This window comes from Pseudomonas sp. GW822-FHT02G04, assembly GCF_058802085.1.
In genome coordinates this window covers 110,795-162,060 of record NZ_JBXANU010000013.1, presented here as the reverse complement: position 1 = coordinate 162,060, position 51,266 = coordinate 110,795, and the positions used below count along the sequence as shown (strand labels likewise).

Sequence of the window (51,266 nt, the reverse complement as noted above, 5' to 3'; positions counted from 1 at the left end):
GCAGGCACAGCAAGGGGGAGCAAGCTCCCCCTTTAGTTTTTACCGGACACTAGTGACGCGGAGCGTGGGAACGATCGGTACGCTAATCACTTGCCTTGGAATTCGGCCTCACGCTTGGCAATAAACGCCGCCATCCCTTCTTTCTGATCCTGCGTGGCAAACGCCGCATGGAATACCCGGCGTTCAAAACGCACGCCTTCCGACAGGCTGACTTCAAAGGCGCGGTTGACGCTTTCCTTGATCATCATCGCAATCGGCAGCGACTTCTTCGCAATCAATGCCGCGACTTTAAGCGCTTCGTCCACCAGCTCATCTGCCGGTACGATGCGCGCCACGATCCCGCAACGCTCGGCTTCCACCGCATCGATCAAGCGCCCGCTCAGGCACATTTCCATGGCCTTGGCCTTGCCCACGGCGCGGGTCAGGCGCTGGGTGCCGCCCATGCCCGGCAACACGCCGAGGTTGATTTCCGGTTGGCCGAATCTGGCATTGTCGCCGGCCAGAATGAAGTCGCACATCAGCGCCAGTTCGCAGCCACCGCCCAAGGCGAAACCGTTGACCGCAGCAATGATCGGCTTGCGGCGATTGGCCACGCGATCACTGTCACTGAACAGGTCGTCGAGGTAGATCTGCGGGTAGGTCAGCTCGGCCATTTCCTTGATGTCGGCACCAGCGGCGAAGGCTTTTTTCGAGCCGGTCAGCACGATGCAACCGATGTTCGAATCGGCTTCCAGGCCATCGAGGGCGTGGTTCAGTTCACTGACGATTTGGGCATTCAACGCGTTCAAGGCTTGCGGACGGTTGAGGGTGATCAGGCCCACGCGGTCCTTGATCTCCAAAAGAATCGTTTCATAGCTCATAAATAACTCCTGATAAACACTTGATCCCCTGTAGGGGATTCCTTCTCAAAGATTGCGCGAAATGACCATGCGCTGAATGTCGCTGGTGCCTTCGTAGATCTGGCACACCCGCACGTCGCGGTAGATCCGCTCCAGCGGGAAATCGTTCAGGTAACCGTAACCGCCAAGGGTTTGCAACGCCGAGGAGCAAACCTTTTCGGCCATTTCCGAGGCGAACAGCTTGGCCATCGACGCTTCGACCAGCGCCGGTTTGCCGCTGTCGCGCAACGCCGCCGCGTAATGCACCATCTGCCGGGCCACGGCGATCTGGGTCGCCATGTCGGCCAGGCGAAACGCTACCGCCTGGTGTTCGATGATCGGCTTGCCGAAGCTCTCGCGTTCACGGGCGTAGTCGCGGGCCGCTTCGAACGCAGCGCGGGCCATGCCCACCGATTGCGAGGCGATACCGACACGCCCGCCTTCGAGGTTGGCCAGGGCGATCTTGTAGCCTTCGCCCTCCTCACCCAGTCGGTTGGCCACCGGCACTTTCACATCCTCGAAGAGAATCTGGCAGGTATCGGAGGCGTGCTGGCCGAGCTTGTCTTCGACCCGCGCCACTTTGTAGCCCGGCGAATCGGTGGGCACGATCAGCGCGGTGATCCCGCGTTTGCCGGCACTTGGGTCAGTCACCGCAAACACAATCACCACCCCGGCGTTTTGCCCGGAAGTGATGAATTGCTTGCAGCCGTTGAGCACGTAGTGATCGCCTTCCAGCCGGGCACGGGTTTTCAGGCTGCTGGCATCGGAGCCGGCTTGCGGTTCGGTCAGCGCAAATGCACCGAGCATCGCGCCGCCAGCCAGCGGTTTGAGGAAACGTTCTTTCTGGTCGTCGTTGCCGAACTTGAGGATCGGCACGCAACCCACCGAGTTGTGCACGCTCATGATGGTCGAGCAAGCACCGTCGCCGGCGGCGATTTCTTCCAGGGCCATGGCGTAAGCCAGGTAACCGGTGTCACAACCGCCCCACTGCTCCGGCACCAGCATGCCGAAGAAACCCAGGCCGGCCATCTCGCCGATGGCTTCCTTGGGGAAGCGATGTTCGCGGTCCCATTCGGCGGCGAACGGTTTCAGCCGTTCCTGGGCAAACTGCCGGGCCGCGTCGCTGATCTGCAGTTGTTCGTCGTTGGGGATCATGCCAATTCCTTAAAAATCAAGTTGAAACGCAAGACCTGTGAGAGCGGGCTTGTGTGGCGAGGGAGCTTGCTCCCGTTCGACTGCGCAGCAGTCGCAAAGCTTTTGGGGCCGCTTCGCGACCCAGCGGGAGCAAGCTCCCTCGCCACAAAAAAACCACACACAGGTTGCGCCTCATTAGCCTCAGTACAGGCATTCAACGGCCATGGCCGTCGCTTCGCCGCCACCGATGCAGATCGCTGCAACGCCGCGTTTCAGGCCTTTCTGGCGCAGGGCCGAGAGCAAGGTGACGAGGATCCGCGCGCCGGATGCACCAATCGGGTGGCCCAAAGCGCAAGCACCGCCGTGGATGTTGACCTTCTCGTGGGAGATTTCCAGCTTGGTCATGGTCACCAGGCTCACCACGGCGAAAGCTTCGTTGACTTCGAACAACTCGACTTCATCCAGCGACCAGCCGGTTTTCTTCATCAGTTTCTTGATCGCGCCCACCGGTGCCACCGGGAACAGCCCCGGGGTGTCGGCAAACGCCGCATGGCCGTGAATCACTGCCAGCGGCTTCAAGCCTTGTTTCTCGGCTTCGGAACGGCGCATCAGCACCAGTGCCGCCGCGCCGTCGGAGATCGAACTGGAGTTCGCCGCCGTCACCGTGCCGCCCTCGCGGAAAGCCGGTTTCAGCGAAGCGATCTTGTCCAGTTTGGCTTTCGGCGGCTGTTCGTCGTGGCTGATCAGCACTTGCTGTTTGCCGACCGTCACAGTGAGCGGCACGATCTCGGCGTTAAAGCTACCTTCCTCGATCGCCTGTTGGGCGCGGGTGGTGGACGCGATGGCAAACGCGTCCTGATCTTCACGGCTGAAGCCATTGGTCTCGGCGCAATCCTCGGCAAAGGTGCCCATCAGGCGGCCCTTGTCGTAGGCGTCTTCGAGGCCGTCGAGGAACATGTGATCGAGCACCTGGCCATGGCCCATGCGGTAACCGCTGCGGGCGCGGTCCAGCAGGTACGGCGCGTTGGACATGCTTTCCATGCCGCCAGCGACCACCACATCGGCGCTGCCGGCGATCAGCATGTCGTGGGCCAGAATCGTCGCTTCCATGCCCGAGCCGCACATTTTGTTCAACGTCGTGCAGCGGGTCGATTTATCCAGCCCGGCGCCCAGTGCTGCTTGCCGCGCCGGGGCCTGGCCGAGGCCGGCGGAGAGCACGCAACCGAACAGCACTTCTTCTACAGATTCAGGGGCGATACCGGCGCGTTCGACCGCTGCACGAATCGCTGCGGCACCCAGTTGTGGCGCGGTCAGGCTTTTCAGTTCGCCCTGGAAACCGCCCATCGGGGTGCGGACGGCGCTGACGATAACAATCGGATCGTTGGACTGTGTCATGACAAATTCTCCTTATTTGGCGGCCATGCGCAAAGCGCCGTCGAGACGGATCACCTCGCCGTTGAGCATGCTGTTTTCTATGATATGCCTGGCCAGCGCGGCGTACTCGCCCGGCTTGCCCAGGCGCGGCGGAAACGGCACACCAGCGGCCAGCGAATCACGGACTTCCGGGGTCATGCCGGCCATCATCGGCGTTTCGAAAATGCCCGGCGCGATGGTCATCACGCGGATGCCGAAGCGCGCCAGTTCACGGGCGGCGGGCAAGGTCAGGCTGGCAATTGCGCCTTTGGACGCCGAATACGCGGCCTGGCCGATCTGGCCGTCGAAGGCCGCGACCGAGGCGGTGTTGATGATCACCCCGCGCTCGCCGTCTGCATCGGCTTCGGTTTCGGCAATCGCCGCCGCAGCCAGGCGCAGCATATTGAAACTGCCGATCAGGTTGACGTTGATCACCTGGCTGAAACTGGCCAACGCATGGGGGCCGGTCTTGCCGAGGATCTTCTCGCCGCGGACGATGCCGGCGCAATTGACCAGACCATTGAGGCAGCCAAACGCTTTGACCGTCGCCTGCACCGCCGCTTCTGCCGCCGCTTCATTGCTGATGTCGGCTACCACGCTTTGCGCGCCGAGACGTGCAGCCTGCGCCGCGCCGGCTTCGGCGTTCATGTCTACCAGCATCACCTTGGCGCCGGCGGCCACCAGCATTTCAGCGGTGGCGGCACCGAGGCCGGAAGCACCGCCGGTGACGAGAAAAACCTTGTTTTCGATCTGCATCATTGTTTCCTTGGATTCAAGCTGAAACGTTCTTCGCGGCGGCCTCTTGAGCCTTGGCGATTTCCTGGTTGCGCAAGATAAAGCGCTGCAATTTGCCGCTTGGGGTTTTCGGCAATTCACTGACAAATTCGATTTCACGGGGGTACGAGTGCGCCGCCAGACGCTTGCGCACGTGTTGCCGCAGCTCTTCGGCCAACGCAGGTTCGGCACGGTATTGCGGGCTGAGCACGACGAAGGCTTTCACCAGTTCGGTGCGCTCCGGGTCGGGTTTGCCGATCACCGCCGCCTCGACCACCGCCGGGTGTTCGATCAGCGCGCTTTCCACGTCGAACGGGCCGACGCGGTAACCCGAGGTGGTGATCACGTCGTCGCTGCGGCCGACGAAGCTGATGCTGCCGTCCGGGTTCCACTCGACGGTGTCGCCGCTCAGGTAATAATTGCCGACGAACGCTTTGGTCGATACGCCTTCGTAACCGCCGAACCAACACATCGGCGACTGGGTACGGTCAATGGCCAGGATTCCTGGCTGGCCGACGCCAAGCTCTTTGTATTCGTCATCCAGCACCACGATGCGGTGACCCGGCGAGGCAAAACCGGCGGCGCCCATGTGGATCGGATGGTCCAGGCCGTGGTGATTGCACAGGACCATGCCCAGTTCGGTCTGGCCGTAATGGTCGTGAATCACCACGCCGAGGTTGTCGGCGAACCAGCGGATCACTTCCGGATTCAGCGGCTCGCCGGCACTGCTGACGATGCGCAGCTTGCCCTTGATCGAACGGGCGAATTCATCGCCTCCGGCAATCAGCAAGCGGTAGGCGGTCGGTGAACCGGTGAGGTTGGTAATCCCGTATTTGTTGATCACCCGGCAGGTGCTTTCGAGGGTGAACGGGCCATCGTAGAAGGTGATCGGATGCCCCATCGCCATCGGCCCGGTGACGCCGAAATAAATGCCGTAGGCCCAGCCCGGATCGGCGACGTTCCAGAACGCGTCCTCGGGGCGCAGGTCCACCGCGTCGCGGGTGTAGCTCTGGAACGCAACGATGGCCTTGAGCGGCACCGACAGTGCTTTCGACGGGCCGGTGGTGCCCGAGGTGAACATCAGCAGGAATGGGTCTTCGCCGGTCAGCAATACCGGTTCGCAGACGCTGGAGTAGTTGGCCAGTTCGGCCCAGAAACTGAAATCACCCCGAACAATACCTTGGCCTTTCGGGCCGCCGACGGTGACGATGGTCGGGCAGTCGGCCACTTCAGCCAGTTTCGAGCGATTGACCGCATCGGTGACTACCACTTTGGCGCCGGAACTGCTCAGACGGTGTTCGATGGCTTTGGGACCGAAGGCGGTGAACAGCGGCTGATAAACCGCACCGATGCGCCAGGCGGCGAACACGGTGATCAGCAATTCGATGTTGCGGGGCAACAGACCTGCGACCTTGTCGCCCTTCTTCACGCCCTGGGCCACCAGGAAATTGGCGAAACGCGCGGCCTTGTCCTGCAAGTCGCTGAAGGTGTAGGTCGCGCTACTACCGTCGCGACCTTCCCAGAACAGCGCAATGCGCCCCGGCAAGGCATGCCGGTCGCAACACTCGACGCAGGCGTTGAGCGCGGTCAACGATCCTGTGAGCGCAGCATCGACGGTGTGCTGATAATTGAACTGTGACGTAGCAGACAAGTAATCGCGCATTGCCAGAATCCCTCTGTATTTTTATTAGGTTGGGGGAACCGTAATCAACAGGGAAATACTCGCTCTGCGCGGGGAGCGGGACAATGGTCAAAGCTATCAAGTTGTGTGACTGGTTTGGCCAAGGACGCTACCTACCTCGTTCCCACGCTCTGCGTGGGAATGCAGCCCGGGACGCTCCGCGTCCCAGAAGCGGACGCAGAGCGTCCATTGAGGCATTCCCACGCAGAGCGTGGGAACGATCGATCATCCGGATCAGTCAGCCTCGTTGAGAATCAGACTCCGATAATGCCCAGGATTGGACCCCGACCACTTGCGAAACGCCTTGTAGAACGAGCTGGCATCGGCAAACCCCAAGCGGGTGGCGATTTCGGCGAAGCTGATGGTCGGCTCGGCCAGCCAGACGATGGCCAGTTCCTTGCGCACGCTGTCCTTGAGCCCCTGATACGTCTGCCCTTCTTCGGCCAGGCGGCGGCGCAAAGTTGAAGCCGACATGCACAGTTGCTGCGCCAGCGCTTCGGTTTCCGGCCAGCGCTCGGCGGGCAGTTGCCGCAGATCGTGCTTGATCCGGCTGGCCAGGCTCTCGGGGTCGCGGTACTTGACCAGAATGTTCGCCGGCGCTTGGGCGAGGAAGCGCTTGAGCTCTTCGGCGCTGCGCTTGATCGGCAAATCCAGGCAGTCGGCGGAAAAAATCATCCGCGTGCGCGGCCGGTCGAATCGCAGGTTCTCGGAAAACATCACCCGATAGTCATCGCAAAAATCCGGCTCCGGACAACGCAGTTCGATGGCCAGGATCGGAATCCGCCGGCCCGCCAGCCAGCAGGCAACGCCATGCACGATCATCCAGTAAGTGAAATAGGTGAAGGCGCGGCGCGGCTCCTCGTCGTCTTCCAGCAGGACGATCTCCGCCAGGCTTTGCTGGCGAACCAATTGTGCGGGCAGACGTTCGAGCATCAACGACAGAAAACTCAGGCCCGAGGTCAGCCCGGCGGCCAGGCTCGGCTGAACCATGGAGCAACGACAGAGAAACTCCAGGCTGCCGGACTTGAGCTTGCGCGGGTCCATGCCAAAAAACTCATCGTCCCCGCGCCGGGCCAGCAAACGCCACAGGCGCGCATAGGCGGTGGCCGGGACACGGGCGTCGGTTGCGTCCAGCAACACCGGATCGATGCCGACCTTGTTCAACACCTCTGTAGTTGCAGCGCCCGGGGCGCAACTTTGCAACAGCGCTTCACGCACCAATTGAATGGCGATGGTGTCTTTTTCCGACATTGACCGGGGTGAGCCTTGTTATTTGGGTGGTGGGCATATTAGCGCACAGCGAACCGATTCCGTAGGAGCGAGCGGTGCGGCGATCCGACTTGCCCGCGAAGAACGATGACGCGGTTTCACTGACAGACCGAGTTGCCTGATTCGCGGGCAAGCCTCGCTCCTACGGGATGGCGGGATGGCGGGATCTTCAGGGTTGTTCAGCTTAGGTTCAGGTAATTAGCAATAACTACCATATGAGAATGAGTTTCATCATGTTACAAATTAGCACCCTATCTAATTACTTCCCGGTGCTGAATGCTCGTTCCTTTTCTGATCATGCTGCGCGAAGGCATCGAAGCCGCGTTGATCGTTGGCATTATCGCCAGTTACCTCAAGCAGACCGGTCGCGGTCAATGGATGCCGGCAGTGTGGATCGGCGTATTCCTCGCCGCCGCATTGGCCCTGCTGGTTGGCGGTGGCCTGGAACTGGTCAGTGCCGAGTTCCCGCAAAAGCAGCAAGAACTGTTTGAAGGCGTGGTCGGTTTGCTGGCCGTCGGCATCCTCAGTTCCATGGTGTTCTGTATGCGCAAGGTGGCGCGTTCGATCAAACATTCGCTGCACGTTTCCCTCGATCAGGCGCTGACCGGCTCCAGGCATCAGGTGACCGCGCTGATCGCCATGGTGTTTTTCGCCGTCGCCCGAGAGGGTCTGGAAACGGTGTTTTTCCTGCTCGCCGTATTCCAGCAGAGCGAAGGCCCGGCGGCACCGATCGGCGCCCTGCTCGGCCTGATCCTGGCGATCATCGTCGGTTTCCTGATTTACACCGGCAGCATGCGCTTGAATCTCTCGGCGTTCTTCCGCTGGACCGGTCTGTTCATTCTGGTGGTGGCCGCCGGGATTCTCGCCAACTCGGTGCAAGCCCTGCATGAAGCCGGCGTGTGGAATCACCTGCAAACCGTGCTCTTCGACTTCAGCGCCACGCTGCCGATGGACGGCCCGTTGGGTTCGGTGCTGGCCGGAATGTTCGGCTACCAGGATGCGCCGACCGTCAGCACTCTCGGGGCGTATCTGCTTTATCTGTTGGTGGCGCTGGTGATGTTTTTTCTCCCGGCGGCCGCGCCCGCGCAAACACCCTCTTCCGTTTCCAGCCAGTAAGGGCCTTCATGTCAACGCCAGTTCCTCCAGTGGCTTCCCCTCCCCGCGCCTTGCGCTGGGCGGTAGCCGGTTCGGTGATCGTGATGATCGCCGCCGGTGGCCTGTTCTACTACGCCTCGAAAATGGCCGCCGCCAAGCGCCAGACCAACCACGACCAAGTGCTGGTCACCATTCACCCGCACAGCTGCGAACCGAATGCGCTGACGGTTCCGGCCGGGCGTGCCAGTTTTCGCATCGTCAACGGCTCGGACCGTGCCGTCGAATGGGAGATTCTTGACGGCGTGCTGGTGGTCGAAGAGCGCGAGAACATCGCCCCCGGCCTGAGCCAGGTGATCAACGCCAACCTGTTGCCCGGTGACTACGCGATCACCTGCGGCTTGCTGAGCAACCCGCGCGGCACCTTGCACGTCACCCCGACCGCCGCTTCCGATGCGGCGGCCAAGGCGCGTCCGTCGATGGTGGCGTTCATTGGTCCGCTGTCGGAATTCCGCGTGTACCTGAGCAGCCAGAGCACCGCGCTGATCAAAGCCGTCACCGCCCTTGAGCAAGCGATCGAGGCCGGCGACCTGAGCCAGGCGCAAGCCTTGTATGTGCCGGCTCGCGCAGCCCATCAACGGTTGGCTCCAGCGGCCCAGCGCCTGGCGGAACTGGACAACGCGATCAACGCCCGCGCCGATTACTTCGATAAGCGCGAGCAGGATCCGGGATTCGTCGGCTTCCACCGCCTCGAATACGCGCTGTTCCAGCAACGCAACCTCGACGGCCTGACGCCCGTTGCCCAGCGCCTGAGCATCGATGTCGCCAACCTCAAACAGCAACTGCTGGCCCAGTCGCTGCCGCCGGAGCAACTGGTGAGCATGCTGGTGCGCAACCTCAACAGCCTCGCCGAGGTACGCGCCCGTAGCGGTGAAGAAGAACGCTACAGCCACACCGACCTGAACGGCTTCGCCGCCAACCTCGACGCGACCCGCAAAGTCGTCGACCTGTTGCGGCCATTGCTGAGCAAATCTGCCGCTGAACTACTGGCGAAAATCGACAGCGCGGCCACGGCCTTCGACGCCGAGCTCAACGGTTTCAAGGTCAAGGATGGCTACGCCAGCTACGACACTGTCAGCGTCGAACAACGCAAGCATATCGCTGACAAGGCCAAGGTTCTGGCCGATGCACTCGATGGAATCGATCCCGCCCTTGGCCTTTCCGGCCTGTAAGCAGAAGACCTCAGACAGATGAACGACTCAGAACAGTTTTCAGCACAACGCCGTCGCGTATTGATGGGCATGGGAGCCGCCGGTGTAGCGCTAGCCGGTTCGGCCTTGAGTTGCCCGGCCATGGCCGCCAGCCCGGCGCAAGTCACCGAAGCGCCGAGCAGCGACAAAACCGAAGACCGCCACGCCTTCCACGGCCAGCACCAGACCGGCATCGTCACCCCTCGCCCGACGTCGGGCATGCTGGTGTCGTACGACGTATTGGCCAGCGACCGCGCAGACCTGGAGCGGCTGTTTCGCACGCTCAACGAGCGCATCGCGTTCCTGATGCAAGGCGGCCCGGTAGCGCAGGTCGACCCGAAACTGCCGCCGCTGGATTCGGGGATTCTTGGCCCGGTGGTCACGCCCGACAACCTGACCATCACCGTATCGGTGGGCGAGTCGCTGTTCGACGAGCGCTTCGGTCTGGCCGGCGCCAAGCCCAAGCGGTTGATCCGCATGGTCGGTTTCCCCAACGACGCACTGGAAGCCGACTGCTGCCACGGCGACCTGAGCTTGCAGTTCTGCTCCAACACCGCCGACACCAACATCCACGCCCTGCGCGACATCGTGAAAAACCTGCCGGACCTGTTGCTGGTGCGCTGGAAACAGGAAGGCAGCGTGCCGCCGCAAGCCCCGGCGAAACCCGGTGTGCCGGCGCAGAGCGCACGCAACTTCCTGGGTTTTCGCGACGGCTCGGCCAACCCCGACTCCAACGACACCAAGGCCATGGACAGAATCGTCTGGGTCCAGCCCGGCAGCGACGAACCGGCCTGGGCGGTCAACGGCAGCTATCAGGCGGTGCGGATCATCCGCAACTTCGTCGAACGCTGGGACCGCACGCCGCTGCAAGAACAGCAAAGCATTATCGGCCGGGTCAAGAGCACCGGTGCACCGATGGATGGTGCGCATGAAACCCAAGTCCCGGACTACGCCAAAGACCCGCAAGGCAAGCTGACCAAACTCGATGCTCACATCCGCCTGGCCAACCCGCGTACCGCCGCGACCCAGACGAACCTGATCCTGCGTCGGCCGTTCAACTACTCCAACGGCGTGAACAAGAACGGTCAGCTGGACATGGGTCTGCTGTTCATCTGTTACCAGGCAGATTTGCAAAAAGGCTTCATCACCGTGCAAACCCGACTCAACGGCGAGCCGTTGGAGGAATACCTGAAACCGGTTGGCGGCGGGTACTTCTTCACCCTGCCCGGCGTGACTGGCGACAAGGATTTCATCGGTCGCTCGCTGCTCAACGCCACACAACCCAAAGCCTCAGTCTGACCCTTACCACCCCACGGAACCGTCCCATGAAAAAGTCGCCCCTCGCGTTACTGCTGACCCTTGGTTTGCTCAACACCCCGTTTTCGGCTTTCGCGGCGACGGCGCCGCTGGAGTTGGTGGGGCCGATCTCGGACTACAAAATCTACGTCACCGAACAACTGGATGAACTCGCCAGCCACACTCAGCAATTCACCGACGCAGTGAAAAAAGGCGACCTGGCCACCGCGAAAAAGCTCTACGCACCGACCCGCGTCTATTACGAGTCGATCGAACCGATTGCCGAGCTGTTCAGTGACCTCGATGCGTCCATCGACTCGCGGGTCGACGACCACGAAAAAGGCGTGAAGGCCGAAGACTTCACCGGTTTCCATCGCATCGAATATTCACTGTTCTCGGAGAACAGCACCCAGGGCCTGGACGAGCTGGCCGACGGCTTGAACAAAGACGTGAAAGACCTGAAAACCCGCGTCGCCGGCCTGACCTTCCCACCGGAAAAAGTCGTTGGCGGTGCTGCGGCGCTGCTCGAAGAAGTGGCCGCCACCAAGATATCCGGCGAGGAAGATCGCTACAGCCACACCGACCTCTATGACTTCCAGGGCAACATCGACGGCGCGAAGAAAATCGTCGACCTGTTCCGTCCGCAGATCGAAAAGCAAGACGCGGCATTCATGGCCAAAGTCGACAAGAACTTCACCACGGTGAACAAGACGTTGGCCAAGTACAAAACCACGGAGGGTGGTTTTGAAACGTATGACAAGGTGAAGGACAGCGACCGCAAAGCGCTGGTCGGGCCGGTGAATACACTGGCTGAGGATTTGTCGATGTTGCGGGGGAAGTTGGGGTTGAACTGAGATTTGTAGTGTTTGAGCGGGCCTCTTCGCGGGCAAGCCTCGCTCCTACAGGGGAACGCATATCCTCCGTAGGAGCGAGGCTTGCCCGCGAAGGCGTCCTTACTGGCACCACACCCGCCCCGCCGTGTTAACCCTTACAAAATCCGATACAACAACCGCTCGATCCGCACCCGGCTAACACGCTTGAGAAACTTGGCCACTCCCGCCGGGTAATCCGGCAGCGTTTGCAGGTCCAGGTAACGCTCAATACGGCGGGTGTGCTGGAAAATCTCCGCCAGTTCCTTGCCACGCGGTTCCAGCAACTCGCCTTTCGGATCATCAATCAGCAACGCGTTTTCCAGATCAAGACGGAACGCCCGTGGATTGAGGTTGTTGCCGGTCAGCAAGGTGTATCGCTGATCGATCCACATGCCCTTGAGGTGATAGGTGTTGTCGCCATCCTTCCACAGATGCAGGTTCAGCTTGCCGCTGTCGATGTTGCGCTGATGACGCTTGGCGAAACGCCGCAGGCTGATTTCGTAGAGGTACGGCAGCGCCGCGATCACCTTGAACGGCTCGCTGGGCGGGATGTAGAAGTCGTTGGCGGTCTTGTCGCCGACGATGATGTCGATCTTCACGCCGCGAGCCAGGGCCCGGTTGATTTCCCGGGTCACCGCCAGCGGCAGGTTGAAGTACGGAGTGCAGATGGTCAGCTGATGCTGCGCACTGGCGATCAGCTCGCAGATCACCCGACTCAACGGGTTGTTCTTGCCCACACCGAGCAACGGGCTGACCGATAAACCACCCTTTTCCGTGCTACCCGCCGTGGTGTCGTACGCCGCGTGCTTGAGACGGCTGCGCAGGTCACCGATGTCGTGGCGTAGGCTGCGGGTGGTCGGCAAGTTCGGCAGGTCGAGGCGATGCACCGCTTTGGAGGTGATCAGACCGTGCTGAATCAGGTGATGCATCGAATCGGCCAGCGCCTGGTTCTGCAGCAGGTGATAACGGTCGAAGCGGTACTTGTCGAATTTGTGCAGGTAAACGTTGTTCAGGCTCGCGCCGCTATAGATCACGCAATCGTCGATCACGAAGCCCTTCAAATGCAGCACGCCGAACAGCTCGCGGGTCTGCACCGGCACGCCGTACACCGGCACTTCGCTTTCGTGGGTGCGGGTGGTTTCCTGATACCAGGCCGAGTTGCCCGGTTGCTTGCCGGCACCGATCAAGCCGCGCTGGGCGCGCAGCCAGTCCACAACCACCACCACGTCCAGTTCCGGACGCGCCAGTTTGGCCGCGTGCAGGGCATCGAGGATTTCCTGGCCGGCCTCATCCTGTTGCAGGTACAGCGCAACGATGTAGATACGCCGGGTCGCCTGAGCGATTTTTTCCAGCAGGCAACGACGGAACTCGGCAGCGCCAGAGAGGATGGTGACAGCATCGGCGGTCAGCGGAAAACTGCGCAGTTTAGGCAGCAGAGAGCGTTTGAAAAGCAACGGCATAGGGCTCGCAAAGGGTCGAATCCGAAGAGCCTGAGAGCTTACACCATGGATGGGTTTGGGTCTTGTTACTGTCTGTAAAGACCCCGCACCGATCGTTCCCATGCGCAGCAAAGGAATGCATCTCGTGACGCTCTGCGTCACATTAACGCTGGACGCGGAGCGTCCATGGCGGCATTCCCACGCAGAGCGTGGGAACGATCACTGAAAAAACGTTGACCAAGGAGAACGATCATTCTACTGTTAGCAACATGAACGAAATCACTAGCAACGACACACGCGACATCATTCTGGATGTCACCGAAAAGTTGATCTACAAAAGTGGCATCGCTGCCACCGGCATGGATCTTCTGGTGAAAACCGCCGGCGTCTCCAGAAAAAGTATTTACCGCTACTTCGCCAACAAGGAGGAGCTTGTCGTCGCGGCCCTGCAACGCCGCGATGTGCGCTGGATGCACTGGTATCGAAGCGAAGTCGGCAAGGCCCAAACCCCGGCCGAGCGGCTGCTCAACCTGTTTACCGTGCTCAAGGCCTGGTTCGCCTCCGAAGGCTTCCGCGGCTGCGCATTCATCAACACCAGCGGCGAAACCGGCGACCCGCAAGACCCGGTTCGCCTGGTCGCCAAAGAGCACAAACAGAAACTGCTCGACTACGTGCGCGAGCTCTGTACCGAACATGGCGCAACAGACCCGGAGACGCTGGCCAGACAGCTGCTGATCCTGATCGACGGTGCCATTACCGTAGCGCTTGTGACGGGTGATCACAGTGCCGCCGATAATGCGCAATGCATGGCGCGAAAGTTATTGGACCTGTAACACTTTAAATAAGCCCGACAACTTGCTTGAACGTTAATTTGATAGGGAGACTTAATATGTCTACTGCCGAAGTTCGTCCGCCATTGCCGCCGTTTACCCGTGATTCGGCCATCGAAAAAGTTCGCCTGGCCGAAGACGGCTGGAATTCCCGTGACCCGGAACGGGTGTCCCTTGCCTACACCCTGGACACCCAGTGGCGTAACCGCGCCGAGTTCGCCCACAACCGCGAAGAAGCCAAAGCTTTCCTGACCCGCAAATGGGCCAAGGAACTGGACTATCGCCTGATCAAGGAACTCTGGGCCCATGGCGACAACCGCATCGCCGTGCGCTACGCCTACGAATGGCACGACGACTCGGGCAACTGGTTCCGTTCCTACGGCAACGAGAACTGGGAGTTCGACGAGAACGGCCTGATGTTCAACCGCTACGCCTGCATCAACGACATGCCGATCAAGGAAAGCGAGCGCAAGTTCCATTGGCCGCTGGGTCGCCGGCCGGATGATCACCCAGGGTTGTCCGATCTGGGCCTGTAACATCACCTCACCGATCGTTCCCACGCTCTGCGTGGTAATGCCGCCACGGACGCTCCGCGTCCGCCGTGACGCAGAGCGTCACAAGATGCATTCCCTCGCGGGAGCGTGGGAACGATCGGCTCAGGTCGCCGCATAAGTTGGATATGGGTAAGATACCGGCCTTTCCCGCAGCCCTCTTCTGCGCCCTGCCGAATAAGCCCATTCCATGCCTTTCGAACTCAGCGTTGACCTCACTACCCTGGCCGTTCTGGCTCTCGTCGCTTTCATTGCCGGTTTCATCGACGCCATCGCCGGCGGTGGCGGTCTGTTGACCACGCCGGCGCTGTTGACTGCCGGCCTGCCGCCGCATCTGGTGCTGGGCACCAACAAACTCAGCTCAACCTTCGGCTCGGCCACTGCCAGCTTCACCTTCTATCGACGCAAGCTGTTCCATCCACGGCAATGGATTCACGCCATCGTCGGCACGCTGGTCGGCGCACTCACCGGCGCCATCGTCGCTCATTACTTGCCGGCGGAATGGCTGAACAAGATGCTGCCGGTGATTGTGTTCGCCTGCGGCCTGTACCTGTTGTTCGGCGGCACGCCGAAAGCGCCGCTGGACAGCGATGCACCGATCAAGAAAAAGTGGCAATCGACCCAAGGCTTCGGCCTCGGCTTCTATGACGGCGTGGCCGGTCCGGGAACGGGGGCGTTCTGGACTGTCAGCAGCCTGCTGCTCTACCCCATCGACCTGGTCAAGGCCAGCGGCGTGGCGCGCAGCATGAACTTCGTCAGCAACATTGCGGCGCTGTCGGTGTTCATCTTTTCCGGGCAAGTGGACTGGATCATCGGCCTGAGCATGGGCCTGTCGGTGATGGTCGGCGCCTTCTTCGGCGCACGCACCGCCATCAGTGGCGGTGCGAAATTCATTCGCCCGGTGTTCATCACCGTGGTGCTCGGCCTGACCGTGCGCCTAGCCTGGCAGCACTGGTTCAGCATGGCCTAAGCGCCGCGCTACATAGACGTCGATCAGGTAACGGGCAATCGAGCGTGACGCCGGCAACGGCGGCAGCTCGTGCACGTTGAACCACTGGGCGTCTTCGATCTCGTCTTCCTGACAGACAATCTCGCCACCGGCGTACTCGGCATGAAAACCGAGCATCATCGAATGCGGGAACGGCCAGCACTGACTGCCCATGTACTGGATGTTCTTGACCTCGATCTGCACCTCTTCACGAACCTCGCGAATCAGGCAATCTTCGGCCGACTCACCCGGCTCGGCAAACCCCGCCAACGTGCTGTAGACCCCAGTGACAAAACGCGGTGAACGAGCCAGCAGAACCTCGTCACCACGGGTCACCAGCACGATCATGCTCGGCGAAATGCGCGGGTAGCTGCGTAAATCGCATGGCTCGCAGTACATTGCCCGCTCGCGCGGCACCTGGATCATCGCCTGCCCGCAGTTGCCGCAAAAACGGTGCTCACGGGCCCAGGTACCGATTTGCGCGGCATAGCCCAGAACCTTGTAGACGGTGTGATCGCCCTCGAGCATGAACGCCCGCAGGCCTTTCCAGTTACAGCCCGGCACGTCGCTGTGACTGCGCAGTTCCAGCAGGTACACCGGTTCGCCATCCAGGTGGCCGATGCCGTGCTCGGCGAGAATCGACAAGTCCTGACGCTTGAGCCATTCCCGTGGAAACAGCGCGCCATTGTCATCGAACAAAAAGCCTTCGGGGCTGCGCGCCACGGCCCAGCCGCCGGGTTGATCGGTGTCCAGTACTGCGGTGGTCCAGCGTGAAGTCATGGTTAATCAATCCAGAAATTCGGGTTTCTGTTTGCTCATATGGGCGGCCATGGCCACGCGCAGATCGGTGGATTGCAGCATGGAGGCGTTCCACGTGGCGACGTATTCGAGGCCGTCGTCGATGCGATGGTCGCGCATGTAGCTGATCATCTCTTTGGTGCCGGTGATGGCAATCGGCGACTTGCCGGCGATTTCGCGGGCAATCCCCATCACGCCTTCAAGCAGGCTGGCGGTATCGCTGTAGACACGATTGACCAGGCCAATGTTACGCGCTTCTTCGGCGCCAAAGGTACGACCAGTGTAAGCCAGTTCACGCAGCATGCCGTCACCGATGATCCGCGGCAAGCGTTGCAAAGTGCCAACATCGGCGGCCATGCCGATATCGATTTCTTTGATGGAAAATTGCGCGTCCTCGGCCGCGTAACGCATGTCGCACGCCGAAATCAGATCGATGGCGCCACCCAGGCAATAACCCTGGACCGCCGCCAGTACCGGTTTGCGGCAGTTGTCGACGGCATTGAACGATGCTTGCAGCGCCAGGATCTTGCGCCGCAGCAGGCGCGCATTGCGGCCGACGTCCTTGCCCAGTTCATTGGCCACACCGGCGAGCATCATCAGGTCGATGCCGGAAGAAAAATGTTTGCCGGCGCCACTGAGCACCACCACCCGGACTTCATCGGTGTCGTCGACCCACTGGAAAATTTCGATGATCTCGCTCCAGAACGCGGCGTTCATCGAGTTGATCTTGTCCGGCCGGTTGATCTGCACATGGGCGATGTTATCGGCCAGTTCAACGCTGAAGGCGGTGTATTGAGACATGGCAGTGATCCTTTACCGGGCAGAAAATGAGGCCCGAACTATAACAAGGCATCTGTGTCGGCAGTAAGGCAGCGGTTCGGCCAAATGCGGGACTGGCTTCAGGTTTTTTAGTGTTTGGGCGGGCCTCTTCGCGGGCAAGCCTCGCTCCTATAAAGGATACGTGCGCCCTTGTAGGAGCGAGGCTTGCCCGCGAAGGCCGCGCCGCGGATTCCACTGTGCGAACGAAAGTCGGCTTAGCGCATAAGCGAAATAGTCACTATGCTTTTTTCGATTTTCCAAGGAGGAACCTATCTATGCCTATTTCTTCACGCGCCGCCTTACTGGTCATCGACGTACAAAACGACTTCATTCCCGGAGGTCAATTGCCGGTGCCCGAGGGTGACCTGATTGTGCCCCTGATTAATCGTCTGGGTCGCCAGTTCAAACAGGTCATCATTGCCCAGGACTGGCACCCGCCCGGCCACGCCTCGTTCGCTTCCAGCCACCCTGGGCGCAAGCCTTACGACGTGATTCAGTTGCCTTACGGTGAACAGACGCTGTGGCCGGAGCATTGTGTACGCGCCACGCCCGGCGCCGAGTTCCACCCGGAGCTGGACCTGCCCCACGCCCAATTGATCATCCGCAAGGGCTGCAACCCGGACATCGACAGTTACTCGGCGTTTCTGGAGGCAGATCGAACCACGACCACCGGTTTGGCCGGGTATTTGAAAGAACGCGGCATCGACACGGTTTACATGGTCGGGCTGGCACTGGATTTCTGCGTGATGTTCTCCGCGCTGGATGCGCGGGCGGCGGGGTTCAATGCGTTTGTGGTGATGGATGCTTGTCGGGCGATTGATCTGGGAGGATCGCTGGCGACGGCGATTGAGCGGATGCAGGTGGCTGGGGTTGGGTTGATTCCATCAACCGAAATACTGGGTTCCTGCGGCTAGTGGTGCCCTGTGGCGAGGGGGCTTGCCCCCGTTCGGCTGCGAAGCAGTCGCAAATCTTGCCCCACCCCGCGATGTAACTGAAAAGATGCAGGGGGCCGCTTCGCGACCCAACGGGGGCAAGCCCCCTCGCCACAGGGATGTCGCAAGATTCAGGCGGGGGTCGGCAGCCAAAGCCTGAACCGCGCCCCACCCAGCGGCGACGCTTGCGCAGTCAGCGTACCGCCCTGCGCTTCCAGCGCTCGGCGGCTGATTGCCAGCCCCAGGCCAAACCCGCCCGTGGCGCGATCCCGACTGCGATCCAGCCGATAAAACGGCTCGAAAATCCGCTCCCGCTCCTCCTCCGGAATACCGATGCCGTCGTCGTCCACCCAGATTTCACAGCCATTGGTGCACACCTGTACACCGATCTGAATCCGCTTTTCGCAATAGCGCATGGCGTTGCGCAGCAGGTTCTGGATCGCCCGGGCGGTCAATCGCGGGTCCAGCGAGAAGCGTTCGAGCTGGCCGTGCAGCAGCACATCAATGACGATTTCCGGTGACTCAAGCTCTTCATCGACGCTGCCTAAAATACTGTCGATGAATTCATCCAGCGACACCTCGACCTGTTCCGGCAGCCGCGCCGGGTTTTGCAGGCGGCTGTAGGACAGCAACTCCAGCACCAGCTCATCCAGTTCGCGAATGTGCGCGACCAGGCCTTGCAGACGCTCGCGACTGGTGGCCGGCAAGTCGTCGGACAGCGCCAGGGCGAGGCCGAAATCCAGCCGCGTCAACGGCGTGCGCAATTCGTGGGACACGGCGTTGAGCAAGTCGCGCTGCTGGTTGAGCAGGTTTTCGATGTCGCCGGCCATGGTGTCGAACACGTTGGCCAGGCTGCCAATGTTGGAGCTGGGGGAAATCTGCGTGCGCTCGCTCAGGTGGCCCTTGCCGAAGCGTTCGGCGGTGCTTTTGAGACGTTCCAGGTCGCGCCAGTGCGGGCGCAGCCACAGCAACAGACAGGCCAGCATCGTCGCACCAATCAGCACGTTGATGCTCCAGTACAACCAACTGACGTCCGTCGGGTCCGGTGGCACGACCATTTCCACCACCATCTGCTCGTTCAACGGTGTCACCGCCAGGGTGCGCCAACCCCAGTCGCCGATGCGCACCACATTTTCCCCGCGCTGCAAGCGTTCACGCTCATTCAGGGTAAATTCGGCATCGTCGTTGCGGGCCAAAATGATGTGCAGCGGCTGGAACTCCTTGTCCATCTCCGCCGCCAGCGCCGGCCATTGCTCGACAGGCACCGTACGAAACTGTTTGACGATCAGCGTTTGCAAGCCTCGGGAATAATCGAGGTTGTAGGTCACAAAACGCTCATGGAAGGCCTTGATCACCAGGTCCGGCACCAGGTAGATCGCCGCGCTGAACGAGACGATAGTCACCAGATACAGGCGAAACAGGATTCTGAACATGGTTTCAGCATTCCCACTCGGAGCGGCTGAACAAGTAGCCCTTGCCCCACACGGTCTTGATCTTGCGCGCCTCGCCGGCATGGTCGTCGAACTTGCGCCGCAGTTTGGAGATGGCCACATCCACCGAGCGATCGGTGCCGTTGAATTCGATACCGCGCAGGCGTTGCAGAATCTGGTCGCGGCTCAGCACCTCGCCGGCATGCCGGGCCAGCACTACCAGCAGGTTGTATTCGCCGCTGGACAACTCGACCAGTTGCTCGCGCCAGGTCACGGTACGCTCGGACAGATCGATGCACAGGTTGCCCATGAGAATGCGGTCATTGGCGGTCTGCGGTTCGCTGAGGCTGCTGCGGCGCAACAGCGTGCGTACGCGGGCCAGCAACACACGGGGCTCGCAGGGTTTGGTGACATAGTCGTCGGCGCCCATTTCCAGGCCCAGCACTTGATCGTGGCTGTCGTCACGAGCAGTGAGCATCAGGATCGGCAACGTCGCCGAATCGGCCCGCAGCAAGCGGCAGACCTGCAAGCCGTCGAGCCCCGGCAGCATCAGATCGAGAATCACCAGGTCCGGTGGACTGACCCGCGCGCGTTCGCGTACATGATCGCCGCGGCTGATCACGCTGACGGAATAACCGTTGCGCTCCAGGTAGCTGGCAATCAATTCCGAGAGTGCGGTGTCGTCTTCGACCAGGAGGATGTTGGGCATGGGTGTTTCCAGAAAGTGCTGTGGTGGCCTTTAGGGCCTCTTCGCGGGCAAGCCTCGCTCCTACAGAGGTATCGCGAAGTCCTGTAGGAGCGAGGCTTGCCCGCGAAGGCGGCCTGACAGGCGCAATAAAATTCAAGGCCTGAAGGATATACGCCCTCACGCACACGCGAGCAAAACCCTTACACAATTTCACACAGCACCAACAAAGCTTCACCGCTACCCTCATCGACTCCCCGTAGGATGCGGGTAGTCATTATTGGGGTATTTCCATGTCAAAGAACCTGCTTGCCACACTCAGCCTGATTGCCCTGGCGTTGACACTGAGTGCTTGTGACCAGTCTTCGACCGCCGAAGAACAAGCACCTCTAGCCACAGTGCGCATCGAAACCATCGAAGCCCGACCGCTGTCGATCAGCAGCGAACTGAGCGGGCGGATCGCCGCGCCGCGCATTGCCGAAGTGCGCGCCCGGGTCGCTGGTGTGGTGTTGCAGCGGGTCTTCCGCGAAGGCAGCGACGTGAATAAAGGCGACGTGCTGTTCCGTATCGACCCGGCGCCGTTCAAGGCCGACCTGGACAGCGCCGAAGCCGCGCTGCGCAAGGCCGAGGCCAACGCGTTCCAGGCCAGGCTGCAAGAGCAGCGTTACGCCCAGTTGATCGAAGGCAACGCCATCAGCGCTCAGGATTACGACAATGCTCGCGCCAACGCCCGGCAGACCGCTGCCGATGTCGCCGCCAACAAAGCCGCGGTGGAGCGGGCGAAACTGAACCTGGGTTACGCCACAGTCACCGCGCCGATTTCCGGGCGCATCGGCCGAGCGCTGGTGACTGAGGGCGCGCTGGTGGGGCAGAACGAAACCACGCCGCTGGCACTGATTCAGCAATTGAACCCGATCCACGCCGACCTGACGCAATCGACCCGTGAACTCAACGACCTGCGCCGGGCCTTCCGCTCTGGCCAGTTAAAGGAAGTGGGCCAAGGTCAGGCCAAAGCCACGCTGATCCAGGACGACGGCAGCCTTTATCCGTTGCCCGGCAAGTTGCTGTTCACCGACATCACCGTCGACCCGGGCACCGGTCAGATCATTCTGCGCAGCGAGTTCCCCAACCCGGACCTCGACCTGCTGCCGGGCAGCTTCGTACGCGTGCGTCTGGAGCAGGCGTTCAATCAGCAAGGCATCAGCGTGCCGCAACGGGCCATTCAGCGTGACAGCGCCGGTGTCGCCCAAGTGCTGTTGCTCGACGCCGAGCAGCGGGTCGGCCAGCAACCGGTAGAGCTGGGCGCAGTGCAGAACGATCGCTGGATCGTCACCCGCGGCCTCAAGCCCGGCGACCGCATCGTCACGGAAGGCCTGCAACACGCGCGCCCCGGTGAAAAAGTCCAGATCGACAACACCCCTCTTCCACTTGCCCAGGTTTCTGGTCAGTAAGCAGGACGCTTTTTATGCCGCAGTTCTTTATCGACCGCCCGGTATTCGCCTGGGTAGTTGCCTTGTTCATCCTGCTGGCCGGTGCGTTGGCCATTGGGCAGTTACCGGTGGCGCAATACCCGAACGTTGCGCCGCCGAAAGTCGAAATCTACGCCACCTACCCCGGCGCTTCGGCGCAGACCGTGGACGAAAGCGTGGTCAGCCTGATCGAGGGAGAACTCAACGGCGCCGACCATCTGCTGTACTTCGAATCCCAGAGCAGCCTCGGCAGCGCCACCATTACCGCGACGTTCCAGCCGGGCACCAATCCGGAAATGGCCCAGGTCGACGTGCAAAACCGCCTCAAAGCGGTTGAGTCGCGCCTGCCTCAGGCAGTCACCCAACAAGGTTTGCAGGTGGAGAAAGTCTCCGCCGGTTTCCTGTTGCTGATCACCCTCACCTCCAGCGACGGCAAGCTCGATGACGTGGCGCTCAGCGATTACCTGGCGCGCAACGTGATGAACGAGATCAAGCGTCTGGATGGCGTCGGCAAGGCCCAGTTGTACGGCGCCGAACGGGCGATGCGGATCTGGATCGACCCGCAGAAGCTGATCGGCTTCAACCTGACCCCGGCTGACGTCAACGCCGCTATCGTTGCGCAAAATGCTCAGGTTTCCGCGGGCAGCATCGGCGACTTGCCGACCCGCACCACCCAGGAAATCACTGCGACCGTTCTGGTCAAAGGCCAGCTGTCGACGCCTGAAGAATTCGCCGACATCGTGCTCAAGGCCAATCCTGACGGCTCCACTGTGCGCATCCGTGATGTCGCGCGGGTCGAGATCGGCAGCCAGGAATATCAGTTCTCCACACGCCTGAACGGCAAACCGTCCACCGCCGTCAGCGTGCAACTGTCACCGGGGGCCAATGCCCTGAGCACCGCAACGCTGGTGCGGGCGAAGATGGACGAGCTGGCGCGCTATTTCCCGGCCGGTGTCGAATACAAGATCCCGTACGACACCTCGCCCTTCGTCAAAGTCTCGATCACCAAAGTGGTTTACACCCTCGGCGAGGCGATGGTGCTGGTGTTTGCGGTGATGTTCCTGTTCCTGCAGAACATCCGCTACACGCTGATCCCGACGCTGGTGGTGCCGGTGGCGTTGATGGGCACGTTTGCGACCATGCTCGCGCTGGGCTTCTCGATCAACGTGCTGACCATGTTCGGCATGGTGCTGGCCATCGGCATTCTGGTGGACGACGCGATTGTGGTGGTGGAGAACGTCGAGCGGATCATGGCCACCGAGGGCCTGTCGCCCAAGGAGGCGACGCGCAAGGCGATGAAGCAGATCACCGACGCGATCATCGGTATCACCCTGGTACTGGTGGCGGTGTTCATTCCGATGGCGTTCATGCAGGGCTCGGTCGGGGTGATTTACCAACAGTTCTCGCTGTCCATGGCCACGTCGATCCTGTTCTCGGCATTCCTCGCCCTGACTTTGACCCCGGCACTGTGTGCAACGCTGCTCAAGCCGATTGCCAAGGGCGAACATCACGAGAAAGCCGGATTCTTTGGCTGGTTCAACCGTGGATTCGAGCGTTTGACCGAGCGTTATCAAGGCTGGGTCGCCTATGCACTGAAACGAACAGGCCGTTATCTGCTGATCTACGGCGTATTGCTGATCGGTCTGGGGCTGTGTTTCAGTCGCCTGCCCTCCTCGTTCCTGCCGGTTGAAGACCAGGGTTACACCATCACCGATATTCAACTGCCACCCGGTGCGAGCAAGAATCGCACGATAAATGTGGTCGAGCAGATCGAAGCACACAACGCCACCGAACCGGGTGTCGGCGACAGCACAGTGATTCTCGGCTTCAGTTTCTCCGGCAGCGGGCAGAACGCCGCACTGGCGTTCACCACCCTCAAGGACTGGTCGGACCGGGGCAGCGACGATTCGGCGAGTTCGATCGCCGACCGGGCCAACGCGGCCCTCAGTCAGATCAAGGACGCCGCGGCCTTTGCAGTGTTGCCACCGCCAGTCGATGGCCTCGGCACTTCCAGCGGTTTCGAGTTCCGCCTTCAGGATCGCGGCGGCCTCGGCCATGCCACCCTGATGCAGGCGCGTAGCCAGTTGCTGGCGGCTGCCGAGAAGAGCCCGATCCTGATGAACGTGCGCGAAAGCGCCCTGGCCGAAGCGCCACAGGTGCAACTGATCGTGGACCGCAAGCAAGCCAACGCCTTGGGCATCTCCTTTGCCGACATCGGCAACGTACTGTCCACCGCCGTGGGTTCGGCTTACATCAACGACTTCCCCAACCAGGGGCGGATGCAACGGGTGGTGGTCCAGGCCGAAGGCGATCAACGCAGCCAGGTCGCCGATCTGCTGAAGATTCACGTACGCAACAACGCTGGAAAAATGGTCCCACTGTCGGCCTTTGTCCGCGCCAACTGGACCCAGGGCCCGGCGCAGTTGACCCGCTACAACGGCTACCCGGCCATCAGCATTTCCGGCGAACCTTCGCCCGGTCACAGCACCGGCGAAGCGATGGCGGAAATCGAACGGCTGGTGGCGCAAGGCCCGGCCGGGTTGGGTCAGGAGTGGACAGGGTTGTCGCTGCAGGAGCGTTTGTCTGGCAGTCAGGCGCCGATTCTGCTCGGGCTGTCGCTGCTGATCGTGTTCCTGTGCCTGGCGGCGCTGTACGAGAGTTGGTCAATTCCGACGTCGGTGTTGCTGGTGGTACCGCTGGGTGTACTCGGGGCGGTACTGGCCGTGACCTTTCGCGGAATGCCCAACGACGTGTTCTTCAAGGTCGGGCTGATCACCATCATCGGCCTGTCGGCGAAGAACGCGATCCTGATCATCGAATTCGCCAAGAGCCTTTATGACGAAGGCCACGACCTGATCGACGCCACCCTGCAAGCGGCGCGCCTGCGACTGCGGCCGATTGTGATGACGTCGCTGGCATTCATTCTTGGGGTGGTGCCGTTGGCGATTGCCACCGGGGCGAGTTCCGCAAGCCAGCAGGCGATCGGCACCGGGGTGATTGGCGGGATGATCACAGCGACGCTGGCAGTGGTGTTTGTGCCGGTGTTTTTTGTGGTGGTGATGAAATGCGTGAAGGCTAAAGCGAAAGTGTGAATGCCGCCTCGCGGGTGACGACAACTGTTTGCACCCGCGGCACAACAAGTCTGGTCTTACACACCAGAAACACTTAAGTTATAAAAAACAAAGTACTTACACCTGTTATATCTGACAGTATCCGAGGCGCGATCAAATACATAAGCTGTTTCCTGCCGCGCGGCAATTAAATATTCCCCCTACCGGTTCAGGAGTGCATATGAAAATCACCACCACGGGCACTATCACAGCAGACTTGAGTGACGGGTCTAATTTTCGGGGAGACAAGCAACCGAGTTTTTACTATGACCCTATCGACAATTGCTGGATCGCGATTTCAGCTCATGAAAAAGACGACTGGCAAAGCTTCTTGATCATGCTGAGGATACCCCGCGAGGGGGATGTAACGGAGAAGGAGTATTCCATTGACAGCGACTACTCAAACCTTACTACCGCCAAGGCAAGTTGGATCGATGTTCAGGGTTCCAGCTGGGCGTCTTCTCCGGCCCTTTCGGGCAAAATGACTGTAACGATCGATATTAATCAACAAACTGTAACGGCTTCTTTCAATTTCACCTCACGCCTTTCAGAAGATAAGGAGCTTGTCGTCAGTAACGGATCGTTGAATATGAAAGACTTTGATGACGGCCGGTCAACTTCAAAGGCGGATGCTACCGGCACCTTCACGGCTACACTTGAAGGCGGTAAGTATAAAAAATACGAAGCCAATCAATTTCTGTTCGAAGCGCGTGCAGCAAATCCGATTACCGGCCCAAACTTCCCACATTGGCGAGCCTGGTCGCAGAACTATTCCTCCGGTGTGCCTAACCGCACGCTGGATAACGCCGTGATCTTGATCGCCCGCGACCTGGGGCCTGGCACTTATAACCTGGCCGAGTTCAAAGAAAAAATCCGCGTAAGTTACAGTGAGATTTTTCCGGCTGCAGCAGGTTACCCGGCAGAAAGTGGCAAGCTGATTGTAGAGTCAGTCCCTGAAGAGAGCGCAACGCAAGGTGTGTTCAAGGGCCGCCTGGACTTTACCAGTGAGAAAGACTCCAACGGCGTCCGCATTCAGTTTGAAAACGGGGAGTTCACATTCGACAGTACAACCAAGACGTCCTGACGCATGTGATCTGTCTTTGTATCTCCTGAGCGGCAGCGCTTGCTGCGTTACTCACACCAGGGCTATGGTGCTGCAAAGCCCCTGACCGTGAGCGCCCATGCCCTTCCTCGCCCGCACCCACCCTCGCCTGTCCGCCGCCGCCACCCTTGGCGTCGCGGCAGGCATTCTGGCTCCGGCCGATTCGATCCTCGGCAAAATCCTCATCGGCTGGAACGCCGGGGTCTGGACGTATCTGGCCCTGATCATCTGGCTGACCGTGCGCTCCAAAGCCGACGACGTGAAACGCATTGCCGAAGTCGAGGACGAAAACGCCGGGCTGGTGCTGTTCACCGTGAGCATGGCTGCGCTGGCCAGCCTCGCTGCCATCACCCTCCAACTGGCGGGCAGCAAAGATCTGGACACCTATCACCGGCTGTTGCACTACGGCTTCACCGGGCTGACCGTGATCGGCTCGTGGCTGTTGATCGGGGTGATCTTCAGCGTGCATTACGCCCGGCTGTATTACACCTGGGAAGGCAAGGAACCTGCGCTGCGATTTGCCGAAGGACTGACAACCCCCAATTACTGGGACTTCCTGTACTTTTCGTTCACCATCGGCGTGGCGGTGCAGACGGCGGATGTCGGCGTGGCCACGCGGGAATTGCGCAAGATCGTGCTGGCGCAATCGTTGATCGGGTTTGTGTTCAACACGGCGATTCTCGGGTTTTCAATCAATATCGCAGCGGGTCTGTTTGGCTGATGGCCACAAAAAAGATGCCCCGACAGTGTCGCAATACCGTTCACTTAAGTGCATTAATCAGTCATGCCTACCTTTGTGGCGAGCGAGCTTGCTCGCGCTGGGCTGCGTAGCAGCCCCAAAAATCTGACAACCACTGCCGATTTTTGTGAGCGCTGCGCACTCAAGCGGGAGCAAGCTCCCTCGCCACAGGTTTATCTGACTCAAGACTTTCTTAAGTGAACAGCATTACGACAGTGTCGGGGCATCTTTATAGGTCATGTCATTGAAGCAACGTTCATCAGAAGAAATAGCTCACTCTCAAACTACCGCTCCAATCCTGACTGACAGTGTTGCCTTTACTGCCACCGACCTGGCCGGAAACCTGCCAGTTGCGTTGAGCCGGTGTCCACTTCACACCTGCGCCGTACTCAATTGAGCTACTGGCGCGGTCATCATCGAAACTGTCGTCGTTGATTTTGACCTCATTGGTTTTCACAAACTCGTGGTTAACCCCCGCCGACAGGCTTGGCTCCAGCAGACTGCCGTTTTTTAGGCTGATCACACGTCCGCCTCTGACGCCCACATTGCCCTGCAAAGAACGCATGGTGTCGGCTTTAACTTCAAGGCCATTGTCCAAACGATAACTGTCACTTTGAGTCACGCCGGTCGAAACCCGCACTTGGGGTTCGACGAAATAGTTGTTCTTGAGGCGAATATGTTTGCCCACCGCCACCGAACCGCTGGCGCCCAAGGCCTTGTAATCACCCTTGGCCCGAGTGCCATCACTCATGGTGACTTTGGCCTTGTTGTCGAACTGGTTGATCTTGGCCATGACATTGACGAACACGCCGCTTTTAACATCGAACGTGCTGCCGTAAACACCGGCATTCACACTCTCGACAGTCGCGCTGGAACCGTATTTGAGATCCATTTTGGTATGGCTAGACCCGACGAACCCGCCCAATACCAACGGGCGACCGCCAAGATCCACCAACGTATCGGCGCCGCCGGTGATGCCGGTCTGGTTTTGCGTGTAGCCATCGCCATAGGCGTTATCGACGCTGTATTGATTGCCGTAAGTGCGAACCCACACACTGTTGCTCAGCTTTGTGGTGTCGCTATCGCTGGCCGCCCGCATCGAAGCCTCGGGCCAGGCACTGAGCCCGCGATCACCGATCTGATCATTGAGCATGTTCATTTCGGCATTCAACAAACTGCGCGCGCTGCCTGCCAATGCCAATGCCGTATTGGTCGACGTACTGACCGTTTCCTTGTCCGGCCGAAGGTACAAGCCCTCGCCTTCCCTCGCCAGCCGGTAGACAAAGGTGCCGGCGTCCACTGTTTCCCGACTGTTCAAGCTGACGTCAGCGTTGCCCGAGTTGATATTGCCAATGTGTACGTCCTCGGCAGTCAGCGGCTTTTGGCCGGTAGGGGTGACATCAAATTTAAGTTGACCGTCCGCGTGCCCGGCGCTGAAAAAATCGGTATCGCCGGTTCTCAAGTCTGTCCCCATGACAACAGTGCCGTTACCGGAAAAATTAGCGACATCCAGTCGAAGGAACTGTTCGTTGGTGCCCATACGCACGATGCCGCCGTTGGACGTCAGGCTCTGTATGTCGCTATTCCCGGTCATCACCCACTGCGCCGCGTTGTTGATGCTCAGATTGCCTGAATTGTTGATCTGGCCGGTTAATACCGAACTGTTGTCCAAGAGCACGTTGCCATTGGAAGCAGTGAGCACGTCACCGGTGAGACGGCTGCCATTGTTTAGCGAGAGGCTGGAAACGTTTTCAACGTTGCCCTTGATTGCCGAACGGTTGTCCAGCTGCACGCTGCCATTGGCGTCAGTGAGCACATCACCGGTCAGGCTGCTGCCATTGTCCAGTGAAAGGCTGACGACATTGTCGACATCGCCATTGATGGCAGAACCGTTGTTCAGACTCACCGTAGCCGCTGTCCCCGCAACCGCCTGCACATTGCCGTTCAAGGTGCTGCGAGAATCGAGGCTGGCCCGTGTAACGTTTTGCAGATTGCCATCGATGGATGCCGCGTTTCGCATCACCAGCGCGACGGTGCTGCCGGAATCGGCGATGACATTGCCGCTCAAGGCACTGGCGTCAACGGTAACATTGGCAGTGGAGCGATTGGTCGCCTTCAGCAGTGTGCCGTTGCCGCCGGTCAGCTCGGAATCAGCAAGGACATTGATGTTGGCAACCGTGCCGGCGCTGCCGGAAGAGCCGAGTACGATGGCCGACCCGGTTCCGCCTGTAACGCGGGTATTGTTGAGCGTCACAGTGCTGGCGTTGACACCTACCGTGTCGGTCACGATTTGCAGGCCGTCTTGTGCGCCGGTAATCGTGCTGCCCGTCGCTGAAAGTGTTGCGCCGCCCAACTGCACACCATAACTGGTGGCCCCCGTGCCGACGACAGTGGAGTCTGTAAGGTTAAGTACGGCAAAACCTACCGCTTGTACGCCGCCAATCGCGCCGGTGATGACACTGTTACCAGTCACGGTGGCAGAAGAGGATGCAGGGGTGCTGATGTTACGTCCCAGCAAAAGCCCGAAACTGTTGGTGCTGGTGATGGTCGAGTTGTCGATCGTTGCGTTGCTGTCGATCAGTTGAATGGCACCTCGGCCCGCCGCGCTGTTGACCGTAGCGCCGGACATATTCAACGAGGAGGTGTTGGCATCGATTCGCTGGCTCTGACCACCGTTGAAAACGACATTGGCATTTTGTGAGCTGATGGTCAGCGCTGTCGCGTTGTTGACGGTCAGCGTTCCCCCCTGGGACACCACCCAGGCTTCCGGCGCAGGTGGATTGGTGACCACTTCACTTTCGCCTGGCAACAGGGTTCGGCTATAGGCCTCAGGCGCGGCGATCATTGTCGCCACCATCATCAGTCTGATGGTATTCGGGTGTTTAGAAAGAAAAAAAGTGGACATGGGTCGTTCCTCAAACCTGCACGATTACAGAAGCTGTTTTTTGGCAGTGTTGAAAACTCCCACCTAAAAAACGTCCGACAGCCTAATTAGAAAACCGAATGTTTAATGTAGGAATAGTCCTTACATGCACGACGACTTATCCTTCCAGAGTGAAGGCAACCTCGATTTCCTCCTCTTTGATAGTGGTAAAAATCGCGAGAGAGGCAATCGAATCTCCCTCGCGATACCGGCAATACCAATACTACGGAGACAGCGCTAGACTGGAGCTAGTGCCAGGTCGCAATATTGGAAGCTGTTATTGATAGTATCCAAAGGTTTGATGACCGGAGTTGATGATTGCAGGCCATTCTGGGCTGTAATCCAGTATTTACCCCATGCAAGTGCACCTCGCTTCGGCTGGGCAGCCTTGAAGTTTGCAGCAGTACCTACGCCAGCAACGTCAGGTATGTTGGCAGCCTGGATGGTGTAAGTTGCTGAGTTAGCCGTACCGGTAATCAACGCGTTACCCGTCGCATTTGAGTGCGCTTCAAAATGCGCCGTGATAATCGTGCCCTGCGGCAATAGTGGGGTCTTTGCGACCTGCAATCCGAGTACATAACCACTGGTAGGACTCCTCATCCCATAGCACTCGATATAGTCGCGCACTGCAGGATTACGGATTCTGATTGTAGGATCCGGCAGCACGACCGGAATCTGATTGACGACCACTGTCTTCGTCAAGGATTTGTTTACGTTTTTACCTAATCCGGTTATCTCGATAGTGTAGCGAGCTGTATCGCTGGGAGGTGTCAACGTGGCCATTACATTGGCCGGGATCGGAACAGAAAAACCCTGTACAGCTACGAGCGGGCTATATGTTTGAAAAGGTATTGTAGCGTTACCCAAGTAACACTTGACCTCATGCTCCGGTAAAATGTCCGGATCTGTAAGACCGTTCGTCACTGTGAATGTACCTGGCTTGTCGCGATCAGTAGCCGCAATAACGTCTGGAACATTGGAAACTCCCGTTACAACCGGTAGTTGGAGATCCGGGTTCTCCAGATCAGGCGGGTTTGGAGGTATTACACCAGCGACACGCGAATCGAACGTAAAGGTTTCAGTCGGTGAAACTGCATTAGGCGTAAGACCGGCGCGCTCTATTTCGTAATGGATCGTGAGGTCCATGGGGTCATCAGTATTGGCAAATTTCGGATAAAGATCTGCGAAGTCAAGATCAATAGACAGATTAGCGTTAGCCAAAGTTTGTTTGGCAGTCTCGAAAAAATTGGTGACATCGAGGGGATCCGTAATCACCGCAAAAACTTGATCTCCCGGCTCCGCGTGTTCGATAAATGCGTTTTCGACGATAGCCGTAATCGCGTTTGCAAAGTCTTCCCAATAGAGCGGCGTGGTGTAGTTTGGATCGGTCTTTGGCACCAAAGGTGCTTTTTTGGCCAATGGCGCTTGCGGTAATGCCAATGTCAGAATCGGCGTGAAAACAGATTCTTCGCCTTGATTAGCGAGCCTATCGTCCCACCGATAACTCATATTGACGCGTCCATTCAGGAATTGAAGCAACGCGCTGCTAGGAATGCTAAATGCACCGGTAGCATTGACGGTGGCGTTATAGACCTGGACTTTTTGCATACCAGAGATGAGCCAGACGGTCAGCATGTCGTCGAGACGACGCCCGAAGTAACCGACTTCCACCGTAAAATTCATATCCGTATTTGCATCTATCCAGGTCTTGTCAATAATCCGCTGCGGAAGCGGGGTGCCATTGGCAAAATTTGGAACGGGTGTCGGCTTTATTTTTCTGGGTGGATTTTTTGTATTGACCGGTGCAGTTTCGTCAGATATAGCCTCCACGATGTTGGAGGGGTCTCCATTACCGCCATTGTCTTTGAAAAATGCAAACATGATTTCCCAAACAGTCGGGTCAAGTGACGTAGCTAATTCCTTAAACAGGTCTGCATTCAAGGTCACCGGAATAGGGGTCGGAGGCCGGCTGGCGACTGGGCCAAGAAAGAGGGTCCCTGGATAGTCTATCCAAGTCAGGGATCCTTTTTCGCGGTACTTAAAATCCATACTATCTTGTTCCAGCTCATCTGGCGGACGATCAACATCCACAATGAGGGCCTTAGTATCAAACATTGCTTTTGGGATAAAACCATTTGTCAGACCATTTATTGCAAAAGTCGAAAGGACCCCACCACCTGAGGAAACAGTAGAAGTGGGGCGCTGCACTTTTGGTACGAATTGCATTGTCATCAATGTATCTCCTTGCGCGTTCAGGCCGGAAGGGCCAGGTGTACCAGGTGTTACTCGGTCTATTTTCACCAATCCTTTATTTGATTCTGCAATGATTCGTCCGCCGCGAAACAAGTGACAGACGACAAGGGCAGAATCATTATCAAACAGCAAACTTATGTGATTTTGAAACGGTACTACATGACTGAAGCCGTTTGTTATATCCGCATTGGAAAGTAGCTTTTCCCAACGGCCACAAGTTCCTGCCACCTCCGGACCGCTGCCGTTAAGTGTCGAATATCCCCGCCAGGCAATCGCCGCGATGTCTCCAGATACAGCAATATTATTGACGGGACGAATTCGAACGGTGGCGCCACTTGTCAAAGGAGGATTCGTATTATTGTTCAGATACCCCCAAAGAGTTGCATGCGGAAACAAGGGTTCCGGTAAAGTGAAAAGTGGCGTGTGATCAATGGTCAGTTGCCTTTCCGGCGAGGGGTCATTGTTACCGCCAGAACCTTTCCAGAGTATGTAATAAACAAAAGCGATACCGTCAGTCGCCAAGTGTTGTGGCGTCAAATCGAAATACAAAAACGGAACAGTCAATGGTGTTGGATAAATGACGGTATAGAGTCTTTGTTCCACACCGTTCTGACGTTTGATCACCCACAGTTCATCTTTGGGCTCTGGAAGCGGCCAATATGGAATAACAATTCGAGTCCCGGTAATCAGAATCTGGCGGGAAACATGACCTGCCAGGTCGCGATCGTCGACCCCCTCTACTGAAAGTGGCTGTGCCAATATACCTACGAGTGTCTTTGTGGCTTGACAGGAAGGTATTGAAGTCATTTTTCCATCACCAATTCATACGAAACGTTCGTCAAATTCAGTCACTTTCTTTTGCTATTTGATTAAGAAAATTAGGCACCTCAGAAAGAATATTTCCAACTGTCAGATCTGACAGGTCTTGCTACCGCCTGTCGGATACATCGGCTTTTTACCCCGCTATCGGAAGCTTCTTCACTTGACGAGAGCAAAGAGACTGGTGTTATCTGAAACCGGTTTCAGATAACAAGAAGACTTAATCCGTGAACAACTTCTCCGCCGCCCAACGCAGCCGCGCCACCATGCTCGACGTCGCCGAACACGCCGGCGTGTCCAAAGCCAGCGTCTCACGCTTCATCGGTGACGACCGCGCCCTGCTCTCCGATGCCATTGCCTTGCGCATCGAAAAAGCGATCAACGAATTGGGCTACCGCCCGAACCAGATGGCCCGCGGCCTGAAACGTGGGCGCACCCGGCTGATCGGCATGTTGGTGGCCGATATCCGTAACCCTTATTCGATTGCCGTGATGCATGGCGTGGAAACCGCCTGCCGCCGGCACGGCTACAGCCTGGTGGTGTGCAACACCGATCGCGATGACGAGCAGGAGCGTCAGCACCTGGCGTTGCTGCGCTCGTACAACATCGAAGGCTTGATCGTGAACACCCTCGGCCACCACCGGGATGAACTGCGCGAGTTGCATCGGGAAATGCCCATGGTGCTGGTGGATCGCAAGGTTGAGCAGCTCGATAGCGATCTGGTGGGGCTGGACAATCCCGCCGCCGTCGAGATCGCCGTGGCCCATCTTGAACAACGCGGCTATCGCGATGTGCTGTTGGTGACCGAGCCGTTTGACGGCACCAGTTCGCGGATCGAGCGGGTCAGCAGTTTCAAGGCGCAGATACAGCAACGCCCTGCTTTAACGGGCGTGGTAGTTGAGACTGGCAGCGAACTGACCTCGCAGCTGAAAACCTTCCTGAACACTCCCGGCGCTGGCCCGAAAGCGCTGTTCTGCGCCAACGGTATCGCCGCGCTGGCCAGCACCCATGCGTTGCGTGAGTTGCAGTGCAACCTGTTTGAGGATGTCGGGCTGATCGCCCTGGATGATCTGGATTGGTATCCATTGGTGGGCAGCGGGATTACCGCCCTCGCCCAGCCGACCGAGGACATTGGCGCGAGTGCGTTTGAGTGTTTGCTCAAGCGTTTGCGTGGGGATGACGGGCCGGTGCGGACCCTGGATTTTCCGGCGCGGTTGATCGTGCGTGGGTCGACCACTGGGGGTGTTTCAATTTGAAGGCCCCTTCGCGGGCAAGCCTCGCTCCTACAGGGTTTGGGGTGTACGCCCGTAGGAGCGAGGCTTGCCCGCGAAGGCGGCCGGAAGAACAACACATCCCCCAAGCAAGACATTTTTTTTGAACAGAAATGAAACCGGTTTCAGAGGTGATAACAATGAACAAACCACCCGTTTCCATCAGCCTGTCCAGCTATGGCGCCGAGCTTGTGCGCCAACGTGGCCAGGGCAGTTTTGTCGAGGTGCTGGCCGCTGCCGGTGCCACGCACATCGAATGGCGCGAAGAGCTGCTGACCCTCGAAGACCCGGCGCAATTGGCCGATGCCACGCAATCCCGGGGCCTGGAAAGCGTGTATTCCTCGCCGCTGGAGTTGTGGCTGGCCGGGCAATCGGCGCCCAACCTGGAACTGCTCTCGACCCTGAAACGCGCCGAGGCATTCGGCGCTAAATGGCTGAAGGTCTCCCTGGGTTATTTCACCGACAACAACGATCTGCAGACACTGGCGCTTGTGTTGCAACAGAGCCCGGTTCAGTTGTTGGTGGAAAACGACCAGACCTTGCACGGCGGCCGCATCGAACCGTTCCAGCGCTTCTTCGCCGACGTCGAGCAGCATCAGTTGCCAATCAAAATGACCTTCGATATCGGCAACTGGCAATGGCAGGACCAGTCCGCCGTCAGCGCCGCGCGGTTGCTCGGTCGGCACGTTGGCTACGTGCACTGCAAAGCAGTGGCGCGTCGGGTCGACGGCAAACTGGTGGCGCTACCACCGGCGGCCAGTGACTTGCATCTGTGGCAACAATTGCTGCGGCACATGCCCCATAACGTGATGCGCGCGGCGGAATATCCGCTGCAGGGCGACGACCTGGTGCAACTGACCTCCGAGCATGTCGCCACCCTCGCCCGCCTAGGCCAATCCCGCCTGGAGCCTGCGCATGTCTGAGATCGATATTCTGTCGTTCGGCGAAACCATGGCGATGTTCGTTGCCGAGCAGAACGGTGAACTGGCCGACGTCGGCCACTTCCACAAGCGCATTGCCGGGGCCGACAGCAACGTCGCCATTGGCCTGTCGCGATTGGGCTTTAACGTTGCCTGGCTGAGCCGGGTGGGCGCTGACTCGCTCGGCAAGTTCGTCATCGATACGCTGGAGAAAGAAGGCCTGGATTGCAGCCACGTCGACATCGACCCGGCGCACCCCACCGGTTTTCAACTCAAGTCCCGCACCGATGACGGCAGCGATCCGCTGGTCGAGTATTTCCGTCGCGGTTCGGCGGCCAGTCATTTGTCAGTGCAGTCGATTGCGCCGCAACTGCTCAAGGCCCGGCACTTGCACGCCACCGGCATTCCTCCGGCGCTATCCGCGTCGGCCCGGGAAATGTCTTTCGAACTGATGACGCGCATGCGCGATGCCGGGCGCAGTGTGTCATTCGACCCCAACCTGCGCCCGAGCCTGTGGGCCAGCGAACAGCAGATGATCACCGAGATCAACCGCCTCGCCGCCCTCGCCCATTGGGTACTGCCGGGTTTGAGCGAAGGACGGTTGCTGACCCGTTTCGAAGACCCCGCCGACATCGCGGCGTTTTACCTCGACCAGGGCGCCGAAGCCGTGGCGATCAAACTTGGCCCGCACGGTGCGTATTACCGCACGCATCAGGATGAAGGTTTCGTTGCAGGCGTACCCGTGGCAACAGTGGTCGATACGGTCGGTGCCGGTGACGGGTTTGCCGTCGGCCTGATCAGCGCCCTGCTGGAAAACCACAACGTTGCCCATGCCGTACAACGTGCCAACTGGATCGGCAGCCGCGCGGTGCAGAGCCGTGGGGATATGGAGGGGTTGCCCACCCGAGCCGAAATGGATGCCGAATTTGAGGACGCTGACACTGATCGTTCCCACGCTCCTGCGTGGGAATGCAGCCCGTGACGCTCCGCGTCACAGGGGACGCAGAGCGTCCCTAGAGGCATTCCCACGCAGAGCGTGGGAACGAGATGCCACACCGTTACCTGCTGCGACAAAAACAACAAGCTCAGGAGCATCACTATGAAAACCGCAACACTGGCCACCCGCCGCTGGTGGTACATCATGCCCATCGTGTTCATCACCTACAGCCTGGCGTATCTGGACCGCGCCAACTACGGGTTCGCCGCCGCTTCCGGGATGGCCAAGGACCTGATGATCACCCCGGGGTTGTCTTCCCTGCTCGGCGCACTGTTCTTCCTCGGCTATTTCTTCTTCCAGATTCCGGGCGCGATCTACGCCCAGAAGCACAGCGTGAAGAAACTGATTTTTGTCAGCCTGATTCTCTGGGGCGCCCTGGCGACCTTGACCGGGATCGTCTCCAACGCCTACTGGCTGATCGTCATCCGTTTCATGCTCGGGGTGGTCGAAGCCGCGGTGATGCCGGCGATGCTGGTGTACCTGTGCCACTGGTTCACCCGTGCCGAACGCTCGCGCGCCAACACCTTCCTGATCCTCGGCAACCCGGTAACCATGCTCTGGATGTCGGTAGTCTCGGGCTACCTGATCCAGCATTTCAGTTGGCGCTGGATGTTCATCATCGAAGGCTTGCCGGCAGTGTTGTGGGCGTTTATCTGGTGGCGTCTGGCCGATGACCGTCCGGCTCAGGCCAAGTGGCTCAACGACCAGGAAAAACAGGACCTGGAAAGCGCCCTGGCCGCCGAACAGGTCGGTATCAAAGCGGTTAAAAACTACGCTGAAGCCTTCCGCTCGCCGAAGGTGATCATCCTCGCCTTGCAGTTCTTCTGCTGGAGCATCGGCGTCTACGGTTTCGTGTTGTGGCTGCCGTCGATCCTCAAGGCCGGCGCGCAAATGGACATGATCGAAGCCGGCTGGCTGTCGGCGTTGCCGTACCTGGCGGCGGTGATCGGCATGCTGCTGGTGTCCTGGGGCTCGGACAAACTGCAAAAACGCAAACGCTTCGTCTGGCCGCCGCTGCTGATCGCCTCGGTCGCGTTCTACGGCTCCTACGCGCTGGGCGCGGAGCATTTCTGGTGGTCCTACACCCTGCTGGTGATTGCCGGCGCCTGCATGTACGCCCCGTACGGGCCGTTCTTCGCCATCGTTCCGGAAATCCTCCCGGCCAACGTGGCCGGTGGTGCCATGGCGTTGATCAACAGCATGGGCGCGCTCGGTTCGTTTGGCGGCTCTTATCTGGTCGGATACCTGAACAGCTCCACCGGATCGCCCGGTGCGTCTTATCTGCTGATGAGCGGCGCGTTGCTGGTGTCGGTGGTGCTGACGATTTTCCTCAAGCCCGGCGCCAGTGACCGGGTCGTGGCCAAAACGGGGGCAAGCCCCCTCGCCACAGTGGCGGCTCATTCCTGAATGGATGTTGATATGACGATGATGAAAAAACAGGTGGTGCTGTACAAGAAACTCTCGCCGCTGCTGATGGCTCGCTTGCATGAGCAGACCGAGGTGACGTTGATCGACAGCCTCGACGCCGAGGGCCTGGCCAAGCTGCGCCAGGCCCTGCCCCGCGCCCAAGGGTTGCTTGGCGCCAGTCTGAAACTGGACGCCGGGTTGCTGGACCTTGCGCCAAACCTGGAAGCGATTGCCAGCGTGTCCGTCGGCGTCGACAACTACGACATCGACTACCTGACCGAACGGCGGATCCTGCTCAGCAATACGCCCGATGTGTTGACCGAGACCACCGCCGACACCGGTTTCGCGCTGATTCTGGCCACCGCCCGACGCGTGGTGGAACTGGCGAACATGGTTCGCGCCGGCCAGTGGAACCGCAACATCGGCCCGGCGCATTTCGGCAGCGATGTGCACGGCAAAACGCTGGGCATCATTGGCATGGGGCGGATTGGCGAGGCGTTGGCGCAACGTGGGCACTTCGGTTTTGGCATGCCGGTTCTGTATCACAGCCATTCGCCGAAACCGGCGGTGGAGCAGCGCTTCAATGCGCAATACCGCAGCCTGACCGAGTTGTTGCAACAGGCCGATTTCATTTGCCTGACCTTGCCGCTGACCGCCGAAACCGAAAAGCTGATCGGCGCCAGGGAGTTCGCCTTGATGCGTCCGCAAAGCATCTTCATCAATATTTCACGGGGCAAGGTGGTGGACGAAGCGGCGTTGATCGAGGCATTGCAGCAGAACCGGATTCGCGCTGCCGGGCTGGATGTGTTCGAGCGCGAACCGCTGCGCCATGACTCGCCGCTGTTGCAGTTGAACAATGTGGTGGCGACGCCGCATATCGGTTCGGCGACCCATGAAACACGCGAGGCCATGGCGCGGTGTGCGGTGGATAATCTGTTGGCGGCGTTGGCGGGTGAGCGGCCGGTGAATCTGGTGAATACCGGAGCGTGGAAGGGTTAAGGGGTTAGCTGTTGATCATTCCCACGCTCCGCGTGGGAATGCATCCCGTGACGCTCCGCGTCACAGCCGAAGCGGACGCAGAGCGTCCATGGCGGCATTCCCACGCAGAGCGTGGGAACGATCATCACAAACCCTTCAGGCCCGTCGCTCCTGCAGCAAATCCACCGCGCATAAGGCAATCCGCCGACACGCCTCCGCCAGTTTCACCTGATCCACCACCAAGCCGATACGAATATGCCCCGCCGCACTCGGCCCGAAAGCTTCACCGGCCAGCACCGACACGCCATAACCTTCAAGCAGCCGCTCGGCAAAATCCTGGGCACCGAGCCCGGTCTGACGCACATCGAGCATCACGAACATCCCGCCATCGGGTTTGATCGGCCGGATACCGGGGCAACCGCTCAGCCTCGCGCACACCAGATCACGTCGCTGGCGATATTCCTCACGCATCAGCGCCACTTCCGGCAAGTCCTCATCGAGTGCCGCTTGCGCGGCTTTCTGGACGAAATCCGGAATGCCGAACAGCATGCACAACGACAGATGCATCACGTGATCGGCCAGTGGTTTCGGACCGATCATCCAGCCTACCCGCCAGCCGCTCATGGCATGGGATTTGGACAAGCTGTTAAGGGTCGCGGTGCGCTCGGCCATGCCCGGCAGACTGGCCGGGCTGATGTGCTCGCCCTCATACAACAGGTCGCTGTAGACCTCGTCGCTGATCAGCCAGAGGTCATGCTGCACACACAGCGCGGCCAGCTCCTGCCAGATGTTCAAGGACAGGCTGGCGCCAGAAGGATTGTTCGGACTGTTGAGCAGAATGACCCGGGTTTTAGCGGTGATCAGCGCCGCGACGTCTGCCGGCTCGACCCGAAAGCCATTCTCCGGGCGCACCGCCACCGGCACCACATTCGCACCGCAAGCGCCGAACACACCTTCATAGGTCACATACATCGGTTCGGCGATGATCACTTCGTCACCCGGGTCGAGCAGGCACTGGGCAACCGAATACACCGCGCACTGCGCGCCGGGCAGCACGATCACATGATCGGCGTCCACCTCCTGGCCACTGCGCTGCTGATGACGGCTGGCGATGCTGCTTCGCAGCGTGCGGCTACCGCGCACATCCGAATAATGGGTGTCGCCGGCCAGCAAGCTGTCGATGGCCGCGTGGACGATCGGCAGCGGCGTGTCGAAATCCGGGTCGCCGACCGACAGCAACAGCACGTCGACGCCCTGCTCGCGCAATTCCAGCGCTCGATCGTGAATCTTCCAGGCTGCCGCTCCATCACCGTCGATTCGTTGGGTCAAGGCTGAATAGCGCATGTACTTCTCCTAACGCGCGAGTTCCAGTTTCAACCCTATCTCAAATCACGAAACGCGCCACCATTGCGTTCAAATCTACCGCCAGTCGTGACAGTTCATGGGTGGCGGCGCTGGTCTGATTGGCGCCGGCGGCCGATTGGGTGGCCAGGTCGCGGATGTTTACCAGGTTGCGGTCGACTTCACGGGACACCTGAGCCTGTTCTTCCGAGGCGCTGGCGATCACCAGGTTGCGTTCATTGATCAGCTGAATCGATGAAGTGATCTGTTCCAGGGCGACACCTGCCGCACGGGCCATTTCCAGGGTGCTTTGGGTGCGCTGATTGCTTTGTTGCATCGACGAAACCGCTTCACCGGTGCCGTTCTGAATGCCGGCGACCATTTTCTCGATTTCCTGGGTCGATTGCGCGGTGCGATGGGCCAACGCCCGGACCTCGTCCGCCACCACCGCAAAGCCACGCCCGGCTTCCCCGGCACGGGCCGCTTCGATGGCGGCGTTGAGGGCCAGCAGGTTGGTCTGCTCGGCAATGGCGCGGATCACGTCCAGCACTTTGCCGATGTCGCGGCCCTGAGTGGCCAGCCCCTCGATCATCAACGCAGTGTTTTGCACGTCATGGGTCATGGTCTGGATCGCGTCGACGGTTTCCACCACCCGGTCACGACCTTCGCGGGCGGCCTGGGTCGACTGGTTCGAGGCTTCGGACGTCGATACCGCATTGCGTGCCACTTCTTCCACCGCGGCGGTCATTTCGTTGACGGCGGTGGCCGCCTGTTCGATCTCATTGTTTTGCTGTTGCAGGCCACGGGACGCTTCTTGCGTCACGGTGCTGAGTTCTTCGGCGGCGGCGCCCAGTTGCGTCGCGGAGCCGGCGATCTGTTCGATGGTCTTGCGCAGGTTCGTCTGCATGCTGGCCAAGGCACCGAGCAAACGCGCCGGTTCATCGTTGCCGTCGACTTCGATGACCTTGCTCAGGTTGCCGCCGGCAATGGTTTCAGCCGCCAGCACCGCACGGTTCAGCGGCGTAAGGATGCTGCGGGTCAGCAACCAGGCCAGCAGCACGGTCATCAGGGCGGCCATCACCGCGACCACGACAATGCCGGTAAAGGCTTCGCTGTAGTGCTCGCCCGCTTTCGCCGACGCGGCTTTGGCATCGGCGGCGTTGATCGCTACCAGTTTGTTCAGTTGCTCGCCCATCTGATCGGTGCCTTCCTTGATCCGCGTGTTGATCAGGGTGCGCATCTCGTCGAGCTTGTCCTGCCGCGACAGCTCCAGCATCTGGCTCTGGGCTTGCATGTAGTTGTCGAGGGTTGCCGAGAAGGTTTTGTACAGCGCGGCTTCTTCAGGGCCGGCCGGCAAAGCGGCATAACTGGCTTGGGCGCTACGCACCTTGTCGACGAGCGCGCCGACGCGGGTCTGGGCTTCCTGCAACGCCGCCGGGTCACGGTTGACCAATACGCGGAACGAGAGAATCCGCAGCCGCAGGACGTTTTCCGTCACGTTGCCCAGAAACCCGATGCTGGGTAACTGCGTGGTTTCCATATCAATAGAAGCCTGACGGATGACCGACATGCGGTTCACGGCAAACACACCCAGCACAATGACCAGCAGGGCAATGAAGGCGAAACCGAGGAAAGCTCGAGGCGCGATATTCAGATTACGCAGTGACATAGGATGATCTCGGTAATTGAGGCGGCGAGCATCCTTGCGGTAATCACTGGCGGGCGGGCGATGGCGCGCACCGTTCAGTTTGGCGCCACTGTTGTAATTGGTTTGTGTGCGCCTATTAGCTGTATCGGCCGGGGTTGAGGATTTTTACAGGGGACTGGAGAAATATTTTTCAAGGAGTTACGAGTGTTTCAACGGTGAAACACTCAAGCACCGCACATCTGTGGCGAGGGAGCTTGTCGGATCGCCGCACCGTCCCGCTCGGTTGCGCAGCAGCCGCACATTTTTGGGGCCGCTTCGCAGCCCAACGGGAGCAAGCTCCCTCGCCACAGAGATTTCTTTTTACTGAAGACAGTGTCAGGCCTTGCGGGCGGCCACTCGCCAAACCCGCGCGATATCACTGGCGCGCTCGCGCAGCAATCGCGGCGCCTCAGCGCAGGCCTGCTCCAAGGTCATCGGCCCGCTCGCCAATGCGAACGCTGCGTCAATGCCATGCTCGTACAAGGCCTGATACCCCTCGCCCAAGGTGCCGGCAATGACGATGACCGGCACGCCGTGCTGGCGTGCAATGCGCGCCACGCCAAACGGGGTTTTGCCGCGCAACGTCTGGGCATCGAAACGGCCTTCGCCGGTGATCACCAGGTCGGCGCCTTTGACCGCCTCGGCCAGGCCAACGAGTTCGGCCACCACTTCCACACCGGCCTGGAATTGCGCGCCGAGAAACGCCTTCGCGGCAAACCCCAAACCACCCGCCGCGCCGCTACCCGGTTCATCGCGCACGTCTTTGTCCAGGGTTTGCGCGCAGAGCTCGGCAAAGTGCCCGAGGGCGAGGTCCAGTTGCTGGACTTGCTCGGGCGACGCGCCTTTCTGCGGGCCGAAAATCGCTGACGCACCCTGCGGGCCGCACAACGGATTATTGACGTCGGCGGCGATGTCGAAGCGCACCTCGGCCAGACGCGGGTCGATGTCGCTCAAATCGAGACGGGCCAGTTGCGCCAGCGCCAGACCACCCGGCGCCAGGGTTTGGCCCTGAGCATCCAGCAGCTTCACGCCCAAGGCCTGCATCGCCCCGGCGCCGCCGTCGTTAGTGGCGCTGCCGCCAATCGCCAAAATCACTCGTTGCGCCCCGGCATCCAGCGCGGCGCGGATCAATTCACCGGTGCCGAAGGTGCTGCTGGTGCAGGCATCGCGCAGGCCAGGCGGGACCAATTGCAGGCCACTGGCCTCGGCCATTTCGATGATCGCGGTGTGGCTCTGCGGCAACCAGCCCCAAGCAGCATCGACCGTGGCGCCCAACGGCCCGCGAACAGGGGTGCGGCGCAGTTCCCCGTCGCACGCCGCCAGAATCGACTCGACCGTGCCTTCGCCACCATCAGCCATCGGGCACTTGAGCAATTGCGCGTCTGGCCAGACCTGCGCCAACCCCAACGCAATGGCGTCGGCCACACCCTGGGCACTGAGGCTGTCCTTGAACGAATCGGGGGCAATGACGATTTTCATGCGAATTCTCCAGTTCCAATGCGTCCATGCTGCCAGCAGGCCTGAACAATAACGCCGGTCCGCTGCACAAGCGGTCGTGAGGATTATTGTTCAATTTCACAAAATCCTTGCCCGCAGTGTTCGTCGTAGCAGCAGCCTCGCTAGCTCGGCAGCTGCTACGGGACGGTGGTCGGCAGTTCGGTTTGGGGCAGGAGCTGGACGCCAAGGTACAGCGCAAGCATTCCGTCCAGCTTCAGCGGGTCGACGCCACTGAGTTCGGCAATCCGCTCCATGCGATAACGCAAACTGTTGCGGTGGATGCCCAAGGCATCGGCGCAGGCCTGGCTCTGGCCGTCGTGTTCGCACCAACTGCGCAGGGTCGCCAGCAGTTGGCCGTTGCCATCCTTGGCGATGACTTTGCGCAATGGCCGCAGCAGTTCATCCAGCGCATCGTCGTCGCGGTGCCGCCAGAGCATCACCGGCAAGCGATAACGGTTCAGGATCAACAAGCGCGAATGCGGCAGCACATCGCGCCCGTAGGCCAGCAAATCACCGACCCGCCGATAGCAGCGGCGCAACCCCGACAAGCCGTCGGCCTGCCCGCCCACGGCGATACGCAAAATGTTCCAGCCCAGGCCATCGAGCTTTTCCAGCAATCGTTCGTTCTCGACCGCAGGCGTAGCCGGGCGGCACCAGAGCAACGAAGATTTCGCCGAGCTCACGCACCAACTGTCCGGGTAGCGCGACATCAACCAGGCGCTGAGCGCTTCGACGGTCTGGCTCGGGCCGTGTTCCATGCCCAACTCGAACAGATACGGCACCCGCGTCAGCTGTGGCTTGAGCCCCAGTTGCTGCGCTTCGTCCAGCAATCGCGGCGAATCCCCCGCTTCGCTCAGCAGCAACGCCAGAAGATCATCGCAACGCTGGCGCCGCCATTGCTGCTCGGCCTGCTGATTGCGCTGGCCCACCAGCATCTCGGCGGTCATGCGCACCAGTTCGGCGTAGGTGCGCAATTGCTCCGGTTCGCCGGTGATGCCCAGCACACCAATCAAACGCTGATCGAGCAACAGCGGCAGATTGATACCAGGTTGCACGCCTTTGAGATGAATCGCCGTTTGCGCGTCGATCTCCACCACGCGCCCGTTGGCCAGCACCAGTTGCGCGCCTTCGTGGCGGGTGTTGATGCGCTCCGGCTCGCCGCTGCCGAGAATCAGCCCCTGACTGTCCATGACATTGACGTTGTAGGGCAGGATGGCCATCGCCCGGTCGACGATATCCTGGGCCAGGTCGTGATCGAGTTCGAACATAGCGGGGATCCTTGAAAACGTGATGGGACAGGTTGTTCAGCCGCACAGGCGTTGGTCGCAAACCCTGTGCTCAGGCACAAAGACAACCACCCAAGGGGTGGCCGAGACTCACCGGGCGATCAACGTTACCCTTGCGTCGCAAAAAAATCATAATAAAGAGAGAGCCCGCCATGTCACAGAGCGCCACAGCTACCCTGGCCAACGCTGACGACAAGAACGCCGTCTACAAACGCATTACCCTGCGTTTGATCCCCTTCATCTTCATCTGCTACCTGTTCAACTACCTCGACCGGGTGAACGTCGGGTTTGCCAAACTGCAGATGCTCGACGCGCTGAAATTCAGCGAAACCGTGTACGGCCTCGGTGCCGGGATTTTCTTCATCGGCTACGTCCTGTGCGGCGTACCGAGCAACCTGGCCCTGACCAAATTCGGCCCGCGACGCTGGATCGCGTTAATGATGATGACTTGGGGCACGCTCTCGACGTGCCTGCTGTTCGTCACCACCCCGACCGAGTTCTACACCCTGCGCCTGTTCACCGGTGCCGCCGAAGCCGGGTTCTTCCCGGGCGTGGTGCTTTACCTCTCGCAGTGGTTCCCGACCTTCCGCCGTGGTCGCATCATGGCGCTGTTCATGTCGGCAATCCCGGTATCGGGCCTGCTGGGCAGCCCGTTTTCCGGCTGGATCCTCAACCACTTCGGCGCAGACCAGGCCGGTTTGGCCGGCTGGCAGTGGATGTTCCTGCTGCAAGGCATCCCGACCGTGATTCTCGGCGCCCTCGCCTACTTCCTGCTCAGCGACAGTTACGCCAACGCCAAGTGGCTGACCCCGTACGAGCGTTCGGTGCTTGAAGCCGACCACGCAGAAGACCTGGCCAGTAAACCGAAAACCACCACTGACTCCTTGCGGGCAGTGTTCAAGAACCCGGCGATCTGGGCGTTCGGCCTGATTTATTTTTGCATCCAGAGCGGCGTCTATGCGATCAACTTCTGGCTGCCGTCGATCATCAAGAACCTGGGTTTCAGCGATAACCTGGTGATCGGCTGGCTCAGCGCGATTCCGTACCTGTTGGCGGCGGTGTTCATGTTGATGGTGGGCCGCTCGGCCGACCTGCGCAAAGAACGTCGCTGGCACCTGGTGGTGCCGATGCTGATGGGCGCGGTCGGCCTGCTGATCGCAGTCAACTTCGCCACCAACCCGGCCATTGCCATTCTCGGCCTGACCCTCGCCACCATGGGCGCCCTCACCGGCTTGCCGATGTTCTGGCCGGTACCGACGGCGATGCTCAGCGCCGGCGCGGCGGCCGGTGGGTTGGCGTTGATCAACTCCATGGGGCAGATGGCGGGTTTCCTTAGCCCGTATCTGGTGGGTTGGGTCAAGGACAGCACCGGGTCGACCGATGCGGCGCTGTACCTGCTGGCGGGTGTGATTGTTTGCGGGAGTTTGCTGGCGCTGCGCATGACGCGGACGTTGCGGGTTTAACAGGGCAAGATCAAAAGATCGCAGGCTTCGCCAGCTCCTACGTTGGAATCGCGTACACCCGAGAGCTATCGGGCGGACGCACATTCTGTAGGAGCTGCCGAAGGCTGCGATCTTTTTGCTTCACATGCTTTTGTGGCGAGGGAGCTTGCTCCCGCTGGGTTGCGTAGCGACCCCAAAATCTTCAACTGCAGGTTTTCAGGCATACCGCATACACCGGTTTTGCGACTGCTGCGCAGCCGAGCGGGAGCAAGCTCCCTCGCCACAATAAGTGCTCTCACCACAGACTTTCGTCAGCCTTGAGGATCGAGGTTGTCCAGCACTCGGTTGACCGCCAGCTCGCCGAGCATGACCACCGATTGAATCCCCAGCATCATGTTGCGATGCGGCATGTCCATCAGCCCGGCGAACTCGCTGAGCATGATGCTCGCTGATGCCAGGGATTCGCAGGCGTTGACCAGCAGGGTTTCGTTATCGACCTTTGCGCCGACATGGTAAATGGTGCTGGGTTTGCGCTTGGTGGCTTTGGGGGTGGGTGGTTTGAGGTAGTGGTCGAGGGCGCGGTCGGCGGCTTCGTGGAGTTTTTTGGAATCGGGGGTTTCGTAGGGGGAAACGTCGTCCGCTTCTGGTGGATTTGGCGTTGGTTTGAACATAGATGAAACTCCTAACAGGACAGAAGGAGCCATCACCCTCGCTACCAAACGATGGGTGGCGGCCATGCTCAGGTTGGTAGACCGGGCGTTAGGAAACCGGCGCGCCCGAAGACGCCCTGCGCATGACCACCATAAAACAGAGACGAGAAACTCTGCAAAAAGGAGGAGCTGTGCGCCTAACAAAAATCCCGGGCTACCAAACCCGATCGCTGTTTTTCAGCGACAAGGAAACGATACAACCCGGTGCAAAGGCGCACTAGCCGGCGGATTCTGGCGCAGTCGTAGGTAACGGCGCAAGGATGTGTAGCCTGAGAGAGTGTCTGGAGATGTCTCTTAAACACCGCGGCTTAAGCGGACTTCGCCATCAATATCGGACAGAAAATAGTTACGTCCCCTTTTCCTCCTTTTCCTACACTCCTGGGTTGTGCGGTTGGTTTATGTTGGGATTAGATACCACGTGCTGGCTGGCTCGAAGTCATAAGCGCACCTAATGCCACCACCCACTTTATGATATTGGGCGTAGTAACCATAAATACACCCATGTGCGGGGAACGGATCAGCGACTAACCAATAACCGTTAGAGAAGGGAGGTATGTCGTAAACTCGCTCCATGTCCGGGATGCCGTGATATGCGGTCGTGACGTTTCCGAGGGTTTGGTACCAGCCGCGAGCCTGTGACGCCGTCATCGGTGTCTCATTTACCCCCAGAAAGTACACATTCGACACCCTTACTGGATAAAAAACCTCTTGATTCAAACTGTCGCGGACGGTGATCGTGGCTTGGCCATTACGGTTGCCGATGACTTTTCCTTCTTGCGTGGACGCCACGGCATCATTACTTGAATGATAAGTATAGGGACGCTTGCCGCCTTGCGGCTCACGCACATCAGTATTGCCTATAGAATCTCGCCCCGTCTTCGGCCAGTTGGGGATTTTTACTGAGATCCCATTCAAGTTCATCTGACGAGTATCAATTGTCAATCGTGCCGCTACCGTGAAGGTTCGCGCCTTGGATGGCAGTCCTGAACCATCGCGCGGCTTGGCCGTGACGCTGTGGTCCGCCACTCTCAGCCCCATGAGCTGTGTTCTCCAGAGGCCGGTGTTCACGTCGACATTTACGGGTGCCCCTACGATAGTCGAACCATTGTAGATCTGAACCTGCTGGCCCTTGGCCCCCGTGCCGATCAGGGTCACGGTCGTTTCGATGGTGCCGCCGCCGTCCAGGATCTCGCCGTTGGAGTCTTCGACCTTGGTGATGACAGTCTCATCCGCCAGCGCCTTGACGGTGTACACCCGCCGCGGAAAAATCACCTTTGTCGCCGCATTCCGTACCTTGTCGAAGTTCACACCGAAGGTGACCGGGACTTCGCTGCCGCCCTTGAGGGTTCTTAGCCAGGCAATCAAGGCCGCCGTCAACGGGGTCGAGAACTCCCTCTCGGGTTGATAGTTATGCGGTTGGCCTGTCCATATCACGAACTCGGTGGCGTTGCCGTTGTCCAGGAAGCCGTCATAGCGCAGCCACACCGGTTGCCCATACGCCTGCAACGGCCATCGCTCCAGCTTGAATAGATCGCTCGTCGCCAGCGGGCGGACATCCAGCTGCCGACCGGTTTGGTTGGCAACCGTCGGCATCGGCAGACGGCGGTCTTCGTTCGAGATGGTCTGCACCGTCAGCACCAACGGCAACGACTCGGCAATCACCTGCCCACCCCGAATCAGTTTCCAGCCCAACTGCGGCACCTTGCCGTGCCACTGACCGAGAAAGTCCGCATTCAGGGTGAAGAGAGCAAAGAACTGAGCCAGCGACAGCAGAGGAAACACCGGCGAACCCGGCAATGGATTAAGCAAAAACAGTTGCGCCTGATCACCCGGTAACGCCACCGCAAACACGACCTTAACCTGCACGCCCTGAGGATAGCGCAGCGGATCGACGGGGTTAACGGCACCCTCCAGCGTCGGCGGGGCTATATCAATCGTGTTTTCACCGACGACCTTGGCATAGGCCACGCGTGACTCTCCGATCAACGTAGCCCTCCTGAACACCTTGTAAGCCACAATGACGGAATAGCCGGATTTGACCTTGTCATTAGCCACTTCCAACACGCAGGGCAGTTTCTGCCCCAGCCTGCCCTCGACCGTGCTGCTCACCGTTTCTATGATGTCGGGTTGCCCATTTAAGGTGGCGGTGTAAAGCGCTTCGACCCGGTCACCGATCTGAATGCGGCTGTCATCGGTCTGTACGAACACAGACAGCGGCTTGCTGCCCAGTTTTTTCAACTCGATCAGGCTTGAATCATCACCGGGATAGTCGTCGAGGTTTTCCAACAGAATCGGCTTCGCGAACCGCGTGCCGGCCAGATCGACATCGACAATCTGTACTGCCGAAAATAGTGATTCCGGGTCCGCCGTGTTGAGTAGTTGATCGGTAACCGTGAAGGAAAACCTGAACTGTGGATGGTCCTTCGCTCGCTCAAGGTCCGCGCGGGTGACAGGGAAACACACCGTGGTTGGAGTCGACGAACCCGGGTCAGGTGGGCCGGGTGCATCGTTGGTGGTGACGGTATAAAACACGTCATGGCCATTGCAGTTCAAACGAATCTTGTCGTATGCGCGGCAGTACGGGTAACGCACGCAGACCGTGGCGCTGACGAAGTCAGGGCCGACACCGTTTTTGAGGGCATCAGGGAGCAACAGCTCCAGTTCGGAATGCTGCCGGTCACCGGGCGTCAGGTCTTCATTGCCGGGACGGATTTCGTTATACAACAAGGTCAACGCAGGCGTGGAAGTCGCCAGATTGTCGCTGCCACGGGTTACGGTGTAAGTGAGCTCGTTGACCTGGTTGTGGCGCAGCAATTGATGAGGGAGATACAACGTGACGTCGTCAACGTCGGATTGGGTCTGCTTACTGACAATGCGTAGCTGACCATTCAGATTGAGCCAGATGATGTCATTTTTTTGTTGCTCAAAGTACGACAGAACGCGGACTTGCAGCCCCATCGGGTCAAAATCGTAAATGCGCAGCGCAATACCATAGATTGCCCCTATGACCGGTATTGTTCCGTTTGGGATTTGCGGCGGAACGAGGGCCAGCACAGTGTTATCGGACGATTGAGTAGGCGTGGTCATGTAATGGCTCCTGCGACACGGTCGGGCATGCTCTGAGACGGGACGACGGCTGGAGCTATGAGACACGGATTGGCGGCAGGCTCGCTACTGTCAGATCTGACAGTGACGACGAGTGGTTATCGGCATAAGGATAAATAAATGCGTCCCCTTTCCCCGGAGTTTGCTGGCGTTGCGCATGACGCGGACGTTGCGGGTTTAAGGTTCAGCGAAAACAGAAACGGCCCTCTCGGGCCGTTTCTCATTCCATGCATTCGCAATTGCTGCTGTGGCGAGGGAGCTTGCTCCCGCTGGGTTGCGTAGCGACCCCAAAATCTTCAACTGCAGGTTTTCAGGCATACCGCATACACCGGTTTTGCGACTGCTGCGCAGCCGAGCGGGAGCAAGCTCCCTCGCCACAATAAGTGCTCTCACCACAGACTTTCGTCAGCCTTGCGGATCGAGGTTATCCAGCACTCGGTTGACCGCCAGCTCGCCGAGCATGACCACCGATTGAATCCCCAACATCATGTTGCGATGCGGCATGTCCATCAGCCCGGCGAACTCACTGAGCATGACGCTCGCTGATGCCAGGGATTCGCAGGCGTTGACCAGCAGGGTTTCGTTATCGACCTTCGCACCCACATGGTAAATGGTGCTGGGTTTGCGCTTGGTGGCTTTGGGGGTGGGTGGTTTGAGGTAATGATCGAGGGCGCGGTCGGCGGCTTCGTGGAGTTTTTTTGAATCGAGGGATTCGTAGGGGGATGTTGGATCGGTTTCTGGTGGATTCGGTGTTGGTTTGAACATAGATGAAACTCCTAAAGCACTTAAAAGGAGCCATCACTCTCGCTACCAAACGAGGGGTGGTGGCCAGACGCAGGTTGGTAGACCGGGCTCTAGGAAAACGGCGCGCCCGAAGGCGCCCTGCGCATGACCACCATAAAGACGAGACGAAAAATCTCAGCAAAAGGTAGTGCTGTGCAAATAGAGACCCGGGCTACCAAACCCGATCGCTGTTTTTCAGCGACAGAGAAACGATATAGCCCAGGCCAAAGATGCACTAGCCGGCGGATTCTGGCGCAGTCGTAGGCAGTGGCGCAAGAATATGTAGCCTGAGTGAGTATCTGGAAATGTCTTTTAAACATCGCCGTTAAACGCTCTCCAGACTTCCTGCCTTGGCATCCAGTTCAATCACCAGCCCACCCGGCATCTGCACGAAAATCTGCCAGATCCCGTCCTCCGGCACCTGCGCCAACTGATACGGCAAACCGCTGGCCTGCACCCGCCGCAACACCGTGGCGGCGTCCTCATCGGTACGAAAGGCAATGTGGCTCAACACCGTCTCATCGAACGTCGGCTGCTCAATCACATGCACCAGCGCCTGCGCATCCTGATACAACCAGCGTCCGGGGAACGGGAATGGCGGGCGACGTCCCGGCGCCAATCCCAGCACGGACTGGAAGGTGTCTTGCAGCGTCTGGCCGTCGGCGGTGTTGAATGCCAGATGATCGAAGGTCCACGTCATGGTCGTCTCCTGCGGCTGTTCATTGATTAGAAGTTCATTGATTAGAGTATCCACGCTTGCCAATCACGAAAAAATCCCGGTATTAAGGAAGGATCTTTAAAGGATTTTTATCAATGAGCTCGATTCTCGACCTGGAGATCTTTGTCCGCACCGCCGACTCCGGCAGCATTTCCGCCGCTGCTCGCGCCCTGGAACTGACTCCGGCGGCAGCCAGCATTGCCCTCAAACGCCTGGAAACCCGCCTCGGCATTCGCTTGCTGGCCCGTTCCACGCGAAGCATGCGCCTGACCGAAGAAGGCCGGCGTTATCTGGAAAGCGTGCGACTGGCGCTTGCCGCGCTGGCCGAAGGTGAGCAGGCGCTCAAGCAACAAACCCAAGGCTTGAGCGGCGTGCTGCAACTGGCCGCGCCATCGGACTTCGGGCGCAATGTGCTGTTGCCGTGGCTCGACGACTTCAAACGCGCGCATCCGCACATTCAATTTCAGCTACTGCTCAACGATCGCCATGCCGACCTGTTCCGCGAGACGGTCGATGTGGCTCTGCGCTTCGGTGTGCCGAGTGACTCGACGTTGGTGGCCCTGCCGATTCTGCCGCAG

Annotated in this window: 40 protein-coding genes (1 of these 40 cut by a window edge); 19 read left to right on the top strand and 21 right to left on the bottom strand. The window is 59.5% G+C overall.

What is annotated here, in order from left to right; genetic code table 11:
* Window positions 1–86: 86 nt before the first annotated feature.
* The 6 genes from AC1RO5_RS17920 to AC1RO5_RS17895 form a co-directional block, all read right to left on the bottom strand.
* Window positions 87–860 carry an enoyl-CoA hydratase gene (locus AC1RO5_RS17920; RefSeq protein ID WP_493176661.1) on the bottom strand — a complete coding sequence of 258 codons (774 nt, stop codon included), beginning with the start codon at window positions 858–860 and terminating at the stop codon, window positions 87–89.
* 45 nt (window positions 861–905) lie between these two features.
* Complete coding sequence (locus AC1RO5_RS17915) at window positions 906–2,033, bottom strand: acyl-CoA dehydrogenase (RefSeq protein WP_493176659.1); 1,128 nt, start codon at window positions 2,031–2,033, stop codon at window positions 906–908.
* A gap of 180 nt (window positions 2,034–2,213) precedes the next feature.
* Entirely contained in the window at window positions 2,214–3,407 is a 1,194-nt protein-coding gene (locus AC1RO5_RS17910) for an acetyl-CoA C-acyltransferase (protein ID WP_493176657.1), read from the bottom strand.
* Between the two features lie 12 nt (window positions 3,408–3,419).
* Window positions 3,420–4,181, bottom strand: a complete 762-nt coding sequence (locus AC1RO5_RS17905; protein ID WP_493176656.1) for an SDR family NAD(P)-dependent oxidoreductase — start codon at window positions 4,179–4,181, stop codon at window positions 3,420–3,422.
* Window positions 4,182–4,197: 16 nt separating this feature from the next.
* Window positions 4,198–5,862: an AMP-binding protein gene (locus AC1RO5_RS17900; RefSeq protein ID WP_493176654.1), complete on the bottom strand. Its 1,665-nt coding sequence runs from the start codon at window positions 5,860–5,862 to the stop codon at window positions 4,198–4,200.
* 252 nt (window positions 5,863–6,114) lie between these two features.
* Window positions 6,115–7,131, bottom strand: a complete 1,017-nt coding sequence (locus AC1RO5_RS17895; RefSeq protein WP_493176653.1) for an AraC family transcriptional regulator — start codon at window positions 7,129–7,131, stop codon at window positions 6,115–6,117.
* Window positions 7,132–7,425: 294 nt separating this feature from the next.
* On the opposite strand from AC1RO5_RS17895, the gene efeU reads away from it, so the two are divergent.
* Genes efeU through efeO (AC1RO5_RS17875) form a run of 4 tightly spaced genes read left to right on the top strand, consistent with a single transcriptional unit; the run spans window position 7,426 to window position 11,641 of the window.
* The gene (gene efeU, locus AC1RO5_RS17890; RefSeq protein WP_493176652.1) at window positions 7,426–8,265 is read left to right on the top strand and encodes an iron uptake transporter permease EfeU; all 840 of its coding nucleotides are present in this window, start codon (window positions 7,426–7,428) and stop codon (window positions 8,263–8,265) included.
* A gap of 8 nt (window positions 8,266–8,273) precedes the next feature.
* Window positions 8,274–9,473 (top strand): iron uptake system protein EfeO, encoded by a 1,200-nt coding sequence (gene efeO / locus AC1RO5_RS17885; protein WP_493176650.1) that lies wholly within the window; start codon window positions 8,274–8,276, stop codon window positions 9,471–9,473.
* A gap of 18 nt (window positions 9,474–9,491) precedes the next feature.
* Complete coding sequence (gene efeB, locus AC1RO5_RS17880; RefSeq protein ID WP_493176648.1) at window positions 9,492–10,790, top strand: iron uptake transporter deferrochelatase/peroxidase subunit; 1,299 nt, start codon at window positions 9,492–9,494, stop codon at window positions 10,788–10,790.
* 26 nt (window positions 10,791–10,816) lie between these two features.
* Entirely contained in the window at window positions 10,817–11,641 is an 825-nt protein-coding gene (efeO, locus tag AC1RO5_RS17875) for an iron uptake system protein EfeO (RefSeq protein ID WP_493176646.1), read from the top strand.
* Window positions 11,642–11,775: 134 nt separating this feature from the next.
* Here efeO (AC1RO5_RS17875) and pssA read toward each other — a convergent pair whose 3' ends face one another.
* Complete coding sequence (gene pssA / locus AC1RO5_RS17870) at window positions 11,776–13,119, bottom strand: CDP-diacylglycerol--serine O-phosphatidyltransferase (protein WP_493176645.1); 1,344 nt, start codon at window positions 13,117–13,119, stop codon at window positions 11,776–11,778.
* A 248-nt stretch (window positions 13,120–13,367) separates the two neighbouring features.
* Between pssA and AC1RO5_RS17865 the strand changes: the two genes are divergently transcribed.
* The 3 genes from AC1RO5_RS17865 to AC1RO5_RS17855 all read left to right on the top strand — a co-directional run bounded on the left by AC1RO5_RS17865 (window position 13,368) and on the right by AC1RO5_RS17855 (window position 15,449).
* Window positions 13,368–13,931, top strand: a complete 564-nt coding sequence (locus AC1RO5_RS17865) for a TetR/AcrR family transcriptional regulator (RefSeq protein WP_493176643.1) — start codon at window positions 13,368–13,370, stop codon at window positions 13,929–13,931.
* Between the two features lie 56 nt (window positions 13,932–13,987).
* Complete coding sequence (locus AC1RO5_RS17860; protein ID WP_019649650.1) at window positions 13,988–14,464, top strand: nuclear transport factor 2 family protein; 477 nt, start codon at window positions 13,988–13,990, stop codon at window positions 14,462–14,464.
* Between the two features lie 205 nt (window positions 14,465–14,669).
* Window positions 14,670–15,449 (top strand): TSUP family transporter, encoded by a 780-nt coding sequence (locus tag AC1RO5_RS17855; RefSeq protein WP_493176641.1) that lies wholly within the window; start codon window positions 14,670–14,672, stop codon window positions 15,447–15,449.
* Here AC1RO5_RS17855 and nudC read toward each other — a convergent pair.
* Window positions 15,417–16,247 (bottom strand): NAD(+) diphosphatase, encoded by an 831-nt coding sequence (gene nudC, locus AC1RO5_RS17850; RefSeq protein ID WP_028940637.1) that lies wholly within the window; start codon window positions 16,245–16,247, stop codon window positions 15,417–15,419. The two genes, AC1RO5_RS17855 and nudC, sit on opposite strands and share 33 nt — an antisense overlap.
* A 6-nt stretch (window positions 16,248–16,253) precedes the next feature.
* The gene (locus AC1RO5_RS17845) at window positions 16,254–17,066 is read right to left on the bottom strand and encodes a crotonase/enoyl-CoA hydratase family protein (protein WP_493176639.1); all 813 of its coding nucleotides are present in this window, start codon (window positions 17,064–17,066) and stop codon (window positions 16,254–16,256) included.
* A 293-nt stretch (window positions 17,067–17,359) separates the two neighbouring features.
* Between AC1RO5_RS17845 and pncA the strand changes: the two genes are divergently transcribed.
* Window positions 17,360–17,998 (top strand): bifunctional nicotinamidase/pyrazinamidase, encoded by a 639-nt coding sequence (gene pncA / locus AC1RO5_RS17840; protein ID WP_493176637.1) that lies wholly within the window; start codon window positions 17,360–17,362, stop codon window positions 17,996–17,998.
* A gap of 149 nt (window positions 17,999–18,147) precedes the next feature.
* Here pncA and AC1RO5_RS17835 read toward each other — a convergent pair whose 3' ends face one another.
* Complete coding sequence (locus tag AC1RO5_RS17835) at window positions 18,148–19,449, bottom strand: ATP-binding protein (protein ID WP_493176636.1); 1,302 nt, start codon at window positions 19,447–19,449, stop codon at window positions 18,148–18,150.
* 4 nt (window positions 19,450–19,453) lie between these two features.
* On the bottom strand, window positions 19,454–20,155 hold the full coding sequence (locus AC1RO5_RS17830) for a response regulator (protein WP_007939075.1): 702 nt from the start codon (window positions 20,153–20,155) through the stop codon (window positions 19,454–19,456).
* Between the two features lie 269 nt (window positions 20,156–20,424).
* Here AC1RO5_RS17830 and AC1RO5_RS17825 point away from each other — a divergent pair, with 269 nt between their 5' ends.
* From AC1RO5_RS17825 to AC1RO5_RS17810, 4 genes are all read left to right on the top strand, one after another.
* Complete coding sequence (locus AC1RO5_RS17825) at window positions 20,425–21,582, top strand: efflux RND transporter periplasmic adaptor subunit (protein ID WP_493176634.1); 1,158 nt, start codon at window positions 20,425–20,427, stop codon at window positions 21,580–21,582.
* Window positions 21,583–21,596: 14 nt separating this feature from the next.
* Window positions 21,597–24,692, top strand: coding sequence for a multidrug efflux RND transporter permease subunit (locus AC1RO5_RS17820; RefSeq protein ID WP_493176632.1), 3,096 nt, complete (start codon window positions 21,597–21,599; stop codon window positions 24,690–24,692).
* Window positions 24,693–24,891: 199 nt separating this feature from the next.
* The gene (locus tag AC1RO5_RS17815) at window positions 24,892–25,794 is read left to right on the top strand and encodes a hypothetical protein (RefSeq protein WP_493176630.1); all 903 of its coding nucleotides are present in this window, start codon (window positions 24,892–24,894) and stop codon (window positions 25,792–25,794) included.
* Window positions 25,795–25,891: 97 nt separating this feature from the next.
* Entirely contained in the window at window positions 25,892–26,533 is a 642-nt protein-coding gene (locus AC1RO5_RS17810) for a DUF1345 domain-containing protein (protein ID WP_493176628.1), read from the top strand.
* A gap of 277 nt (window positions 26,534–26,810) precedes the next feature.
* On the opposite strand, the gene AC1RO5_RS17805 is transcribed toward AC1RO5_RS17810, so the two are convergent.
* Together AC1RO5_RS17805 and AC1RO5_RS17800 are read right to left on the bottom strand one after the other, a co-directional pair.
* Window positions 26,811–29,396 (bottom strand): autotransporter outer membrane beta-barrel domain-containing protein, encoded by a 2,586-nt coding sequence (locus AC1RO5_RS17805; protein WP_493176666.1) that lies wholly within the window; start codon window positions 29,394–29,396, stop codon window positions 26,811–26,813.
* 315 nt (window positions 29,397–29,711) lie between these two features.
* A complete protein-coding gene (locus tag AC1RO5_RS17800) occupies window positions 29,712–32,534 on the bottom strand; it encodes a hypothetical protein (protein ID WP_493176626.1) in 2,823 nt (940 codons plus the stop codon).
* A gap of 239 nt (window positions 32,535–32,773) precedes the next feature.
* Here AC1RO5_RS17800 and AC1RO5_RS17795 point away from each other — a divergent pair, with 239 nt between their 5' ends.
* The 5 genes from AC1RO5_RS17795 (at window position 32,774) to AC1RO5_RS17775 (ending at window position 38,140) form a co-directional block, all read left to right on the top strand.
* Window positions 32,774–33,802 (top strand): LacI family DNA-binding transcriptional regulator, encoded by a 1,029-nt coding sequence (locus AC1RO5_RS17795; RefSeq protein WP_493176624.1) that lies wholly within the window; start codon window positions 32,774–32,776, stop codon window positions 33,800–33,802.
* Between the two features lie 155 nt (window positions 33,803–33,957).
* Window positions 33,958–34,740 carry a sugar phosphate isomerase/epimerase family protein gene (locus AC1RO5_RS17790; RefSeq protein ID WP_493176623.1) on the top strand — a complete coding sequence of 261 codons (783 nt, stop codon included), beginning with the start codon at window positions 33,958–33,960 and terminating at the stop codon, window positions 34,738–34,740.
* A complete protein-coding gene (locus AC1RO5_RS17785) occupies window positions 34,733–35,719 on the top strand; it encodes a sugar kinase (protein WP_493176621.1) in 987 nt (328 codons plus the stop codon). Before AC1RO5_RS17790 ends, AC1RO5_RS17785 begins: the two co-directional genes overlap by 8 nt.
* Before the next feature lie 117 nt (window positions 35,720–35,836).
* Window positions 35,837–37,141 (top strand): MFS transporter, encoded by a 1,305-nt coding sequence (locus AC1RO5_RS17780; RefSeq protein ID WP_493176619.1) that lies wholly within the window; start codon window positions 35,837–35,839, stop codon window positions 37,139–37,141.
* Between the two features lie 21 nt (window positions 37,142–37,162).
* Entirely contained in the window at window positions 37,163–38,140 is a 978-nt protein-coding gene (locus AC1RO5_RS17775; RefSeq protein ID WP_493176665.1) for a 2-hydroxyacid dehydrogenase, read from the top strand.
* Between the two features lie 135 nt (window positions 38,141–38,275).
* Here AC1RO5_RS17775 and AC1RO5_RS17770 read toward each other — a convergent pair whose 3' ends face one another.
* From AC1RO5_RS17770 to AC1RO5_RS17755, 4 genes are all read right to left on the bottom strand, one after another.
* Window positions 38,276–39,463 (bottom strand): pyridoxal phosphate-dependent aminotransferase, encoded by a 1,188-nt coding sequence (locus AC1RO5_RS17770; protein ID WP_493176618.1) that lies wholly within the window; start codon window positions 39,461–39,463, stop codon window positions 38,276–38,278.
* Window positions 39,464–39,503: 40 nt separating this feature from the next.
* A complete protein-coding gene (locus AC1RO5_RS17765) occupies window positions 39,504–41,129 on the bottom strand; it encodes a methyl-accepting chemotaxis protein (protein ID WP_493176616.1) in 1,626 nt (541 codons plus the stop codon).
* 354 nt (window positions 41,130–41,483) lie between these two features.
* Window positions 41,484–42,626, bottom strand: coding sequence for a glycerate kinase (locus tag AC1RO5_RS17760; protein WP_493176614.1), 1,143 nt, complete (start codon window positions 42,624–42,626; stop codon window positions 41,484–41,486).
* Window positions 42,627–42,781: 155 nt separating this feature from the next.
* Window positions 42,782–43,912, bottom strand: a complete 1,131-nt coding sequence (locus AC1RO5_RS17755; protein ID WP_019649629.1) for a sugar diacid recognition domain-containing protein — start codon at window positions 43,910–43,912, stop codon at window positions 42,782–42,784.
* Between the two features lie 170 nt (window positions 43,913–44,082).
* On the opposite strand from AC1RO5_RS17755, the gene AC1RO5_RS17750 reads away from it, so the two are divergent.
* Window positions 44,083–45,393: an MFS transporter gene (locus AC1RO5_RS17750; protein WP_493176612.1), complete on the top strand. Its 1,311-nt coding sequence runs from the start codon at window positions 44,083–44,085 to the stop codon at window positions 45,391–45,393.
* Window positions 45,394–45,683: 290 nt separating this feature from the next.
* On the opposite strand, the gene AC1RO5_RS17745 is transcribed toward AC1RO5_RS17750, so the two are convergent.
* From AC1RO5_RS17745 to AC1RO5_RS17730, 4 genes are all read right to left on the bottom strand, one after another.
* Window positions 45,684–46,043, bottom strand: a complete 360-nt coding sequence (locus AC1RO5_RS17745; protein WP_493176610.1) for a DUF6124 family protein — start codon at window positions 46,041–46,043, stop codon at window positions 45,684–45,686.
* Window positions 46,044–46,478: 435 nt separating this feature from the next.
* Window positions 46,479–49,169 (bottom strand): hypothetical protein, encoded by a 2,691-nt coding sequence (locus AC1RO5_RS17740; protein WP_493176608.1) that lies wholly within the window; start codon window positions 49,167–49,169, stop codon window positions 46,479–46,481.
* Between the two features lie 423 nt (window positions 49,170–49,592).
* Window positions 49,593–49,952, bottom strand: coding sequence for a DUF6124 family protein (locus AC1RO5_RS17735; RefSeq protein WP_493176606.1), 360 nt, complete (start codon window positions 49,950–49,952; stop codon window positions 49,593–49,595).
* A gap of 343 nt (window positions 49,953–50,295) precedes the next feature.
* Window positions 50,296–50,670 (bottom strand): VOC family protein, encoded by a 375-nt coding sequence (locus AC1RO5_RS17730; RefSeq protein ID WP_493176604.1) that lies wholly within the window; start codon window positions 50,668–50,670, stop codon window positions 50,296–50,298.
* Between the two features lie 113 nt (window positions 50,671–50,783).
* On the opposite strand from AC1RO5_RS17730, the gene AC1RO5_RS17725 reads away from it, so the two are divergent.
* Window positions 50,784–51,266, top strand: the 5' portion of a protein-coding gene (locus AC1RO5_RS17725; protein ID WP_493176603.1) for a LysR family transcriptional regulator. It continues 417 nt past the right edge of the window; 483 of the gene's 900 nt are visible here — the first part of the coding sequence; the start codon lies at window positions 50,784–50,786; its stop codon lies off the right edge, out of view.

Excerpts from the sequence above, each read along its gene's own strand:
- AC1RO5_RS17855 (WP_493176641.1), top strand. The coding sequence starts at position 14,670 with ATGCCTTTCGAACTCAGCGTTGACCTCACTACCCTGGCCGTTCTGGCT.
- AC1RO5_RS17865 (WP_493176643.1), top strand. The coding sequence starts at position 13,368 with ATGAACGAAATCACTAGCAACGACACACGCGACATCATTCTGGATGTC.
- AC1RO5_RS17800 (WP_493176626.1), bottom strand. The coding sequence starts at position 32,534 with ATGACTTCAATACCTTCCTGTCAAGCCACAAAGACACTCGTAGGTATA.
- AC1RO5_RS17845 (WP_493176639.1), bottom strand. The coding sequence starts at position 17,066 with ATGTCTCAATACACCGCCTTCAGCGTTGAACTGGCCGATAACATCGCC.
- AC1RO5_RS17780 (WP_493176619.1), top strand. The coding sequence starts at position 35,837 with ATGAAAACCGCAACACTGGCCACCCGCCGCTGGTGGTACATCATGCCC.
- AC1RO5_RS17835 (WP_493176636.1), bottom strand. The coding sequence starts at position 19,449 with ATGTTCAGAATCCTGTTTCGCCTGTATCTGGTGACTATCGTCTCGTTC.
- AC1RO5_RS17815 (WP_493176630.1), top strand. The coding sequence starts at position 24,892 with ATGAAAATCACCACCACGGGCACTATCACAGCAGACTTGAGTGACGGG.
- AC1RO5_RS17770 (WP_493176618.1), bottom strand. The coding sequence starts at position 39,463 with ATGCGCTATTCAGCCTTGACCCAACGAATCGACGGTGATGGAGCGGCA.
- AC1RO5_RS17895 (WP_493176653.1), bottom strand. The coding sequence starts at position 7,131 with ATGTCGGAAAAAGACACCATCGCCATTCAATTGGTGCGTGAAGCGCTG.
- AC1RO5_RS17905 (WP_493176656.1), bottom strand. The coding sequence starts at position 4,181 with ATGCAGATCGAAAACAAGGTTTTTCTCGTCACCGGCGGTGCTTCCGGC.
- AC1RO5_RS17860 (WP_019649650.1), top strand. The coding sequence starts at position 13,988 with ATGTCTACTGCCGAAGTTCGTCCGCCATTGCCGCCGTTTACCCGTGAT.
- AC1RO5_RS17825 (WP_493176634.1), top strand. The coding sequence starts at position 20,425 with ATGTCAAAGAACCTGCTTGCCACACTCAGCCTGATTGCCCTGGCGTTG.
- AC1RO5_RS17900 (WP_493176654.1), bottom strand. The coding sequence starts at position 5,862 with ATGCGCGATTACTTGTCTGCTACGTCACAGTTCAATTATCAGCACACC.
- AC1RO5_RS17740 (WP_493176608.1), bottom strand. The coding sequence starts at position 49,169 with ATGACCACGCCTACTCAATCGTCCGATAACACTGTGCTGGCCCTCGTT.
- AC1RO5_RS17735 (WP_493176606.1), bottom strand. The coding sequence starts at position 49,952 with ATGTTCAAACCAACACCGAATCCACCAGAAACCGATCCAACATCCCCC.
- nudC (WP_028940637.1), bottom strand. The coding sequence starts at position 16,247 with ATGACTTCACGCTGGACCACCGCAGTACTGGACACCGATCAACCCGGC.
- AC1RO5_RS17760 (WP_493176614.1), bottom strand. The coding sequence starts at position 42,626 with ATGAAAATCGTCATTGCCCCCGATTCGTTCAAGGACAGCCTCAGTGCC.
- pncA (WP_493176637.1), top strand. The coding sequence starts at position 17,360 with ATGCCTATTTCTTCACGCGCCGCCTTACTGGTCATCGACGTACAAAAC.
- AC1RO5_RS17785 (WP_493176621.1), top strand. The coding sequence starts at position 34,733 with ATGTCTGAGATCGATATTCTGTCGTTCGGCGAAACCATGGCGATGTTC.
- AC1RO5_RS17810 (WP_493176628.1), top strand. The coding sequence starts at position 25,892 with ATGCCCTTCCTCGCCCGCACCCACCCTCGCCTGTCCGCCGCCGCCACC.
- AC1RO5_RS17765 (WP_493176616.1), bottom strand. The coding sequence starts at position 41,129 with ATGTCACTGCGTAATCTGAATATCGCGCCTCGAGCTTTCCTCGGTTTC.
- AC1RO5_RS17730 (WP_493176604.1), bottom strand. The coding sequence starts at position 50,670 with ATGACGTGGACCTTCGATCATCTGGCATTCAACACCGCCGACGGCCAG.
- efeO (WP_493176650.1), top strand. The coding sequence starts at position 8,274 with ATGTCAACGCCAGTTCCTCCAGTGGCTTCCCCTCCCCGCGCCTTGCGC.
- AC1RO5_RS17910 (WP_493176657.1), bottom strand. The coding sequence starts at position 3,407 with ATGACACAGTCCAACGATCCGATTGTTATCGTCAGCGCCGTCCGCACC.
- AC1RO5_RS17805 (WP_493176666.1), bottom strand. The coding sequence starts at position 29,396 with ATGATCGCCGCGCCTGAGGCCTATAGCCGAACCCTGTTGCCAGGCGAA.
- AC1RO5_RS17745 (WP_493176610.1), bottom strand. The coding sequence starts at position 46,043 with ATGTTCAAACCAACGCCAAATCCACCAGAAGCGGACGACGTTTCCCCC.
- AC1RO5_RS17820 (WP_493176632.1), top strand. The coding sequence starts at position 21,597 with ATGCCGCAGTTCTTTATCGACCGCCCGGTATTCGCCTGGGTAGTTGCC.
- AC1RO5_RS17775 (WP_493176665.1), top strand. The coding sequence starts at position 37,163 with ATGAAAAAACAGGTGGTGCTGTACAAGAAACTCTCGCCGCTGCTGATG.
- AC1RO5_RS17915 (WP_493176659.1), bottom strand. The coding sequence starts at position 2,033 with ATGATCCCCAACGACGAACAACTGCAGATCAGCGACGCGGCCCGGCAG.
- pssA (WP_493176645.1), bottom strand. The coding sequence starts at position 13,119 with ATGCCGTTGCTTTTCAAACGCTCTCTGCTGCCTAAACTGCGCAGTTTT.
- AC1RO5_RS17830 (WP_007939075.1), bottom strand. The coding sequence starts at position 20,155 with ATGCCCAACATCCTCCTGGTCGAAGACGACACCGCACTCTCGGAATTG.
- efeO (WP_493176646.1), top strand. The coding sequence starts at position 10,817 with ATGAAAAAGTCGCCCCTCGCGTTACTGCTGACCCTTGGTTTGCTCAAC.
- AC1RO5_RS17755 (WP_019649629.1), bottom strand. The coding sequence starts at position 43,912 with ATGTTCGAACTCGATCACGACCTGGCCCAGGATATCGTCGACCGGGCG.
- AC1RO5_RS17790 (WP_493176623.1), top strand. The coding sequence starts at position 33,958 with ATGAACAAACCACCCGTTTCCATCAGCCTGTCCAGCTATGGCGCCGAG.
- efeU (WP_493176652.1), top strand. The coding sequence starts at position 7,426 with ATGCTCGTTCCTTTTCTGATCATGCTGCGCGAAGGCATCGAAGCCGCG.
- AC1RO5_RS17750 (WP_493176612.1), top strand. The coding sequence starts at position 44,083 with ATGTCACAGAGCGCCACAGCTACCCTGGCCAACGCTGACGACAAGAAC.
- AC1RO5_RS17920 (WP_493176661.1), bottom strand. The coding sequence starts at position 860 with ATGAGCTATGAAACGATTCTTTTGGAGATCAAGGACCGCGTGGGCCTG.
- efeB (WP_493176648.1), top strand. The coding sequence starts at position 9,492 with ATGAACGACTCAGAACAGTTTTCAGCACAACGCCGTCGCGTATTGATG.